The organism is Plantactinospora endophytica (assembly GCF_016862915.1).
Lineage (GTDB): Bacteria > Actinomycetota > Actinomycetes > Mycobacteriales > Micromonosporaceae > Plantactinospora > Plantactinospora endophytica.
Map to the genome: position 1 here is coordinate 57,672 of NZ_BONW01000003.1, position 57,015 is coordinate 114,686.

The 57,015-nt window shown below is 73.0% G+C and carries 52 protein-coding genes (2 of these 52 running past the window's edge); 23 read left to right on the forward strand and 29 right to left on the reverse strand.

Annotated elements, in window-relative coordinates; all coding sequences use genetic code 11:
* The 5 genes from Pen02_RS05420 to Pen02_RS05440 all read right to left on the reverse strand — a co-directional run.
* Positions 1-1,147, reverse strand: partial view of a (Fe-S)-binding protein gene (locus tag Pen02_RS05420; protein ID WP_203864812.1) — the 5' portion only. It extends 386 nt beyond the left edge of the window; 1,147 of the gene's 1,533 nt are visible here — the first part of the coding sequence; the start codon lies at positions 1,145-1,147; the stop codon falls past the left edge of the window.
* Positions 1,147-2,451, reverse strand: coding sequence for an FAD-binding oxidoreductase (locus Pen02_RS05425; protein ID WP_239140114.1), 1,305 nt, complete (start codon positions 2,449-2,451; stop codon positions 1,147-1,149). Before Pen02_RS05425 ends, Pen02_RS05420 begins: the two co-directional genes overlap by 1 nt.
* Before the next feature lie 3 nt (positions 2,452-2,454).
* Positions 2,455-3,921, reverse strand: a complete 1,467-nt coding sequence (locus Pen02_RS05430; RefSeq protein ID WP_203864813.1) for an FAD-linked oxidase C-terminal domain-containing protein — start codon at positions 3,919-3,921, stop codon at positions 2,455-2,457.
* Positions 3,922-4,008: 87 nt separating this feature from the next.
* Entirely contained in the window at positions 4,009-5,589 is a 1,581-nt protein-coding gene (aceB, locus tag Pen02_RS05435; RefSeq protein ID WP_203864814.1) for a malate synthase A, read from the reverse strand.
* A gap of 105 nt (positions 5,590-5,694) precedes the next feature.
* The gene (locus tag Pen02_RS05440; RefSeq protein WP_239140116.1) at positions 5,695-7,005 is read right to left on the reverse strand and encodes a phospholipase D-like domain-containing protein; all 1,311 of its coding nucleotides are present in this window, start codon (positions 7,003-7,005) and stop codon (positions 5,695-5,697) included.
* A gap of 22 nt (positions 7,006-7,027) precedes the next feature.
* On the opposite strand from Pen02_RS05440, the gene Pen02_RS05445 reads away from it, so the two are divergent.
* From Pen02_RS05445 to Pen02_RS05460, 4 genes are all read left to right on the forward strand, one after another.
* The gene (locus Pen02_RS05445) at positions 7,028-8,173 is read left to right on the forward strand and encodes an NAD(P)-binding domain-containing protein (protein ID WP_239140118.1); all 1,146 of its coding nucleotides are present in this window, start codon (positions 7,028-7,030) and stop codon (positions 8,171-8,173) included.
* A gap of 330 nt (positions 8,174-8,503) precedes the next feature.
* Complete coding sequence (locus tag Pen02_RS05450) at positions 8,504-8,794, forward strand: HesB/IscA family protein (protein ID WP_203864815.1); 291 nt, start codon at positions 8,504-8,506, stop codon at positions 8,792-8,794.
* Between the two features lie 334 nt (positions 8,795-9,128).
* Entirely contained in the window at positions 9,129-10,052 is a 924-nt protein-coding gene (locus Pen02_RS05455; protein WP_203864816.1) for a DMT family transporter, read from the forward strand.
* A gap of 77 nt (positions 10,053-10,129) precedes the next feature.
* Positions 10,130-10,738: a GNAT family N-acetyltransferase gene (locus tag Pen02_RS05460; protein WP_203864817.1), complete on the forward strand. Its 609-nt coding sequence runs from the start codon at positions 10,130-10,132 to the stop codon at positions 10,736-10,738.
* Positions 10,739-10,856: 118 nt separating this feature from the next.
* On the opposite strand, the gene Pen02_RS05465 is transcribed toward Pen02_RS05460, so the two are convergent.
* Positions 10,857-11,717, reverse strand: coding sequence for an NAD-dependent protein deacetylase (locus tag Pen02_RS05465; RefSeq protein ID WP_203864818.1), 861 nt, complete (start codon positions 11,715-11,717; stop codon positions 10,857-10,859).
* Between the two features lie 130 nt (positions 11,718-11,847).
* The gene (locus Pen02_RS05470) at positions 11,848-12,228 is read right to left on the reverse strand and encodes a fibronectin type III domain-containing protein (RefSeq protein WP_203864819.1); all 381 of its coding nucleotides are present in this window, start codon (positions 12,226-12,228) and stop codon (positions 11,848-11,850) included.
* A 259-nt stretch (positions 12,229-12,487) separates the two neighbouring features.
* Here Pen02_RS05470 and Pen02_RS05475 point away from each other — a divergent pair, with 259 nt between their 5' ends.
* Both Pen02_RS05475 and Pen02_RS05480 read left to right on the forward strand, forming a co-directional pair.
* Complete coding sequence (locus tag Pen02_RS05475) at positions 12,488-12,943, forward strand: hypothetical protein (RefSeq protein WP_203864820.1); 456 nt, start codon at positions 12,488-12,490, stop codon at positions 12,941-12,943.
* Between the two features lie 625 nt (positions 12,944-13,568).
* Complete coding sequence (locus Pen02_RS05480) at positions 13,569-13,961, forward strand: cupin domain-containing protein (protein ID WP_203864821.1); 393 nt, start codon at positions 13,569-13,571, stop codon at positions 13,959-13,961.
* Positions 13,962-14,042: 81 nt separating this feature from the next.
* Here the strand turns inward: Pen02_RS05480 and Pen02_RS41560 are convergent, their stop codons facing one another.
* The 3 genes from Pen02_RS41560 to Pen02_RS05495 form a co-directional block, all read right to left on the reverse strand.
* Complete coding sequence (locus Pen02_RS41560; RefSeq protein ID WP_239140123.1) at positions 14,043-15,479, reverse strand: MGH1-like glycoside hydrolase domain-containing protein; 1,437 nt, start codon at positions 15,477-15,479, stop codon at positions 14,043-14,045.
* 306 nt (positions 15,480-15,785) lie between these two features.
* On the reverse strand, positions 15,786-16,988 hold the full coding sequence (locus Pen02_RS05490) for a threonine synthase (RefSeq protein ID WP_203864822.1): 1,203 nt from the start codon (positions 16,986-16,988) through the stop codon (positions 15,786-15,788).
* Positions 16,989-17,150: 162 nt separating this feature from the next.
* Positions 17,151-18,296: a DNA polymerase ligase N-terminal domain-containing protein gene (locus Pen02_RS05495; RefSeq protein ID WP_203864823.1), complete on the reverse strand. Its 1,146-nt coding sequence runs from the start codon at positions 18,294-18,296 to the stop codon at positions 17,151-17,153.
* 75 nt (positions 18,297-18,371) lie between these two features.
* Between Pen02_RS05495 and Pen02_RS05500 the strand changes: the two genes are divergently transcribed.
* Entirely contained in the window at positions 18,372-19,160 is a 789-nt protein-coding gene (locus tag Pen02_RS05500; RefSeq protein WP_203864824.1) for an aldo/keto reductase, read from the forward strand.
* Between the two features lie 145 nt (positions 19,161-19,305).
* On the forward strand, positions 19,306-20,313 hold the full coding sequence (locus tag Pen02_RS05505; RefSeq protein ID WP_203864825.1) for a hypothetical protein: 1,008 nt from the start codon (positions 19,306-19,308) through the stop codon (positions 20,311-20,313).
* Between the two features lie 110 nt (positions 20,314-20,423).
* Here Pen02_RS05505 and Pen02_RS05510 read toward each other — a convergent pair whose 3' ends face one another.
* Together Pen02_RS05510 and Pen02_RS05515 are read right to left on the reverse strand one after the other, a co-directional pair.
* On the reverse strand, positions 20,424-21,569 hold the full coding sequence (locus Pen02_RS05510) for a GH12 family glycosyl hydrolase domain-containing protein (RefSeq protein ID WP_203864826.1): 1,146 nt from the start codon (positions 21,567-21,569) through the stop codon (positions 20,424-20,426).
* 372 nt (positions 21,570-21,941) lie between these two features.
* Positions 21,942-22,853, reverse strand: a complete 912-nt coding sequence (locus tag Pen02_RS05515; protein ID WP_203864827.1) for an IclR family transcriptional regulator — start codon at positions 22,851-22,853, stop codon at positions 21,942-21,944.
* Positions 22,854-22,907: 54 nt separating this feature from the next.
* Between Pen02_RS05515 and Pen02_RS05520 the strand changes: the two genes are divergently transcribed.
* From Pen02_RS05520 to ctaD, 4 genes are all read left to right on the forward strand, one after another.
* Positions 22,908-23,567: a bifunctional 4-hydroxy-2-oxoglutarate aldolase/2-dehydro-3-deoxy-phosphogluconate aldolase gene (locus tag Pen02_RS05520; protein ID WP_203864828.1), complete on the forward strand. Its 660-nt coding sequence runs from the start codon at positions 22,908-22,910 to the stop codon at positions 23,565-23,567.
* Between the two features lie 140 nt (positions 23,568-23,707).
* Entirely contained in the window at positions 23,708-24,805 is a 1,098-nt protein-coding gene (locus Pen02_RS05525; protein WP_203864829.1) for a sugar kinase, read from the forward strand.
* 255 nt (positions 24,806-25,060) lie between these two features.
* Positions 25,061-26,167: an FAD-dependent monooxygenase gene (locus Pen02_RS05530; RefSeq protein WP_203864830.1), complete on the forward strand. Its 1,107-nt coding sequence runs from the start codon at positions 25,061-25,063 to the stop codon at positions 26,165-26,167.
* Between the two features lie 142 nt (positions 26,168-26,309).
* Positions 26,310-28,070, forward strand: a complete 1,761-nt coding sequence (gene ctaD / locus Pen02_RS05535; protein ID WP_203864831.1) for an aa3-type cytochrome oxidase subunit I — start codon at positions 26,310-26,312, stop codon at positions 28,068-28,070.
* 237 nt (positions 28,071-28,307) lie between these two features.
* Here ctaD and Pen02_RS05540 read toward each other — a convergent pair whose 3' ends face one another.
* The 4 genes from Pen02_RS05540 to Pen02_RS05555 form a co-directional block, all read right to left on the reverse strand.
* A complete protein-coding gene (locus Pen02_RS05540; protein ID WP_203864832.1) occupies positions 28,308-29,537 on the reverse strand; it encodes an MFS transporter in 1,230 nt (409 codons plus the stop codon).
* A gap of 67 nt (positions 29,538-29,604) precedes the next feature.
* A complete protein-coding gene (locus Pen02_RS05545) occupies positions 29,605-30,183 on the reverse strand; it encodes an isochorismatase family protein (RefSeq protein ID WP_203864833.1) in 579 nt (192 codons plus the stop codon).
* A gap of 2 nt (positions 30,184-30,185) precedes the next feature.
* Entirely contained in the window at positions 30,186-31,484 is a 1,299-nt protein-coding gene (locus Pen02_RS05550) for a nicotinate phosphoribosyltransferase (protein WP_203864834.1), read from the reverse strand.
* A 216-nt stretch (positions 31,485-31,700) separates the two neighbouring features.
* Entirely contained in the window at positions 31,701-34,379 is a 2,679-nt protein-coding gene (locus Pen02_RS05555; RefSeq protein WP_203864835.1) for a LuxR C-terminal-related transcriptional regulator, read from the reverse strand.
* Between the two features lie 224 nt (positions 34,380-34,603).
* Here Pen02_RS05555 and Pen02_RS05560 point away from each other — a divergent pair, with 224 nt between their 5' ends.
* The 3 genes from Pen02_RS05560 (at position 34,604) to Pen02_RS05570 (ending at position 37,040) form a co-directional block, all read left to right on the forward strand.
* A complete protein-coding gene (locus Pen02_RS05560) occupies positions 34,604-36,166 on the forward strand; it encodes a P-loop NTPase family protein (RefSeq protein WP_203864836.1) in 1,563 nt (520 codons plus the stop codon).
* A 71-nt stretch (positions 36,167-36,237) separates the two neighbouring features.
* A complete protein-coding gene (gene clpS, locus Pen02_RS05565) occupies positions 36,238-36,528 on the forward strand; it encodes an ATP-dependent Clp protease adapter ClpS (protein ID WP_203864837.1) in 291 nt (96 codons plus the stop codon).
* A complete protein-coding gene (locus Pen02_RS05570) occupies positions 36,504-37,040 on the forward strand; it encodes a DUF2017 domain-containing protein (protein ID WP_203864838.1) in 537 nt (178 codons plus the stop codon). The genes clpS and Pen02_RS05570 overlap by 25 nt, the downstream gene beginning before the upstream one ends.
* Positions 37,041-37,288: 248 nt before the next feature.
* Here the strand turns inward: Pen02_RS05570 and Pen02_RS05575 are convergent, their stop codons facing one another.
* Positions 37,289-38,149 (reverse strand): aldo/keto reductase, encoded by an 861-nt coding sequence (locus tag Pen02_RS05575; protein ID WP_203864839.1) that lies wholly within the window; start codon positions 38,147-38,149, stop codon positions 37,289-37,291.
* 220 nt (positions 38,150-38,369) lie between these two features.
* Between Pen02_RS05575 and Pen02_RS05580 the strand changes: the two genes are divergently transcribed.
* From Pen02_RS05580 to rdgB, 7 genes are all read left to right on the forward strand, one after another.
* A complete protein-coding gene (locus Pen02_RS05580; RefSeq protein ID WP_203864840.1) occupies positions 38,370-38,858 on the forward strand; it encodes a M67 family metallopeptidase in 489 nt (162 codons plus the stop codon).
* A gap of 68 nt (positions 38,859-38,926) precedes the next feature.
* Entirely contained in the window at positions 38,927-39,304 is a 378-nt protein-coding gene (locus Pen02_RS05585; protein WP_203864841.1) for a MoaD/ThiS family protein, read from the forward strand.
* Positions 39,305-39,314: 10 nt separating this feature from the next.
* A complete protein-coding gene (locus Pen02_RS05590) occupies positions 39,315-40,280 on the forward strand; it encodes a PLP-dependent cysteine synthase family protein (RefSeq protein ID WP_203864842.1) in 966 nt (321 codons plus the stop codon).
* Between the two features lie 334 nt (positions 40,281-40,614).
* Positions 40,615-41,361 (forward strand): MBL fold metallo-hydrolase, encoded by a 747-nt coding sequence (locus tag Pen02_RS05595; protein ID WP_203864843.1) that lies wholly within the window; start codon positions 40,615-40,617, stop codon positions 41,359-41,361.
* 90 nt (positions 41,362-41,451) lie between these two features.
* Entirely contained in the window at positions 41,452-42,297 is an 846-nt protein-coding gene (locus Pen02_RS42455) for a hypothetical protein (protein ID WP_203864844.1), read from the forward strand.
* An 86-nt stretch (positions 42,298-42,383) separates the two neighbouring features.
* Entirely contained in the window at positions 42,384-43,112 is a 729-nt protein-coding gene (gene rph / locus Pen02_RS05605) for a ribonuclease PH (protein WP_203864845.1), read from the forward strand.
* On the forward strand, positions 43,109-43,732 hold the full coding sequence (gene rdgB, locus Pen02_RS05610) for an RdgB/HAM1 family non-canonical purine NTP pyrophosphatase (protein WP_203864846.1): 624 nt from the start codon (positions 43,109-43,111) through the stop codon (positions 43,730-43,732). Before rph ends, rdgB begins: the two co-directional genes overlap by 4 nt.
* A gap of 135 nt (positions 43,733-43,867) precedes the next feature.
* On the opposite strand, the gene Pen02_RS05615 is transcribed toward rdgB, so the two are convergent.
* The 3 genes from Pen02_RS05615 to Pen02_RS05625 all read right to left on the reverse strand — a co-directional run bounded on the left by Pen02_RS05615 (position 43,868) and on the right by Pen02_RS05625 (position 47,065).
* A complete protein-coding gene (locus Pen02_RS05615) occupies positions 43,868-45,475 on the reverse strand; it encodes an ABC-F family ATP-binding cassette domain-containing protein (protein WP_203864847.1) in 1,608 nt (535 codons plus the stop codon).
* Positions 45,476-45,806: 331 nt separating this feature from the next.
* Entirely contained in the window at positions 45,807-46,310 is a 504-nt protein-coding gene (locus Pen02_RS05620) for a peptidase inhibitor family I36 protein (RefSeq protein WP_203864848.1), read from the reverse strand.
* A gap of 173 nt (positions 46,311-46,483) precedes the next feature.
* Positions 46,484-47,065: a TIGR03086 family metal-binding protein gene (locus Pen02_RS05625; RefSeq protein ID WP_203864849.1), complete on the reverse strand. Its 582-nt coding sequence runs from the start codon at positions 47,063-47,065 to the stop codon at positions 46,484-46,486.
* A 64-nt stretch (positions 47,066-47,129) separates the two neighbouring features.
* Here Pen02_RS05625 and Pen02_RS05630 point away from each other — a divergent pair, with 64 nt between their 5' ends.
* Positions 47,130-47,873, forward strand: a complete 744-nt coding sequence (locus tag Pen02_RS05630; RefSeq protein ID WP_203864850.1) for a helix-turn-helix domain-containing protein — start codon at positions 47,130-47,132, stop codon at positions 47,871-47,873.
* 208 nt (positions 47,874-48,081) lie between these two features.
* On the opposite strand, the gene Pen02_RS05635 is transcribed toward Pen02_RS05630, so the two are convergent.
* From Pen02_RS05635 to Pen02_RS05675, 9 genes are all read right to left on the reverse strand, one after another.
* Positions 48,082-48,357, reverse strand: a complete 276-nt coding sequence (locus Pen02_RS05635) for a DUF4190 domain-containing protein (protein WP_239140119.1) — start codon at positions 48,355-48,357, stop codon at positions 48,082-48,084.
* 224 nt (positions 48,358-48,581) lie between these two features.
* Entirely contained in the window at positions 48,582-49,271 is a 690-nt protein-coding gene (locus tag Pen02_RS05640) for a hypothetical protein (protein ID WP_203864852.1), read from the reverse strand.
* Between the two features lie 10 nt (positions 49,272-49,281).
* The gene (gene hutH / locus Pen02_RS05645) at positions 49,282-50,835 is read right to left on the reverse strand and encodes a histidine ammonia-lyase (RefSeq protein WP_203864853.1); all 1,554 of its coding nucleotides are present in this window, start codon (positions 50,833-50,835) and stop codon (positions 49,282-49,284) included.
* The gene (gene hutI, locus Pen02_RS05650; protein ID WP_203864854.1) at positions 50,823-51,998 is read right to left on the reverse strand and encodes an imidazolonepropionase; all 1,176 of its coding nucleotides are present in this window, start codon (positions 51,996-51,998) and stop codon (positions 50,823-50,825) included. The genes hutH and hutI overlap by 13 nt, the downstream gene beginning before the upstream one ends.
* Positions 51,995-52,147 carry a hypothetical protein gene (locus Pen02_RS05655; protein WP_203864855.1) on the reverse strand — a complete coding sequence of 51 codons (153 nt, stop codon included), beginning with the start codon at positions 52,145-52,147 and terminating at the stop codon, positions 51,995-51,997. The genes hutI and Pen02_RS05655 overlap by 4 nt, the downstream gene beginning before the upstream one ends.
* Positions 52,144-53,547, reverse strand: coding sequence for a formimidoylglutamate deiminase (locus tag Pen02_RS05660; protein ID WP_203864856.1), 1,404 nt, complete (start codon positions 53,545-53,547; stop codon positions 52,144-52,146). The genes Pen02_RS05655 and Pen02_RS05660 overlap by 4 nt, the downstream gene beginning before the upstream one ends.
* Positions 53,544-54,761 (reverse strand): allantoate amidohydrolase, encoded by a 1,218-nt coding sequence (locus Pen02_RS05665; RefSeq protein WP_239140120.1) that lies wholly within the window; start codon positions 54,759-54,761, stop codon positions 53,544-53,546. Before Pen02_RS05665 ends, Pen02_RS05660 begins: the two co-directional genes overlap by 4 nt.
* A 9-nt stretch (positions 54,762-54,770) precedes the next feature.
* On the reverse strand, positions 54,771-56,450 hold the full coding sequence (gene hutU, locus Pen02_RS05670) for a urocanate hydratase (RefSeq protein ID WP_203864857.1): 1,680 nt from the start codon (positions 56,448-56,450) through the stop codon (positions 54,771-54,773).
* A 145-nt stretch (positions 56,451-56,595) separates the two neighbouring features.
* Positions 56,596-57,015: the final stretch of a MurR/RpiR family transcriptional regulator gene (locus tag Pen02_RS05675; RefSeq protein ID WP_203864858.1), read on the reverse strand. The gene runs 444 nt beyond the window's last position; the window shows 420 of its 864 coding nt (coding positions 445-864); its start codon lies beyond the right edge, outside the window — the gene reads right to left on this strand; the stop codon is at positions 56,596-56,598.

A 57,015-nucleotide genomic window follows, 5' to 3' on the forward strand; every position in this document is an offset into this window, starting at 1 on the left:
CGACGCTGACCGGCAGCGGGTGCCGGCGGGCCACCGGCCCCAACTCGACCAGGAGTTCGGAGAGGTCGCGTACCCGGGCGGCGAAGTCCGCGGCCCGCTGGGCGTACCCGGGGTCGTCGGCGAGCAGGTCGCCGTACTCCTTGAGTGACGAGCCGCAGCCGGCGGCGTTGACCACGAAGTAGTCGATCCCGGTGTCGGCGAAGGCGTCGATCAGGTCCCGGGCGAACCGGCGGGCCTCCGCCTCGCGTCCGTTGTGCAGGCTCAGCGCGCCGCAGCAGCCCTGCCGGGCGGGATTGAGCACCACCTCGCAGCCCTCGGCGGCGAGTACCCGGGCGGTCGCCGAGTTCACCCCCGGAAAGAACGTGCTCTGCACGCAACCGGTGAGCATCCCCACCACCGCCCGGCGCGGCCCGTACGCCGGTACCCGGTCGGGCGGCTTCGGTGCCCGGGTCAGCCGGGGTGCCAACGACTCCAGAGTGGACAGCGTCGGCGCGAGCCGGGGCAGCAGCCCGGTCCTGGACACCAGCCGCCGTAACCCGCTGGCCTGGTACGCCCGCAGCGGCCCGCGCAGCAGCCGGAGCCGCTTCGGGTACGGGAAGAGCGCGAAGATCGCCGCCCGCAGCGCCCGCTCCCGGGCGGGCCGGTGGTGTCGGCGTTCCACCTGCTGCCGGGTGCTCTCGATCAGCGTGTCGTAGCGCACCCCGGACGGGCAGGCGGTGACGCAGGCCATGCAACCGAGGCAGGCGTCGAAGTGCCCGACCATCGAATCGGTGAGCGGTTCGCCCTCCAGGCCCTGCCGCATCAGGTGGATCCGCCCCCGGGGCGAGTCCATCTCCTCGCCCCACAGCACGTACGTCGGGCAGGTCGGCAGGCAAAATCCACAGTGCACACAGTCGGCGACGACGTCGGCCGACGGCGGCCGGTGCCCGTCGAACGCCGGCCCGCCGGGCGCCGGCCCGAGCAGGCCGAGCACGTCCCGGGGCGCACTGGCCGGCCGGGTACCACCGGGCGACGCCGGCCCCGGAGCCTCCGGCGCCGCTGCTTCGGCCGGGAGCGGGCCGGGCCGGAGCCGTTCGTGCGGGGACGTTTCGTGCAGGAGCGGTTCGGGCGGGGACGGTTCGGGCGGGAGCGGTTCGGGTGACGGCATCAGATTCCTCCCACGAAGCGTCCGGGCGCCAGCCGTGCGTCGGGATCGAACCGGGCCTTGACCCGGCGCATCAGCTCCAGCCCCTCGACCGGCCCCCACAGGTCGACCCGGTCCCGGACCCGGTCCGGCGCGGTCAGCACCACGGCGTGCCCGCCGGCCTCGGTGGCCGCACCGCGCAACTCCTCGACGATCCGGGCCACCCGGTCCGGCGGGGCCGCCGCCGGCACCCCGGCGTAGAGCACGCCGGTGCCGGCCGAGCCGCGTACCCCGATCGGCACGTCGTGCCGGTCACCCGCCGCCCGGGCCGCAGCCAGCAGATCGGGTACCCCGGAGAGCATCGCGGTGAGTTTGAGCCCGGTGTCGCCGGGCTGCCACGGGTACCGCCCCCACCAGGGTGGCGCCTCCTCGGCGCGTACCGCGTCGGTGCCGAGCAGCGCGGCGGCGACCTCGGCCCGGCCGGCGACCCCGGCGGCGGTCCCCTCCAACAGCAGTACGGTCTCGTGACCGCCGTCGGGCGGCGCGTCGACCTCCAGCGCGGTGGGCACCAGTTGCGCCCCGAGCACGGTAGCGAGCAGCCGGCCGACCCGCTCGGCACCCTGCACCCCGGCACCGCCGGTGCGGCAGCGGACGTACGCCCGCGCGGCCGGCACCGGGTGCAGCCGGAACACGCACTCGGTGACCAGGCCCAGCGTGCCGTACGCCCCGGTGACCAGCTTGCCGAGGTCGTAGCCGGCGACGTTCTTCACCACCTTGCCCCCGGCGTGCGCCACCACCCCGTCGGCGCGGACCAGGGTGACCCCGATCAGCAGGTCCCGGACGGTGCCGTAGAGCATCCGGCGCGGCCCGCTGCCGTTCACCGCGACGGCGCCGCCGACGGTACCGCCGAGCGGGTCGTCCAGGCCGAGCTGCTGCCCGGCCGGGGCGAGCACGTCGCGCAGGTCGGCGAGCCGGGTACCGGCCCGGACCACCATGATCAGGTCACCGGCGGCGTGTTCGACGACTCCGGTGAGCCGCCGGGTTTGGACGAGCAGGTCGAGCCGGCGCGGCGGGTTGCCCCAGTCCGCTCTGCTGCCGGCGCCCTGGAAGACCACGCTGAGGCCGAGGTCGGCGGCGGCCCGCAGCAGCGCCGCCGCCTGTGCGGTCGATCCGGGCGCGGCGACGATCCGGGCCGGTACGCCGCCGACCGCGTCCGCCGGCCCGGCCGGCAGCACGGCGTTCGCGTCCGTGGCGTCGGCGTCGGCGCCGGCCATGGCTGCCCGCAGGATGTCGAGGTGTGCGGTGGTGGTGGTGTCGAGTGTGGACATGGGTCAGAACACCTCCGCGAGACCGGCCTCCTGGAGTGGATGGGCACCCTTGTGCCGGCCCGGCACCTCGCCGCAGAGCCGGGGAGTGGGGAAGATCTTGCCGGGGTTGGCCAGCGAGCGCGGGTCGAAGGCGCAGCGCAGCAGTTGCATGGTGTCCAGGTCGTCGTCGGTGTACATCCGGGGCAGGTACTTCGCCTTGTCCATCCCGACGCCGTGTTCCCCGGTGATCGACCCGCCGTACGCCACACAGAGGTCGAGGATGGCGCCGGAGAGTTCCTCGGCGCGTTCGGCCTGCCCGTCGATCGCGTCGTCGAAGAGCACCAGCGGATGCAGGTTGCCGTCACCGGCGTGGAAGACGTTCGCCACCCGGATGCCCCGTTCGGCGGCGAGTTCGCCGATCCGGCGCAGCACCTCCGGCAGCGCCGTACGCGGGATCACTCCGTCCTGCACGATGTAGTCCGGGCTGATCCGGCCGACGGCGGCGAACGCCGACTTGCGACCCTTCCAGAACAGCGCCCGCTCGGCGTCGTCGGCGGCGATCCGGATCTCGAACGCGGCGTTGGCCCGGCAGAGCCGCTCGACCTCGGTGAACTGCGCCTCGACCTCGGCGGTCGGGCCGTCCAGCTCGACGATCAGCACCGCGCCCGCGCCGGCCGGATAGCCGCAGTGCACCGCCGCCTCGGCCGCCTCGATGGCGAGCGCGTCCATCATCTCCACCGCCGCCGGCACCACCCCGGCGGCGATGATCGCCGAGGTCGCCGCCCCGGCCGCGTCCGTCGTGGCGAAGGCGGCGAGCAGGGTACGCACCGACTCCGGCAACCGGACGAGTCGTACGGTGACCTCGGTGGCGATCCCGAGGGTGCCCTCCGAGCCGACGAAGGCGCCGACCAGGTCGTAGCCGGGACTGTCCGGTGCCGCCCCGCCGAGCCGGACCAGGTCGCCGTCCGGGGTGACCACCTGCAAGCCGAGCACATGGTTGGTGGTGAAGCCGTATTTCAGGCAGTGCGCGCCGCCGGAGTTCTCCGCCACGTTGCCGCCGATCGAGCAGATCTGCTGGCTGGACGGGTCGGGGGCGTAGTAGTAGCCGTGCGGGGTGGCGGCCCGGGTGACCGCAAGGTTGATCACGCCCGGCTCGACGACGGCCCGCTCGTCGGCCGGCAGCACCTCCCGGATGGCGCGCAGCCGGGAGGTGACGATCAGCACCCCGTCGGCGTGCGGCAGGGCGCCGCCGGAGAGCCCGGTGCCGGAGCCCCGGGCCACGAACGGCACCCCGGCGGCGACGCAGGCCCGGACCACCTGGGCGCACTCCTGGGCGGTGTGCGGCAGCACCACCAGCGCCGGGACCACGCGGTACTGCGCCAGCCCGTCGCACTCGTAGGTCCGTAACCGGGCCCGGTCGTCGATCACCTGCTCGTCGCCGAGTACGCCGCGCAGTTCGCCGGCCAACCGCTCGATCTCCGCTCCGGCCATCGCCGACCTCCGGTTTCGCGCGGCGCGGTCGCTCGGCGCCTCGGGGTCGGCGCCTCGTTCCCAGCGCGTCGGTGCTCAGGACACTGCTCAGGGCATCCGCTCGTACGCGGGCAGGGTGAGGAAGTCGACGAAGTCGTCGGCCACGGCAACCTCCATGAACAGGGCACGGGCCTCGGCGTACCGGCCGGGGTCGGGGCCGAGTTTGTCGATCTCCTCGTCGGCGATCCGTTCGACCAGTTCCCGGGTGACCCGGGCGCCGGTGTCCAGCGTGATGTCGTTGTGCAGCCACTGCCAGACCTGGGAGCGGGAGATCTCGGCGGTCGCCGCGTCCTCCATCAGGTTGAAGATGGCGACCGCGCCCGAACCGGCGAGCCAGCTCGTCAGGTATTGAATGCCGACGCTGATGTCGTTGCGCAGCCCGGCCTCGGTCGGCGCTCCCGGGGTGGCGGCCACGTCGAGCAGTTCGGCGGCGCTGACCCGTACCTCCTCGCGGGTGCGGTCTAACTGGTGCGGCCGGTCGCCGAGTACGCCGTCGAAGACCTCGCGGCAGACCGGCACCAGGTCGGGGTGGGCGACCCAGGAGCCGTCGAAGCCGTCGTTCGCCTCCCGGGTCTTGTCGTCCCGGACCTTGGCCAGCGCGGTCTCGTTGACCTGCGGGTCGCGCCGGCTGGGGATGAAGGCCGCCATCCCGCCGATCGCGTGTGCGCCGCGCCGGTGGCAGGTCCGGACCAGCAGTTCGGTGTACGCCCGCATGAACGGCGCGGTCATCGTCACCGCGTTCCGGTCCGGCAGCAGGAAGTCGGCACCCCGGGTACGGAACTTCTTGATCACGCTGAACATGTAGTCCCAGCGGCCGGCGTTCAGCCCGGCGGAGTGTTCACGCAGCTCGTAGAGGATCTCGTCCATCTCGAACGCGGCCGGGAAGGTCTCGATCAGCACGGTGGCCCGGATGGTGCCGCGTGGGATGCCGAGCCACTCCTGGGCGGCGGAGAAGACGTCGTTCCAGAGCCGCGCCTCCAGGTGGCTCTCCAGCTTCGGCAGGTAGAAGTAGGGGCCGCTGCCGGCGTCGAGTTGCGGTCGGGCGCAGTGGAAGAAGTAGAGGCCGAAGTCGACCAGGCTGCCGGAGGTGCGTTCGCCGTCGACCAGGATGTGCTTCTCCGGCAGGTGCCAGCCGCGCGGCCGGACCACGATGGTGGCCAGCTCGCCGTCCCGCAGCCGGTAGTGCTTCCCCTCCGGGGTGTCCAGCTCCAGCTTGCGGGCGATGGCGTCGCGGAGGTTGAGCTGTCCCTCGACCACGTTCTGCCAGAGCGGGGTGTTCGCGTCCTCGTGGTCGGCGAGCCAGACCTTCGCACCGGAGTTGAGGGCGTTGATGGTCATCTTGGCGTCCGTCGGCCCGGTGATCTCGACCCGCCGGTCGACCAGCCCGGGTGCCGGCTCGGCGACCCGCCAGTCGCCGGCCCGGATCTCCGCCGTCTCGGGCAGGAAGTCCAGGGTGCCGCCGGCCGCCAGCGCCGCCGACCGGTCGTCGCGCAACGCCAGCAGCTCGCGGCGGCGGCCGTCGAACGACCGGTGCAGCCGGGCCACGAAGTCGAGCGCCTCCCCGGTGAGTATCTCCTGGTAGCGGTCGTTCATCGGTCCGGTGACCTGGACGCCCTGCGGCAGATTCATCGCCGACCTCCTGCTAGGTGATCCCCGTGATCAGGGTACGGCGCTCCGGGCGTTCCGGCGCGGCGTGCTCGACCCGGATCACGGGGGTCGCGGCGGTGCACGGGGTCAGCGGATCGCGCCGCCGTTGGCCCGGCAGGTGTCCCGGACGTGCCAGAAGTCGGCGAGGTAGTCGTCGTGGAGGCCCCGGCCCATGATCCGCAGCATCGCCTCGTCGGCCTGGCGCAGCGCCGAGACGTTGTAGTTGTGGCTGCCGGTGAACACCCGGGGCACGATGTCGTCGTCGTACGCACCGTCGATGATCATGTATTTGTTGTGCGTCCGGATGTCCCGGCCCGGCCCGACGTTGTAGTTGCACTGGGTGAGCTGGACGTTGCTGCCCAGCGCGTTCAGTACCCCGGCGTTCGCCTCGCTGTAGACGACGTCGACCCAGCAGCCGGCGTTTCGCAGCGCGGTGAGCTTCTTGGCCACCTCAGGGCGGTTGAACGAGAACATGTTGACCCGTACGTCGGTCTGCCGGCGGGTGCCGTTGTCGTCGTACGAGCAGGAGGCGACCGAGTCGAGCACGCTGACGATGGTGTCGGTGGCCGGGTCGGCGACCGGCTGCCCGGAGCGCTCCCGCCGGGGGAAGAAGTACGCCCGGTAGGTCGTCCCGGTCGGGGTGCCCCAGTAGTAGTTGTTGTTCCCGGCCGAGTTGTAGCGGTACGACCGCAGGTCCGCGAAGTACTGCCGGTACGCCTGGTAGGTGGTGGCGTCGCTGAACGTCAGCCCGTTGTTGTACGCCTCGTTCGCGTCCCACCAGCCGAGGTTCGCCGAGCCCTGGAAGACCACGTTGGACACCGTCGTCCCGCTGTTCAGCACGATGCTCGACGCGGTCAGGAACTTGTTGTGGTTGTACGCCGTCACCGACGAGTCGGTGTAGTCGATCCGCCGGGTGCCGATGCAGCCCCGGTCGGCGCTCGGGAACTTGTCGGCGCAGTGCACGACGTACGACCCGGCGGTGTCGTTGCTGCCGAGCACCGGAAGCAGCCGCTGGTAGGGCCGCTGGGTGACCTGCTCGTGATCCAGGATGATCTTGACGCGTACCCCCCGCTGGTGCGCGTTCAGCAGTCGGCCGGGCAGGTCGGGGGTGGTCGCCGAGTCGGTGACGTCGGTGACGCCGAACCCGAACCAGGACATCTGGATCTCGCCGCCGGCCGGTACCCGGTCGATGATCCGGGCGAGCTGGATGAAGATCGCGTTCTGCTGGGCGGCCGTGCCGGTCGGCCGGTTGAAGACCGCGTCGTTCATCGTCGGATCCGGCTCGGCGGCGCTGGCCGGCCCCGCTCCCACGGCCGGCATGCCGAGCGTGCCGACGGCGAGCATGAAGACTAGCGCCGAGCGCGTGGCCAGGCGTGGCGAAAATCTACGCATCCGCATGTCTAGATGATCGCACCGATGTGTGACCGACGGAACCTCCCGGCCCGGTACCGATCGGCCGCCCGGCACGGTTGCCCCGGAGGTGAGCGGTGGCGACGTCGACGTACTGGTAATCGGTGCCGGTCAGGCCGGACTCTCCGCCGGCTACTTCCTCGGCCGGAACGGGTTCGCGCCGGAGAGCGGGTACGTGCTGCTCGACGGCGGCACCGGGCCGGGCGGCGCCTGGCGGGACCGCTGGCCGACGCTGCGGATGTCCGCCGTACACGGCGTGCACGACCTGCCCGGCCGGCCACTCGGCCCGGTCGGCCCGGACCGGCCGGCCGCCGAGGTGGTCGCCGACTACTTCGCCGCGTACGAGCGGGAGTTCGCGCTCCCGGTGCACCGCCCGGTACGGGTGACCGGGGTACACGACCGCCCCGACGGCCGGCTCGCCGTGCGGACCGACGTCGGCGAGTGGCGTACCCGGGCCCTGGTCAACGCGACCGGCACCTGGCGGCATCCGTTCTGGCCGCACTACCCGGGGCAGGAGACGTTCGCCGGCCGGCAGTTGCACACCGCCGACTACCGGGGGCCGGCCGAGTTCGCCGGTCGCCGGGTGGTGGTGGTCGGCGGCGGCACCTCCGCCCTGCAACTGCTGGACGAGGTCGCCACGGTCGCCGCCGAGACCCGCTGGGTCACCCGTCGGCCACCGGTGATCCTGGACGGCGAGTACACCCCCGAGTGGGGGCGGGCGGCGGTGGCCCGGGTCGACGCCCGGGTCCGGGCCGGACTGCCGCCGGACAGCGTCGTCGCCGCGACCGGTCTGGTGTGGACGGAGCAACTGCGCCGGATGCGTGCCGACGGGCTGCTGCACCGACTGCCGATGTTCGCCCGGATCACCCCGGAAGGCGTCGTCTGGCCCGACGGCAGCGGTTTCGCCGCCGACGTCATCCTCTGGTGCACCGGATTCCGTGCCGTACTCGACCATCTCGCCCCGCTCAAGTTGCGGGGACCCGGGGGAGGGATTGTGATGGACGGGACGCGGGTCGTCGCCGACGAGCGGGTGCACCTGATCGGGTACGGGCCGTCCGCCAGCACCATCGGCGCGAACCGGGCCGGCCGGACCGCCATACGGGAGATCCGGCAGTTGCTCGACAGAACGCCGGCTTCCGCCGGAACGCGGCTCTGACCTGCGGAAACGTTGTCCGGGGCGGGTGCTGGACGCCCCTTAACACGCACCGCCGGGCGGCTCACCGCATTTGACGAATCGGGTTGGAAGCGGCAACGTAGGGCAAGTACGGCCAGTCGCCACGAGTGGGGGACTTGGCGCGACGGAGTGCGGCCGTACCCAGGCGTCAGCCCGGTCCGCCGAGGGCGTGGACCGCACGAACGGGCTGGCTACATGACCGATGGCCGCCGCGATGTCCAAGGGCCCAGTTGCCCTGACGCGGGTGCCCGGGGCACGCCCGCCGGATGGGCGCACGGGCCGAGTACACGAGAAAATCCACGAGGAGTCTGCATGCTCACCATGACCGAGAACGCCGTACTCGTGATCCGGGATCTGACCGCGCAGCAGGAGATCCCGGACGGCGCCGGGCTGCGCATCGCCAGCGACCTCACCGCCGGGTCGCTCAACCTGACCCTGGCCGAGAGCCCGGCCCAGGGCGACCAGGTGGTGGACAGCGACGGCGCCCGGGTCTTCCTCGACCCGCAGGCCGCGCAGATCCTCGACGACAAGGCCCTGGACGCCGCCGTCGACGCCCAGGGTGCGGTGCAGTTCGGCTTCGCGGAGCAGGGTCCGCAGGGCTGACCGCGTCCACCACACCGCCCGACCGGGATCGGGCCGCTGTAACGCCGGCCGGGATCGGGCCGCTGTAACGCCGACCGGGATCGGGCTGCGGTAACTCGCGACCAGGACCGGGCCTCCCGCCGGATGGGATCACCGGCGGACGGCCCGGTCCCGGTCCGGTACAGTCCAGCCGTGCACCGCCGCTTCCCGATCTCCCCGCCGCCGCGCTCCTAGCGGGGCGACAACCCCAGCGCGTCGCGCCGATCCGGCCGATGCGCTGTTTCCCGTCGGGTGATTCCGGGCTCGCCCCGCTTCCGCGACCACCTTCCTTCTCGTCGCAGGAGCGCGAACCCTCATGTACACCTCTTCCGCACCGCTGCTCGCCGTGCGTCGCCGGTCCAGCACCGGCCTGTGGTTTCTCGTCATCTCCGGCACGCTGTGGGGCACCGGCGGGCTGACCGGCAGCCTGCTCGGCCAGCACACCGGGCTCTCCCCGGTCGCGGTCGCCGGCTACCGGCTGGCCGTCGGCGGGACCCTGATCGTGGCCTTCCTCGCCGTCACCGGACGCCGCCCACCACGCGGCCGGGCGGCGTGGACCCGGGTCGCCGTCCTCGGCACCCTGGCCGCGCTCTACCAGGTCTGCTACTTCGGCGCGGTGTCGCTGACCTCGGTCAGCCTCGCCACGCTGGTCACCATCGGCGCCGCGCCCCTGCTGGTGCTCGGCGTGGAGGCGGTCACCGGCCGCCGTCGGCTGGACCGCCACACCGCCGTGACCTGCGGGTTGGCGGTGGCCGGGCTGGTTCTGCTGGTCGGGCTGCCGGCCGGCGGGTTCGGGGCGCTCGCGGTGCTGTCCAGCGCACTGCTCGCGCTGGTCTCGGCCGCCGGCTTCGCCGCGATCACCCTGGTCGGCGCCCGGCCGGTACCGGAACTCGACGAACTCGCCGGCACCGGGTACGGCTTCACCCTCGGCGGGCTGCTGCTGGCACCGCTGGCCGCCGGCACGGTGGGACTCGGCTTCGAACCCGGGCTGCCCGCCCTCGGGCTGCTGCTCGCGCTGGGGGTCGGGCCGACCGCGGTGGCGTACCTGCTCTACTTCCGAGGGCTGCGTACCGTCCGGCCCGGTACCGCGGCACTGTTGGCGCTGCTGGAGCCGCTGGTCGGTGCGGTACTCGCCGCGCTGCTGCTCGGTGACCGGCTCGGCCCGGTCGGCCTGGTCGGCGCGGCACTGCTCGGTACGGCAGTGGTGCTGGCCGCCCGGTCATCGGCCACCCCGGCGTAGAGTCGCGGCCTGACCTCTGCCACTCCCCGTCTCCTGTCCGGGACCGGCCGGGCGGGGGACGGGGAGGGAGGGCAGGGATGACCGAACCGCCGATCGTGCTGCGTCCGGCCACCCCGGCCGACACCGACGAGGTGCTGGAGTTGCACGTACGCAGCCGGGCGGCGTACCAGCGGGCGGTCCGGCCGGAGTCGGAGGTGGACGCGACCAGCGCGGTGTTGCGGGGCCGCCGGGACAGCTACTACGCCGCCATGCTCGGCTCGCCGGAGGTGGACGGCTGCTGTGCGGTACGCGGCGACCGGCTGGTCGGCTTCACCCTGGCCGGCCCGGTCTCCTTTCCGGACCCGGTGCCCGGGACGACCGTCGAGCTCTACAAGATCCACGTTGACCCGGCGGAGTGGGGCCGGGGCGTCGCCGGTCGGCTGCTCGCCCGCTGTGTCGACCGGTGGCGGGCGGCCGGCGTCGGCTCGGCGCGGCTGTTCGTCTGGGACTTCAACGAGCGCGCCCGCCGGTTCTACGCCCGCAACGGCTGGGTGGACGACGGCTGCCGTCGGCCGGACGATCCGCGGATCGGGGCGTACCGGATGCGGGGTTACCGGCTCACCCTGCCGGCGCCCAACGGGGCCGGCCCGGTGCCACCCGGCGGCCCGGTCGGGCCCGACGATGCCGGACGGGCCGGGCGCGACTGACCTGCGCGGCGGTCGGCCCGCGCGGCTCGGCTGGGCTTGATCGGAGCGGTGGCCGCGCTGTGCCGTTCCGGTGGGCTGACCGGTGCGGTGGCCGGGCTACGCCGGTGCCGTGGCCGGGCTATGCCGCTGCGGTGGACCGGGCCGGGCCGGTGAGCCGGACGAGTTCCGGGAGTACCTGGCCGAGCGGCGCGTCGACGGTCAACTCGGCGTAGTCGTCGCCCCGGGTCGGGCCCTGGTTGACGATCACCACCGGGATGTCGAGCTTCGCCGCCCGGATCACGAACCGGCGGCCGGACATCACGGTCAGGGACGAGCCGAGCACCAGCAGCAGTCGGGCCCGCTCGACCAGCTCGAAGCAGGCCCGGACCCGGTCCGGCGGTACGGACTCGCCGAAGAAGACCACGTCCGGCTTGAGCATCCCGCCCGGGCAGGCCAGGCAGTCCACCGTCCGGAAGCCCTCGACCAACTCGTCCGGCAACTCGACGTCGCCGTCCGGGTTGACCGTGCCGGCGCGGGCGGCGAACCGGGGATTGGCCTCCCGCAGCCGGCGGTCCAGCGTCTCGCGGTCGGTGATCTCGGCACAGCCCAGGCAGGTCACCCGGGCCAGGCTGCCGTGCAGCTCGACCACGGAACGGGCGCCGCCCGCCCGGTGCAGGCCGTCCACGTTCTGGGTGAGGATGCCGGCCAACAGCCCGCGCCGGTCGAGTTCGGCGACCGCCCGGTGCCCGTCGTTCGGAGTGGCCCGGGTGATGGTCCGCCAGCCGAGGTGGCTACGGGCCCAGTACCGGCGCCGGGCCAGCGGGTCGCCGACGAACGTCTGGTACGTCATCGGGGTGTGCCGGCGCAGCGCCCCGCTCGGCCCCCGGTAGTCGGGGATCCCGGACTCGGTCGACAGGCCGGCACCGCTGAGCACCACGACGTCGCCGCCGGTCAGGAGTTGCGCCAGCGGGGCGTACGGCTCGGTGTCGCGGTTGTCCACCCGTCCATGCTGCCTCGCCGTCCCGCACTGCGGCGACCGGGTACGCCGGCGGGTACGGCGGGCTGGTGCAGCGGGCGCGCCGCCGAGCGGATCTCCGCCCGCCCGGCGGCGCGACCAGGGGTAACGCGGATCACTGCGTGGTGGTGAAGGTGAGCGGCTGCGACAGCGGACTCAGGGTGTAGCCGGAGCCGACCAGCGCGGCGGCGCGTACCGCCACGGTGTATTCGGTGCCCGGGGTCAGCGCGACGAAGGTGACCGTGGTGAACGGCATCGAGGAGAAGCCCTGCCACTCGCCGTCCACCAGCCGCTGCATGGAGTACCGGAAGACGGGTCCGGCGGACGGTGCCCAGCTGAGCGTGGCGCCGGTCGAGGTGATGTTGGTGGCCACCGGTTGGCCGGGCGGTGGCAGCGGGACGAGTGGGTCGGCCTGCGCGGGCGCTGCCGGCAGGACCAGCAGGGCCAGGGCCAGGGCGGCGGTGTGCAGGAGGGCGGGCAGCTTGCGTCCGAGCATGACGAGAGCCTTTCTGGGGGTACGACTGTCCAGCGCCCGGCTCCGATTGATAGTCATCAAACTATGCCGGCTCCGTGCTGTCCAGGGCTGTTGTCCTCGATCGGACAGGCGTACTAAGTGTGGTCATATGTTGACGGAGAGTAATGTCGAGTTCGGGCAGGTACCGCCCGTCGTGGCTCGCGCCACCGCTCACCGTGGCCGCGCCCGCACTCCCTCGTTTCGGGGCCGGAGGCCGGCCCGACCAGCAAGGAGCACCGCCATGTCCGAAACCAGCGAGGCCAGGCACGCCGCCGAACAGTCCGTCGCCGCCGAACAACCCGCCGCCGCCGTCGCCGTGGGCGAGCAGCCACCCGCCGTCACCACCGAGGCCGAAGGGGTCGGCGTCGCTGCCGTACCCGCCACCGCCGGTGGACTGCCGGCGACCGCCCAGGGCCACTTCGCCGTGGTGAACGCGAACGGAACCCTCGCCCGGGGGTTCGGCGCGGTCTCGTCGGCCCGGCTGGCCACCGGACAGTACGAGGTGGTCTTCATCCAGAACGTGGCCCGCTCGGCCTTCATCGCCACGATCGGCCTGACCGGCAGCCTCGGCACCTCCCCACCCGGTGAGATCGCCGTGGTCGGCCGGGCCGGCATCCCCGCCGGGGTCTTCGTGCAGACCTGGAACAGCTCCGGGGTTCCCGCCGACCGCGCGTTCCATCTGCACGTCTCGTCCTGAACGACCACACACCGACGCCCGGGCGGCGCGCCACCGTCCGGGCGTCTCCGGCCAGGCGGTACCGCCTGGCCCCGGTCCCCGCGGTGCGGCCCGGCGCCGCGGGGACCGGCCTTCCGACGGATCGGTGCGACCTCCTCCAGCCGGGCGATCGCCCTGCGCGGCCGCTCGGGCCGCAGGGACCGGCTTCGGACGGATCGGTGCGACGGCGCGTTCATCCGGGTCTTTGACCATGGGGCGGCGACGTCGCCCCACGGGGTTTCGGGGTCGACGTGCCGAGAGGTGCCGGACCGGCGCCGACCATGAGCGCGCGGCGCCGCCGGTGGGACGTGGCGTCGCCGCGCTCTGGCCGTCTCCCGTCCGCGCAGCCCATCGGCGGTACGCCAGCGGGGACCTGGCTCGGCCGGTCCGCCCGTCCGGGTCGTTCCGGCTAGATGTGGGGTTTCCCACCGTGCCCGGAAGCAAACCCGACAGCCGGCCGTTCCTGGTAGGAGTGCCCAGCCGGCACGCCGGCCCCGGCGGTCACGGCGACCCTCGGATTTCCCGGCCGTCCCGGCCGTCCCGGCAGCACCTTCCCGCTGCCAGGGTCCCGGCATCAACTCCCCACATCCTGGGTAAGAGAGCCGGCATGGAGCACTTCACGATCGCCACCGTCGCGGAGGAGAGCCCGGACTTCCGCCGCGTGTTGTGGACCGGCAAGCACACCCAGTTGGTCATCATGACGATCCCGCCGGGCGGCGAGATCGGTGAGGAGGTGCACGAGGAGATCGACCAGATCCTCACCTTCGTCAGCGGCACCGGCGAGGCCCGGATCAGCGGGCAGACCCGGAAGGTGACCCAGGGCGACCTGGTGGTCGTACCGGCCGGACGGAAGCACAACTTCGTCAACACCGGGCCCAACCCGCTGGTGCTCTACACCATCTACGGCCCTCCGGAGCACTCCGACCAGGCGGTGCACCACACGAAGGAGGAGGCGGACGCGATGGAGGAGGCCGGCAAGGACGAACCGCCGACGAACTGACCGGGTACGGCCGCTCGTCAACCCGTCAGCCCGGCAGCCGTCAGCTCGGCGGATCGGCGGGTCGTCAACCCCCGGGGATCGTCAGTCCGGCGGATCGGCGAGGAGGTCGAGGGTGAGGGCGGCCGTCCAACTGAACGCCGGAGAGCCGATGCCAGCGCCGCTGCCGGGGTGGAAGTACTCGTAGAACCCGGAGTCCCGGACCAGGTCGAGCAGGGCCGAGCGGAGCCGGTCGGCCAGCTCGTCCCGACCGTGCGTCCGCAGCCCGGCCCGGAGCAGCCAGTTGATGTTGAACCAGACCGGACCGCGCCAGTACCGGTACGGGTCGAAGTCGGCGGCGCAGCGGTCGTAGCTGGGTACCGGCATCCGGGCGGTCACCCCGAACCGGGCCGAGTCGAGCACGTCCACCAGGCTGTCGACCTGCCCGGCCGGCAGCTCCGGCAGGACCAGCGGCAGCAGCCCGTTGACGCAGCGTGCCTGATTGCGCCGGCCGGTCCGGACGTCCAGCGCGTGGAACATCCCGGTCGTCGGGTCGAAGAGCCGCTCCGCCAGGCACCGGGTGATCGCACCGGCCCGTTCCCGATGCGGTGCCGGGTCGGCGCCGACCACCTCGGCGATCCGGGCCAGTGCCAACTCGGCCGCGCCACGCAGCGCGTTGAACCCGGGGCACTCGACCAGGAACGGATGCCGGTCGGCGAGGTCCGCGTCCCGGTAACCGGCGTCCCGGTACGACAGCGCGATGCTCAGGTAGCGGGCGTAGTCGTCGTCGGTCGGGCGGTGGTTCGACGAGACCACCTGGTTGTCCCGCCGGGCGTACCGACGCAGTACCTCCACCGCCGCCGGTACGGCCGCCAGCGCCTCGTCCCAGGCCGGACTGTTGTCGAGGCCGGACTCCCACGGGTGCACGATGGCGGCGAGACCGGCACCGCCGACGTCCCGGGCGGTCGCCAGGTACTCCTGTTGCGCGACGAGTCGCGGATAGAGCCAGCGCAACTCCTCGGTGGCCGCCTCGTCCGGCCGGCGCCGGTATACCTCCCAGGCGCCGACGGCGTGCACCGGCGGCTGCACGATCCCACTGCTCAGCCTGACCGGCCCGGCGCCGTTGCCGCTCGCCGCACCGCCGCCGTTGCCGCTCGCCGTGCCGGCGCCGTTGCCGTTGCCGTTCGCCGTGGCGCCGCCGGGGCCAGTCGCAGCGCCGCCGTTGCCGCTCGCCGTGTCGGCGCCGTTCGGGCTCGGCGGGCCGCCGTTCGGGGCGTTGCCGGTCCAGAAGGACGGGCCCGGGAAGTAGTCGCGTTCGGTGACCCCGGGGTCGAAGACGATGTGCGGCACCCGGCCGTCCGGCCACTGCGCCTCGAAGAGGCTGCGCAGGTCGCGCCAGGCCCGCTCGGGTGCCACGTGGGCCAGCCCGACGCTGATGAAACCGGCGTCCCAGCTCCACTGGTGCGGATACAGCGTGCGGGACGGCACCGTGTGGCTGCCGGTCCAGTTGGCGGCGAGGATCGCGGCAGCGCCGCGCCACATCTCCGCATCGGACTCGCCGAGCCGGTCCGGTACGTCAACTGATTCGGTCGATCCGGTGGCCCGGACGCGCTTCGCGGCGAAAGACATAACCAGTCAACGCTTAGTGCCGGTGGGCCGTCGTTGTCAAATTTCGGCCCGGCGCCATGCCCGCCCGGCGAGCGGACGCGACGCCTCGGGCGCCGGCCGCACGCAGTCCCGACGACCGGCGAGGACGGGCCGGACAGCCGCATGCGGTCCAGCGCGTCCAGGCTCGGACAGATCCCGGCTGACGCCGCCGGCCGCCCGCAGTTCCGACGACCGGCGGCGTCAGCCGGCCACCGGCAGGCTGTCCACGTCGACGGTCTCCGGATACTTCAGCCCGGCACCGGTGTTCAGCACCACCACCCGCTCGTCGGCGCGGATCCAGCCGCCAGCCCGCAGTTGGCGTACGGCGGTGAGGCAGGCGGCGCCCTCGGGACAGAGCAGCAGACCCTCCCGGGCACCGAAGTCGTGCAGGTCGGCGAGGATCGCCTCGTCGTCGACGGCGACCGCCGTGCCGGCGGTGTCCCGCAGCGCGTCGAGGATGAGTTCGTCGCCGAGCGGTGCGGGTACGTTGATGCCGTAGGCGACCGTCCAGGCGTCGGCCCACGGCTCGGCCCGGGTCGCCCCGGCACCGAAGGCGCGCACGATCGGGGCGCAGCCGGTGGACTGTACGGCGACCAGCCTCGGCAGCGTGTCGCCGATCCAGCCGAGTTCCCGCATCTCGTGCAGCGCCTTGTGGATGCCGATCAGCCCGACCCCGCCACCGGTCGGGTAGACGATCACGTCGGGCACCTGCCAGCCGAGCTGCTCGACGATCTCGTACCCCATGGTCTTCTTGCCCTCCAGCCGGTACGGCTCCTTGAGGGTGCTGACGTCGAAGATCTCCCCGTCCGGCGAGCCGGCCGAGGCGGCGATGAGCTTTCCGACGTGTCGGCCGGCGTCGCTGATCAGGCCGTCGATCAGGTGCAGTTCGGCACCGGCCGCCACGCACTCCCGACGGGTGATGGTGGGCGCGCCCAGCGGCATGGCGATGGTGGCCCGCAGTCCCGCCCGGGCGGCGTAGGTGGCCCAGGCCGCGCCCGCGTTGCCGTTCGTCGGCATCGCCACGTGCCGGATGCCCAGCTCGCGGGCCCGGGACACCCCGACGGCCGCGCCACGCGCCTTGAACGAGCCGGTCGGCACCAGCCCCTCGTCCTTGACCAGCAGCCCCGGTACGCCGATCGACCCGCCGTACCGGGCTGCCGGCAGCATCGGGGTCCAGCCCTCGCCGAACGTGGTGACGTGCCGGTCCTCCGCGACCGGCAGCAGTTCGCGGTACCGCCACAGGTCGGCGGCTCGCCCGCCCAGCGCGGTCGGGTCCACCGCCTTGCGTACCTCGGCCAGGTCGTAGCGGGCCAGCAGGGGTGAGCCGCACGAGCAGAGGTTCTGCGGCCGGTCCGCGTCGTACGTGGTGTCGCAGCGGGGGCAGTGCAGGTGCGTCAGGTACACCGGGCGACCTCCAGTACGTCCGTTTCCCCCATGATCCCTGTCGGGGCGGTGGGTTGCGCGGTAACGGCCGCGCGCGTTCGATCACTCTTTCGGGCACCGCCTCGGGCACCGCTCCGGGCGCTGCTGATCTCGGGCAGGCCAGGGCCGGTCGAGGTCGGTCGGTCAGGGACGGTTGTCGACGGCGAGCCAGCGGCGGCTGCGGCGGCCGGGCAGGTAACCGGCGTCCAGCCGCTTGGCCACCACCCCGGCCAGCCCCTGTTCGCGGCTCGCCTCGCGGGCGTACCGGCCGCCGCCGGAGAAGTACGGCGGTGTCTGCCAGTGCGGCCCGGACAGGGCCAGGCCGTCGAGCAGCTCGCGGCGCTGCGCGTACGGCAGGTGCAGGCTGCTCGTACCCTCCAGCCAGAGCAGGTCGAAGATCAGGTACTGGCTGCCGTCCCGGGTCGGGCTCCGCTGGCCGGCGAGGCGGGGCTCCGCCGGCCGAACCCGGCCGGCGCGGTCGAAGGCGACCAGTTCGCCGTCCAGCACGACCTCGGTGGGGGCCAGCGCCTCGGCCAGCTCACGCAGTTCCGGGTACGCCGCCGTGAGGTCCTCGTCGGTGCCGGAGCGCAGCCGCAGCCGGCCGCCGGAGACGTACCCGATCGCCCGCAGCCCGTCCCAGCGCATCTCGTAGCCCCAGGCCGGATCGTCGGCCGGCAACGTCGCCGCCGTGCCGGCGAGCATCGGGCGGACCCGGTCGGGCATCGGCTGCCAGCCCGGCGGCGCCGGGTCCAGCCGGCGGACCATCCAGTCCCGGCCGCCGCCCCCGGGACCGCGCCGGTCGTCGGTCCGGTCCGGGGCGCCGCTCCGGGCCGTCCGGAACAGCACGTACCGCCCGGAGACCCGCCCGCCGCGCAGCTCGACGAGTACCTCGTCGTCGCGCCACTTCTCGCAGGTGTAGTCGCCACGGTCGAAGACGGTCATCCGGCCGCCGCCGTACTCGCCGGCCGGGATCTCGCCGGAGAACTCGAGGTACTCCAGCGGATGATCTTCCGTGTGCACCGCCAGGTGGCTGCGGCCCGGTTCACGCGGCAACCCGCGCGGCACCGCCCACGAGGCGAGTACGCCGTCGCGCTCCAGCCGCAGGTCCCAGTGCAGCGCACGGGCGTGGTGCTGCTGGATCACGAACCGGCCGCCGGGCTGCCCGGCGACCCGCTCCGGACGACCGCCCACCGGCGACTCCGACTCCGGCGGTCGCTCAACGGCCGGCACCGGTTCGGGAGTGCGCGCCGCATCGCGTCTGCGCCGGTACTCGTCCAGCCGGTCACCCATGTCGGCCATTCTCCGCCGACCGGGCGGCCGATCGCCGGAATGCATGGTGAGGGGGTACCTGGGTAGAAACGCACCATGACCTCTGCGATCGACCAGCCCACCGTCCTGTTGCCGAGCGAGGTCCGGATGCCGCTGCTCGGCTTCGGCACCTGGCAGCTCACCGGCCGCCGCGCCTACGACGCCGTCCGGGAGGCGCTCGACGTCGGCTACCGGCACCTCGACACCGCCACCATGTACGGCAACGAGGACGAGGTGGGCCGGGCGATCCGGGACAGCGGGGTGGCCCGGGAGGACATCTTCCTCACCACCAAACTTCCGCCCGAGCAGGCCGGCCGGGAACGGGAGACGATCGCCGCCAGCCTGGCCGCGCTCGACACCGGGTACGTCGACCTGTGGCTGATCCACTGGCCGCCGTCGCAGGACCGGGCCAGCATCGCGACCTGGCGGGAACTGCTCGCCGTCCGGGACGAGGGGCTGACCCGGACGGTCGGGGTGAGCAACTACGACACCGACCAGCTCGACATGCTGATCGAGGCGACCGAGGAGGCTCCGGCGGTGAACCAGGTCCGCTGGGGTCCGGCGCTGCACGACCCGCGCCGGTTGGCGGAGCACCGGGAGCGGGGTGTGGCACTGGAGGGGTACAGCCCGCTGAAGACCACCGACCTGCGCGATCCGGTACTCGGCGAGATCGCCCGGGCGCACGGGGTCAGCCCGAGCCAGGTGGTGCTCCGCTGGCACATCGACCACGGCATCGTGGTCATCCCGAAGTCGGGTACGTCGTCCCGGATTCGCGAGAACTTCGATGTCTTCGGCTTCTCGCTGAGCGAGGCCGAGCTGCGCCAGCTCGACGCGATGGGTCGCTGAGCCCTCGCTCGGGTTCCGGCACGGCGGTTCCGGCCCGCCGGCCGCCGCCGACTACCCTGGCCGCAACCGCCGTCCAGGTCGCGCGCCGCCGCGCCGCCCGGAGCGCGAGGCCGTCGACCCGGCCGTGGCGGTGCGAGGTGGAGGTGTGCGGGTGTACGACCAACTGCTCGGCGGGAGCTTCGGCCAGCCCGGACCGGAGGAGAACGGGCCGGAGCCGGACTTCGTCACCTGGCTGCTCTATCTCGACCGGGCCGAGGACCCGGGCTGGCTCGGTTCGCTGGCCCGCTGGTGGCACGACGAGGTGTGCCGGATGCTGCTGCCGTTCGTCCAGCCGGCCGGTAGCGCCGCACCGGCGACCTCGCTGACCGCGTTCGAGCAGGACCCCGGCGGGCGGGGTCGGCGGCGTCGGCCCGCCCGGTGGGCGGACGGGATCAGCGACGACTGTGCCCAGCTCTCGGCCCGGTGGTTCGATGTCGCGCCGGCCGCGACCGCCTCGGAGCTGGACGTCTTCCTGGCCCGGTTCGCCGGGCGGCGGCACGTCCGGCTACAGATCTCGGTCGGCTTCGAGGGCCGGTCCGGAAGGCTGCCGCTGGTGCTGCCGGCCCTGGTCGAGCTGGCCCGGCTGGTCGGCGACGCGACGGACCCGGCGTACGGCGAGATCGTGGTCAACGCCGGCCTGCTCTCCCCGGCGACGATGCTGGACGCGGCGCTCGGCCGCTCCGCCGAGTCCTCGGCCGAGCAGAGCCGTACCCACCTGCGCGGCTACGAGTGGGTGACGATCTGCCCCCGGGAGCTGGTCGGCGCGCTGGGCGGGCCGGAACGGATCTGGGCCTCCGGCGCCTTCGCGGAGGTGCGACCGCTGACGCACGGCGGCGTACTGCTGCGGGCCACCGACGATCCGAGCGACTACCGGGCGGACCGGGTACGCGCGGCGTTCCGCGCCCTGGCGCCGGTGCTGCCACCGGGGCGGCCGGGTGCGCTGCCCACGGTGCCGCCGGCCGGGTCGGCGATGCTGTCGGCGGTACCCGGCGTGCTGGCCGGCGACCCCGGCGGCCACGACCTGAGCCGGGTGGTCTTCGCCGACCCGCGCGCCGTCGACCCCCGGATTCCCGGCCAACGTCTGGAACTGGGCCCCGGCCTGACCACCCGCTGACCCGCTGAGTCGGTGACCTGCTGGAACGGGGTCCGGCCCCGACCAGGATGCTGGCCGGGGCCGGACGGGACGTGCCTGCCGAGGGAGTGCCGTGACCGGTACGGATCAGGTCAGACCCGGGTGCAGTTGGCGCCGTTCAGGGTGAACGACGACGGCGACGAGTACGTGCCGCTGAATGTGCCCTGGTAGCCGAACGAGGCGGTACCGCCCGGCGGGATGCTGCCGTTCCAACTGATGTTCCGGGCGGTCACCGCTGATCCGCTCTGGGTGACTGTGGCGTTCCAGGTGTTGGTGACCTGCTGGCCGGAGGGCAGGTTGTAGTTCAGCGTCCAACCGTTGATCGGGCTGGAACCGCTGTTGGTGATGGTCACCGACGCGGTGAAGCCGTTGTTCCAGGAGTTCGCCGAGTACGCGACCCGGCACGGGCCGCCCGGCGGGTTGGTGGGCTGGCCGGTCGGCGGGTTCGTCGGCTGGCTGGTCGGCTGCGGGTTGCCGCCGCCGTTCACCGACGCGGAGAACGAGTTCACGGCGAGGCCGGTGCCGCCGATCCACGGCTCGAAGCCGGCCTGGATGCTGGTCAGGTACCACGAGTTGGTGATCGCACCCCGGTTGCGGGTGTCGTTGATGAAGTCCAGCACGCTGAAGTTCCAGCTCGTGATCGGGGACGACGCCAGGTACGAGATCACGTTGTTGGAGCCGTTGCTGCCGCGCCAGACGTCCCAGCTACGCCCGCCGACGGTGGCGGTGCCGACCGAGGAGCCGATCGGCTGGATCGAGCCCTGCCGGTTGAACCAGATCATGATCTCCATCTGGTTGACGCCGTCCCGCTTCGGTGTCGGGTCCAACCAGATGTCGTACGAGGCGTTGTAGGTGGCGCCGCCGACGAAGCTGTAGTTGATGCTGCTGCTCGCACTGCTGATCTGGCTCACTTGCATGGGCAGGTTGGTGCCGGGCGAGCAGTTGGTGTAGTGGCAGCCGAGGAAGACCGACGGGTAAGAGACCGGGGCGCCGCTGGTGCTGCCCTGGCCGTCCTGCCGGGTGATGGAGAACCCGGTGTCGGTGACGTTGATGCACTGCTGCGCGGTGGTGCCCCAGCGGTTGTTCTGGACCACGTACCGGCCCTGGATGGTGGTCGAGCCGTACTGCTCGCAGATCTGCACGTCGGCCTGGGCCGGGCCGGCGGCGGTGAGCACGGCGATCGCGGCGCTGGCGAGCAGGCCGGCGACCGCCGCGAAGACGGGGACGGAACGTCTCATGATGCTCCTTGGCATGGTGGGTGTCCGTGGAGTGGCGCGGTGCGGGTGCCGCGAGGAACCGGGCGTGCGGCGGGTGATGCCGGGGGAGCGCTCCCATGGCAGCTAGGGACACATTTACACGCTTGAATTCGGAACGCAACCGGGTGACCGCCGACCGGGGTCGTTCGTGCCGATGAGCCGGTTATGGCGGTTGCTCCGTCCGGCTGAACGGCGTACCGGCGGAGGCGGGCCGGCCGGTGGGGTGGCACCGCCGCGTGGCGCTATCGGTGAGTGGCAAGTGGCGCCGCCGGCAAGTGGCGGTGTCGGCGAACAGCGGTACCGGCGGCGACCGATGATGGCGGGTGGTGGTGGGTGGTGGCGGCCGGCCGGGGGTCAGGCGCCGGCGAGCAGGGTGCGGGCGGCCCGGACCTGCCGGACCGCGCCGTGCAGCGCCGCGACGATCCGCTGCTCGCTGTCCCCGTCGAGCCGGGTGGCCGGTACGGAGAGGCTGATCGCGTCCACCGCCGGGGTGTGCAGCGGTACCGCCATCGCGAAGCAGACGATCCCCTCGGTGTTCTCCTCGCGGTCCACCGCATAGCCCCGGTCCCGCACCGTGGCCAGCTCGGCGTGCAGCAGCTCCGGATCGGTCACCGTGTGCCGGGTGAGCGCCGGCAGCGGCCAGCTCAGCAGCCGGTCGACCGCCTCGTCGGTGCGCTGGGCGAGCAGCGCCTTGCCGAGCGCGGTCGCGTGCGCGGGCAGGTGCCGGCCGATCGCGCTGTACAGCCGCAGCGGGTGCACCGACTCGCGTTTGGCCAGGTAGACGACGTGTGGGCCGTCCAGCCGACCCAGGTGCACGGTCTCGCCGAACTGGCCGGCGAGGTCGTCGAGTACTCCGGCCAGCAGGCCGGTGGCGTCGTCCGCCTCCAGGTAGGCGGCACCGACCTGGAGGGCGCGTACGCCCAGCCCGAACCGGGTACCGGTGGCGTCCGCCTCCACCCAGCCGCGTTGGATCATCGTGCGCAGCAGCCCGTGCAGGCTGCTCTTCGGGATTCCCAGCGCCCGGGCCAACTCGACCAGGGAGCGGCGCTGCGGCGAGTCGGCCAGCGCCTCCAGTACGTCCAGGGTCCGGCCGGCCGACTTCACCGGCTGGAACGCCTCGACCGGCCCGAGCGGGGCGCTGCCGCCGGACGGCGTCGTGGCCGGGGTCGCGCCCGGGGTCGCGCCGTCGACCGGCTCCGACCGGCTCGGCGGCTGCCCGGCCGGGCCGGGCCGGATCTCCGCGCCGCTGGTCGTGCCCGTCGTCATGGCGGTCACTCTAGCCGGCTTGACAGCGTCGGCGAGCGCAGTAGGGTCGCATATGTGACCAGCGTTCAAGATGATGAACAGATTGCCGGCGTAACGGAGACGATCGCGGCAACCCGGATCCTGCCGGTCGTGGTCCTCGAAGACGCGGCCTCGGCACCGGCGTTGGCCGCCGCGCTAGCCGAGGGCGGCCTGCGGGCCATCGAGGTGACCTTCCGGACGGCCGCCGCCGCCGACGCCATCCGGGCGATGGCGGACCGGCCGGACCTGCTGGTCGGTGCCGGCACCGTGCTGACACCCGCCCAGGTCGACCAGGCCGCCGACGCGGGCGCCCGGTTCGTGGTCAGCCCCGGCTTCTCGCCGGCCGTGGTACGGCACTGCCAGCAGCGCGGGCTGCCGGTCTTCCCGGGCGCCGCCACCGCCACCGAGATCCAGATGGCCCTGGACGCCGGGCTCGACACGGTCAAGTTCTTCCCGGCCGAGCAACTCGGCGGGGTGGGCATGGTCAAGGCGCTGGCCGCGCCGTTCCGGTCGGTCCGGTTCATCCCGACCGGCGGCGTCAACACCGGCAACCTCGCCGACTACCTGGCGCTGCCCGCCGTGCTCGCGGTCGGCGGCACCTGGATGGTCGCCCCCGCCCTGCTCGCCGAGGGCCGCTGGGACGAGGTCACCCGGCTCACCGCCGCCGCCGTAGCCGCCAGCCGACCCGCCAACTGACCGACCGGCCAGCGCTCTGCCCGGCTCACCGACCCGCCACCAGCACTCCGTCCGCCTGACCCGCCGCCGGTCGACCCGTCGGCTGACCCGTTCGGCCCCCGCCACCCTCCGCCGCCGTCCGGCCTCCGAAAGGTCCGCCCATGCTGACGATCCGTTCCGCCGACGACTGCCGCTTCGACCTCGTCTCGCTCGGCGAGGTGATGCTCCGGCTCGACCCGGGTGAGGGCCGGGTACGCACGGCACGGACGTTCCGGGCCTGGGAGGGCGGTGGCGAGTACAACGTCGCGCGTGGGCTGCGCCGCTGCTTCGGGCTGCGTACGGCACTGGTCAGCGCGTTCGCCGACAACGAGGTGGGACGGCTGCTGGAGGACCTGATCCTCACCGGGGGCGTGGACACCTCGTTCGTGAAGTGGCTGCCGTACGACGGGATCGGGCGGAGCGTCCGCAACGGGCTCAACTTCACCGAGCGCGGCTTCGGGGTGCGCGGCGCGGTCGGCACCTCGGACCGGGGGCACACCGCCGCCAGCCAGCTCGGGCCGGACGACGTCGACTGGGACCACCTGTTCGGCACGCTGGGCGTGCGCTGGCTGCACACCGGGGGCATCTACGCCGCCCTCTCCGAGACCACCCCGGAGACCATCGAGGCGGCGATGGCCGCCGCGCGCCGGCACGGCACCCTGATCTCGTACGACCTGAACTACCGGCCCAGCCTCTGGAAGGCGGTCGGCGGCCAGGCCCGGGCGCAGGAGGTGAACCGCCGACTGGCCCGGTACGTCGACGTGATGATCGGCAACGAGGAGGACTTCACCGCCTCGCTCGGCTTCGAGGTGCCGGACACCGACGAGTCCCTCGCCGAGCTGGAGGTGGCGAACTTCCAGCGGATGATCGAGGCGGTCAGCAAGGAGTACGACAACTTCCAGGTGGTGGCGACGACGTTGCGTACCGTGCGCAGCGCCACCGTCAACGACTGGGGTGCGATCGCCTGGTCCGCCGGCAGCGGCTTCGTGCAGGCGACCCACCGGCCCGACCTGGAGATCCTGGACCGGGTCGGCGGCGGCGACAGCTTCGCCTCCGGGCTGATCTACCGACTCCTCACCGGCGGCGACCTGGCCAGCGCGGTGGAGTACGGCGCGGCGCACGGCGCGCTGGCCATGACCACCCCCGGGGACACCTCGATGGCCAGCCTGAAGGAGGTCGAGGCGCTCGTCCGTGGGGCGGGTGCCCGCGTCCAGCGGTGAGCCGTCGACGCCGGGCGCCGTCGACAACGCACCGCCCGGTGGCGTCCCCGGGTCGGGTCGGATCCGTCGGGTGGCGACCCGGCGTCGCCCAACGACGGGGTTACCCGGTCCTTACGTCGGCCCGGCTGATCTTGTGGCCGAGGCCGGCGACCCGGCCGTGAACTGGGCGCATCCGATCGGATCTTCCGTTGAGGTGATTGCGCGGAGTAGTCTCTTGCCTTCAACGCGTGTCGATCCCTCCGGAGGCGTCACCAGATGGCCGGATCCAACCTGCGCGTGCTCGTCGTCGGCGCGGGGATCGCCGGCCTGGCGGTCGCGCGTACCCTCCGGCTCGCGGGGTTCCGGCCGGAGGTCACCGAGCGGTCGTCCGGGACCGGTGCCCCCGAGATCGGCCTCTACCTGCCCGGCAACGCCGAACGGGCACTGCGGGAGATCGGGCTGGACGGCCCGGTACGACCACTCGGCCAGGTCATCCGGACGCAACGCTTCCTGGACCTGCGGGGCCGGGAACTGTGTGAGGTCGATCTCGACAAACTCTGGTCGGGTGTCGGCGAGTGCCGGGCGCTGCCCCGCTCCGACCTGCACCGGGTGCTGCTCAGTGGTGCCGGTGGCGAGGTGCGGTACGACACCGAGGTGCGTGCCCTGGATCTGCACCGGGACGCCGTCACGGTCACCTTCGGCGACGGCCGCCAGGCCGAGTACGACCTGGTGGTCGGCGCCGACGGCGGGCGCTCGGCGGTCCGCGCGCTGGCCGCGCTCGGCGGTCTGGCCAGGCCGGCCGGGCAGGTCGTCTACCGCAGTGTCGTCACCGGCGGCCCACCGCTCACGGACTGGACCGGGCTGCTCGGCGAGCGGGCCGCGTTCGTCGCCGTGCCGATGGGCGCCGGCCGGCTGCACTGCTACGCCGACGAGGTCGCCAGCGCGCCGCCGGCCGACCCGCTGGCCCGGGTACGCGAACTCTTCGGCGGGTACGGCGGCCCGGTGCCGGCCATCCTCGACGCGATGGAGCAGGTGCAGGTGACCCGCACCGACGAGGTGGAGTTGGGCCAGTGGTCCCGGGGCCGGGTGGTGCTGGTCGGTGATGCCGCGCACGCCACCGCCCCGACGCTGGCCGAGGGCGCCGCGATGGCCCTGGAGGACGCGCTGGTGCTGGCCCGGTCGCTGTGCCGGTCGATGACCGTGCCCGAGGCGCTGGACAGCTACGAGAGCCGACGGCGCCCCCGGATCAAGTGGGTGCTGGACCGGACCCGCGACCGGGACCGCACCCGGGACGTACCGCCACCGTTGCGTGACCCGCTGTTGCGCAACCGGGGCAACCGAATCTTCCAGGAGCACTACCGGCTCCTCGTCGACCCCGCCTGAGAGCGGCGACGGAACGACGCGGGCGGCTCGGGGCGTACCCGACGCGGAAGCCGCCGCTGGCGGGGACTATTCTGCCTGCGAGGTACGGCTCGCAGATCAACAGCGCGTGCCGAGTGGGACTAACGAGAACCGGAGGCCACTCGTGACCACCGTCGCACCCAAGCCGATCGTGACCCGGCCCTGGCCGGTCCGCCAGCCGGTCAAGGGCTCGGCACTCGCGCGGCTGCTGCGTACGACGGACGCGAAGCAGATCGGGATCATGTATATGGTCACGGCGTTCGCGTTCTTCATGATCGGTGGCCTGATGGCGCTGCTGATGCGCGCCGAGCTGGCCCGGCCGGGACTCCAGTTCCTGTCGCCGGAGCAGTACAACCAGCTCTTCACCATGCACGGCACGATCATGCTGCTGTTCTTCGCGACGCCGATCGTCTTCGCGTTCGCGAACTTCGTGGTGCCGATCCAGATCGGCGCCCCGGACGTGTCGTTCCCCCGGCTGAACAGCTTCGCCTACTGGCTCTACCTGTTCGGCGGGACGCTGGCGCTGGGCGGCTTCGTCACCCCCGGCGGCGCGGCCGACTTCGGCTGGTTCGCGTACACCCCGCTGAGTAACGTCGAGCACTCGCCCGGGGTCGGCGCGAACATGTGGATCGTCGGCCTGGCCATCTCCGGTCTGGGTACGATCCTCGGTGGCGTCAACATGATCACCACGATCCTGACGCTGCGGGCGCCCGGCATGACGATGTTCCGGATGCCCATCTTCACCTGGAACATCCTGGTCACCAGCCTCCTGGTGATCATGGTCTTCCCGCTGCTCGCGGCGGCCCTCTTCGCGCTCGCCGCGGACCGGATCCTCGGCGCGCACGTCTTCGACGCCGAGACCGGCGGCCCGATGCTCTGGCAGCACCTCTTCTGGTTCTTCGGGCACCCCGAGGTCTACATCGTCGCGCTGCCGTTCTTCGGCATCATCAGCGAGGTCATCCCGGTCTTCTCCCGCAAGCCGATCTTCGGCTACAAGGGTCTGGTCGGCGCCACCATCGCGATCGCGGCGCTGTCGATGAGCGTGTGGGCGCACCACATGTTCGCCACCGGCCAGGTGCTGCTGCCGTTCTTCTCGTTCCTGAGCTTCCTCATCGCCGTGCCGACCGGCATGAAGTTCTTCAACTGGATCGGCACCATGTGGCGGGGGCAGCTCAGCTTCGAGACCCCGATGCTCTGGTCGGTCGGCTTCCTGGTCACCTTCCTCTTCGGCGGCCTCACCGGCGTACTGCTGGCCAGCCCGCCGGTCGACTTCCACGTCTCCGACTCGTACTTCGTCGTCGCGCACTTCCACTACGTGCTCTTCGGCACCATCGTGTTCGCCGTGTACGCCGGCATCTACTTCTGGTTCCCGAAGATGTTCGGCCGGATGCTCGACGAGCGCCTCGGCAAGGTGCACTTCTGGCTCACCTTCGTCGGCTTCCACACCACCTTCCTGGTGCAGCACTGGCTCGGCAACGAGGGCATGCCCCGGCGGTACGCCGACTACCTGCCGACGGACGGCTTCACCACGCTGAACATGATCTCCACGATCGGTTCGTTCATCACCGGCATCTCGACCCTGCCGTTCCTCTACAACGTCTGGAAGTCGTACAAGGCCGGTCCGGTGGTGGAGGTCGACGACCCGTGGGGTCACGGCAACTCGCTGGAGTGGGCGACCAGCTCGCCGCCGCCGCTGCGTAACTTCGACCGGATGCCCCGGATCCGCTCCGAGCGGCCGGCGTTCGACGCGAAGTTCCCGGAGCTGGCCGCTGGCGGGCAGTCGTTGGCCGGCCCGCCCGAGGGCGGCGCCAAGCCGCTGACCAGCGAGTCCGACCACGGCGCCAGCTACACCGAGGACACCGCCAGCAACATCGACCAGCGGTAGGAAACACCCGGCGCTGTCTCGCGGCCGGTACCGGAGATCGTCTCTCCGGTACCGGCCGCGAATCGTTGTAGCCCCTCCTGCTTCGCGGGCCGTGGTGGTCCCTCCGGCTTCGTGAACCGTGGTGGCCCCGCCGCTTCGCGGGCCGGCCGGGTCCGCCGCTCGTCGGGCCGGCCCCGGTCCGCTGGCGTCCGGCACCGACGAAAATCATCCCGCCCGCCGGCCGCCCTGGTCGGTCGACTAGGGAGACACCATCGGCCCTGGTGCGTGGCGCGGGTCGGGCGACGGCGCGTCCGGGGCGGTACGCCGCCGACGCGACTCGACGAGCAGGAAGGCCAGCCCGAGCAACGTGCCGACCAGGCCGATCGCCGCGAACCCCCAGACCGGCGCGGAGGCGTCGATCACCGCACCGGTCAGCGGCGCACCGAGAGCCAGCCCGAACGTGATGGCAGAGTTCTGCAACCCCATCGCCTCGCCTCGGACCCCGGACGGGACGAGCTGGCTCACCGCGTTGGAGGTGGCCGCCAGGGCCGGCGCGCAGAGCAGCCCGGCCGGCAGCAGGGCGAGCCCGAGGGACCACCACTGCGCACCGCCCAGCCCGACCGGGATCGTGCAGATCCCCAGCAGCATGACGATCGCCAGCGGCGAGACCGGCCGGGTCACCAGGCCGTACGCGAAGCCGCCGACCAGCGAACAGACGGCCCAGAGGCCGAGTACGACGCCGGTCCAGTGCACCTGGTCGGCGGCCCGGAGCACCGCCACCACCGCCACGTCGGTGCCGGCGAGCACCAGGGTGGCGGCCGAGGTGACGGCGAGCAGCCCGACCAGCCGGGACGTCAGCCAATCCCGGCGGGACGGCGGCGGCCCGACCGCCCCGGCCGGCTCACCGGCGCCCCGGGTCGGCGGGTCGAGCCAGAGCAGCGCGAGCCCGGACAGCACGATGCCGCCGCCGACGACCAGCAGGGTGGCCCGGGGCGACACCCCGGTCGCCAGCAGCACCGCCACCGCCGGCCCGACCATGAAGGACAGTTCCACCGCCATCGAGTCCAGCGCGTACGCCGGGCGGCGCCGGTCCTCCGGCACCAGCGCGGCGATCGACTGCCGGACCACCGAGAAGACCGGCAGCGTCAACAGCCCGCCCAGCAGTGCCCCGACCAGCAGCACCGGGTACGGCATCAGCGGCGCGGCGAACCAGAACGCCGCCTCGGCGACCGTGGTCAGTGCGAGTACCGGCCGAAGTCCCCGGCGGTCGACCAGCCGGCCCAGCACCGGTGCGCCGAGCGCGGCGCCGATCGTCATCGCCGCACCGGCCAGCCCGGCGGCGGCGTACCCGTGCCCGAGGTGTTCCACGACGTAGAGGGTGAGCGCCAGCAGCGTCATGGTCTTCGGTATCCGGACCAGCAGGGCGAGCAGCATCAGGGACCGGACCCCGGGCAGTGCCAGGGCGTCCCGGTACGGCGTGAGCATCATCTCCGGTGGGTCACCTCCCCGGCCATCCTGCCCGGCCGGTGTGACGTACCCGTCGGGGTGTCCGGCGTCAGCCGCCGAGCCGGGGCGTTCCGCGCAGGGTCACGCCGGCCTCGCGGAGCATGGTCAGCGCCGCGTCGGTCGAGCCCGGGTGGACCCCGGCGGTCAGGTCGAGCAGCACGCGGGTGTCGAAACCCTCCCGGGCCGCGTCCAGCGCGGTGGCCCGTACGCAGTGGTCGGTCGCGATCCCGACCACCTCGACGGTTTCCACCGAACGCTTGCGGAGCCAGTCGGCCAGGCCCTCGTCGCGCACGGTGCTGCCCTCGAAGCCGGAGTACGCCGCCGCCCACGCGCCCTTGTGGAAGACCGCCTCGACCCGGTCCGTGACCAGGTCCGGATGGAACTCGGCGCCCTCGGTGCCGACCACACAGTGCCGGGGCCAGGAGTCGACGTAGTCGGGCGGATCGCCGAAGTGCGCGCCGGGGTCCACGTGGTGGTCCTTGGTCGCCACCACGTGCGCCCAGCGGTCCGGCTCGTCCGCGAGCAGCCGGGAGATCCCGGCGGCCACCGCGCCGCCGCCGGCCACGGCGAGGGAGCCGCCCTCGCAGAAGTCGTTCTGCACGTCGACGATGATCAGTGCTCGGCCCATCGCTACCCTTCCGGCTGGTCGGCGGCGACGACGGTGACCGGGATGGTCGGGTCGCCCGCCGAGAGCTTGAGTCCCTCCCACGGGATGGAGATCAGGCACTGTCGCAGGTGCTCCCGCGACTCGGTCAGGGTGGGCAGCGGTGCCGGCTCACCGGCGGTGACGTACCGCCGCTGGAGCGTCCGGTCGCCCGGCAGCGGCTCCGGTGCGCCCTGCGACACCACCACCTCCTCGGTCGCCGTACCGCTGGGCTTGTGCCGCCGGACGGCCGTCTTGCGCCCGCCGACGGTCGCCTTGTGCTCGGAGCGCTTGACCACCGAGCGGCCGTCCACCTCGACCAGCTTGTAGACCAGTCCGGCGGTCGGGGCGCCGGAGCCGGTCACCACGGCGGTGCCGGCGCCGTACATGTCGACCGTTTCGGCGGCGAGCGCCGCGATGGCGTACTCGTCCAGGTCACCGGAGACGATGATTTTCGTGTCGAGGGCACCGAGCGAGTCGAGGAGTTCCCGCGAGTGCTGGGCCAGCACCGCGAGGTCCCCGGAGTCGATGCGTACCGCCCGCAGGTCGGGACCGGCGACCGCGATCGCGTTCCGGATGCCCTGGGCGATGTCGTACGTGTCGACCAGCAGCGTGGTGCTCTTGCCCTGCGCCGCCACCTGCGAGGCGAACGCGGTCGGCTCGTCGTCGTGCAGCAGCGTGAACGCGTGCGCGGCGGTGCCGGCGGTGGGTATCCCGTAGCGCTGCCCGGCCGCCAGGTTGGAGGTGTAGCCGAACCCGGCCAGGTAACTCGCCCGGGCGGCGGCGACCGCCGCCTCCTCGTTGGCCCGCCGGGAGCCCATCTCGATCAGGGTACGGCCCCGGGCCGCGGTCACCATCCGGGCCGCCGCCGCCGCGATCGCCGAGTCGTGGTTGAGCACGGACAGGGTCAACGTCTCCAGGAGTACGCACTCGGCGAACGTGCCCGAGACGGTCAGGATCGGCGAACCGGGGAAGTAGAGTTCGCCCTCGGCGTACCCGTCGACGTCCCCCCGGAAGCGGTAGTCCGCCAGCCACTGCGCGGTCCGCGCGTCGACCACGCCGGTGTCCCGGAGGAAGTCCACGTCCGCCGCGTCGAACCGGAAGTCCGCCAGCAGTTCGACCAGCCGGGTGGTGCCGGCGACCACACCGTAGCGCCGGCCGGTCGGCAGCCGGCGGGTGAACACCTCGAAGACGCAGTGCCGGTCGGCGGTGCCGTCCCGGAGGGCGGCGCTGACCATGGTCAGCTCGTAGTGGTCGGTGAGCAGCGCGGGGCGGGAACTGTGCACCACGCCAGCCTAAGCGTGCCGCGCAGCCGACCGCCGCCGGTCGGGGGCTCGCCCGCCCGCCCACCGGTCCGACTCGACCGGCATGTCCCGGACTCGCCCCACGCCACGCACGGCCGCCCACTGGTTATCGGGTCCGCCCGCCCCGGCAGCATCGTCACCCGGTTCCGCCCGCCCGGCAGCATCGTCACCCGGTTTCGCCTGCCCCGGTAGCGCCGGTCAGCGGTCGGGCTCGCCCTCCTGCTCGGGGATCGCCTTGAGCGCGGGCCACAGCTCGCCACGACCGGCCACGCCGAGTTTGTTGTAGACCCGCTGGAGGTGGTTCTCCACGGTGCGGGTGGAGATGTAGAGCTGCTCCGCGATGTTCCGGCTGGCCAGGCCCCGGGCGGCCAGCCTGGCGATCTGCCGTTCCCGTTCGGTCAGCGCCGGCTGGCGTACCGACAGCGCGGGCGTACGCAGCACGTCGCAGCGCCGGAGCAGCCCGGCGAGCCGCAGGTTCGCCTCGTGCGACCGGGTCGACCGGGCCGCCCGCAGCCGGGTCACCGCCCGGCTGGTCGCCTCGGCCGCGTAGACGTTGAGGTCGAGGTCGGCGAAGTCCTCGGCGACGGCCAGCAGTTGGTCGCCGGAGTGGCCGTACTCGGCCCGGGCGTGCCGGGCCATCAGTGCCGGTAGTGGGCCGTCGACGGTCTCGCCCAACTCGGTCAGCCGCTGGGCCACCGTCCGGCGTCGGCCGGTGACGGTCGGCTCGCCGACCTCGATGTCGGCCCGGCCGAGCCGTACCAGGTCGTGCAGGGCCAGCACCTCGTGACCGGCGAAGCCGTCCGCCTGGAGCCGGTCGACCAGTTCGCGGAGCGTGCCGACGGCCGTGGCGAGGTCACCGGTGGCGGCCTGCACGACGGCCCGGGCCTGCTCGCGCCACGGGTACAGCACCGCCATCACCGAGGTGTGCGCGCGGTCCGACTCGGCCATCGCCTCGACGGCGGAGTCGACGTCGCCGCGCATCGCCGCCGCCTGGGCCCGCTCGGCGTGCGCCAGCCCGGCGAAGACCTGACTGGTGGCGAGCACGGCGCAGGCACCGAGGCTGGTTCGCAGCGCCTCGCCGGTCTGGCCGCGCAGCCGGGCCGCCTGGGCGCGCAGGATGGAGAGGTAGCCGGAGCCGAGCCGGAAGTCGCCCGCGTCGGCCAGGTCGGCGAACTCGGCGGCGACGATGGCGTCGATCCCGGCCAGGTCGCCGGCGAGCGCCAACCGGGTGCCCCGGGCCAGTTCCAGCGCGAGTTGCAGGTAGGGCATCTCGGCCCGCCACTGTGCGGCCTCGGCCGCCACCCCGTCGACGGCCCGACCGCTGAGCGTCAGCTCGCCCCGGGCGGCCTGGAGGTGGGCGATGGTGCACCGGGCCAGGCCCCGCGCGGCCACGGTGGCGGCCGGTCGATCCAGTACGGAGCGGCTCAGTCGCAGCGCCTCGGCGCACTCCAGCCGGTGCAGTCGCATGATCGCCTCGAAGGCGACCACCCGGGCCCGGTCGGCCGGGTCGGTCAGCCGTTCCGAGTCCGCCGCGATCTCGGCCACCGTGGACTCCCGGTTGAGCCCCCAGTACGAGACCATGCCGCGCACGGTCAGCCACCGGCTGCGCCGCTCGTCCGAGGAGATCTGGTCGGCGACCGAGTCGAGCACCCGGATCGCCTCGTCGGCCTGGTCGCCGAACATCAGGATGGTGGCCAGCAACTCGGCGGCCTGGTATCCGCCGCCGGCCTCCAGCGCCGCCCGCGCCAGCCTGGCGGCGAGCGGTACGTCGAACTGGCTGAACGCCTGCGCTCCGGCGCGCAGCAGCAGGGCCGGATCCTGTGCGGTACCCGAGTCGAGCCGCCACACCGCGACCCGGAGCAGGTCGTCGCGGCGCCGGGTGCCGGCCCGCTCGACCAGGTCGGCGAGGTGGGCGTTGAGCCGGCGGGCCCGGGTGACCGGGCAGCGCCGCCGGACCACCTCGCCGTAGAGCGGGTGGGCGAGCCGGACGTCCGAGCGGCGGTCGTGGGTGACCACCCGGATCAGGCCGCGCTCCTCGGCGGTCTCCACGCTTCCGCTGTCGGTCGCCCGGTGCAGCAGCGCCAGCCCGATCGGCTCGCCCATCGCCACCAGCTCGACCACCGCGCGCACGCCCGGATCGAGTTGGCCGATCCGGGCGTCGATCAGATCGTCCAGGCTGGCCGGAAGCTGGCTGCGGCCGGTCCACCGCCAGACGCCGTACGCCCGGGTCAGCTCGTCGCTGGCGCCGGCCGCGATGACCAGCTCGCGGAGCATCAGCGCGTTGCCGGCGGAGAGCCGGTAGAGCCGGTCCGCCGACGGCCCGTCCATCGGGTCGCCCAGCATGGCGGTGAGCAGGTCGTTGCTGTCGGACGCCGGAAGCGGGGCCAGTTCGGCGTGGTCGACCAGGTCGTCCGTCCACAGCGCGCGGATCGGCAGCGGCACCTGCTCGCCGCTGCGCAACGTGCCGAGCACGGTGGCGTTGTCGGAGCGGGCGATCAGGTAGACCAGGGCGGCCGAGGAGGGGTCGAGCAGGTGTGCGTCGTCGATGCCGATCACGATCCGCCGGCCGGCGGCCTGTTGGTGCAGGGCGTCGACCGCCCAGCGCATGATCCCGGCGGGGGAGAGGCCGGCGGGCTGGTCGGCCGGCAGCACCTGGGCGAGCCCGCCGAACGGGATGCCCGCGGTGGCGATGTTGGCGGAGGCGGACCAGACGGCGCAACCCCGCTCGGGCAGCTCCGCCAGCGCCTCGCAGAGCAGCCGACTCTTGCCGACCCCGGCCGTACCGCTGAAGAAGATGCCACGGCTGCCCGGGCTGGTGGCGGCGCTCACCAACCGGCTGAGTTCATCCGTCCGGCCAACGAACCTCCACCGCCCCATCGGGGCAGCATATAGACCGGATGCCATCCGCGCGCGCCTCGTGACTGAATGAATTTGAGTACTCATCCGAGCATCCATGAGTATCGTTGATGCTCGTAGCGTACGGGCATCGACACGTAGCGTTCCGATATTCGGCGGGACCTCGGCTGGCCCGGTCGGTCGCGCCACTCCGGCAGCAGCGGTACCGGCCGAAGCGTCCCGGTCGACGGGAAGGTGGAGACGCGATGGACTTCCGGACGTTCCCCGCCGCCGGCCGGTCGGGGACGCCCGGCACCGGACCGTCCCGCCGGTCGGCCCCCGACGAACCGGCACTGGTCGAGTGCGTACCCGACGAGCCGCTCGCGGTGATCACGGTCGGACCGTCCGCCGAGGACCGACGGGCCGTCCTCGCCGGACTGCTCAACGCCGCGGCGCCGCCGCTGCGGGTGCCGGCCGGCAGCTTCCTGGTGGTCGACTACGCGCCGTCGGTCGGCGGTGCCGCCTACGTGCCCGGTCTGCGCTCCTCCCGGGAGTACCGGCCGGAGCCGGTCGGTGCCGGCCCGGCGCTGGCCCGTCCGCCACGCCGGGTCGAGCTGACCGTGCCCGACCCGCTGCTCCGGCACTTCACCCTGGTCGACGCGCCGGACACCGGCACCCTCGGTGTGGCCGGCGCCCGGGTGGTCCGGGACGCGGTACGCCGGGGCGGCGCACTGCTCTACGTACTCCCCGACGACCAGCCGGTCACCGCGACCGAGCTGGAACTCCTCGCCGAGGTGGCGGACGAGGCGGCCGTCTTCCTGGTCGGTACCCCCGGTGCCGGCGCCCCCGGCGTCGTCGTCACCGTCGACACCTCGGGCACCGACGGCGGCTGGCCCGCCCGGCACGGCCCGGTCACCTCGCCCGGTTCGGCATCCGAGCCCGTCGGCCCGCCGACCGGCTGGGTCGAGACGCAGCGCGCCGCCCTGGCCACGGCGGTGCCCGCGCTCGCCGGGGTGGACTGGATCGACCTCGACCCGGCCGCCGCCGACACCGCCTACCTGCGCCGGGCCCTGATCGACTGGGCCAGCACCGAAGGGCTGCGCCGGGCCAGCCTGACCCCGCCGGTCGCCCCCGGCGCCACCCGGACCGTTCCGGTCGTACCGACCGCCGCCGACTCCGACTGGGCGGACCGGTTGGACCGGCGCTCCCGGAGCCTGGTCGGTCAACTCCGTCGGGACATCTCGCTGGCGGTCGCCGCCATCCACCTGCGGTGCGTGCAGGAGGTGGTCGGCGGAACCGGCGTACCCGGACTGCCCGGCCTGCTCGACCGGGAGGTCGAGGCGCTGTCGCTGGACGTGGTGGCCGCCTGCGACACCGGCGTCGACCGGATGCTCGCCGAGTCGCTGGCGCTGGTCTTCGGCGAAACCCCCGACGAGGGCGTACGACTGCGTGCCGCCGCCGCGGTCGGCTGGGGTCTCGCCGCCGACCGGGCCGACCGGGACTTCGACCGGGTACTGCTGATCCGGGAGACCGGTGAGGTCGAGACGGTGTACGGGCTCGGCGCCGTCGGCGTGCTCGCGGCCTATCCCGCCGGCACCGGCGGTGCGATCCTGCCGCCGCTCGGGGTCGGCCTCTCCGGCGGCTGCTACCAGTACTGGCGGAATCCGGCCCGGGCGGATCCGGACCGGGCCCGGTCCTGGCTGCGTCAGGTGCTGCGGGAGACCGAGGTGGAGCTGTGCCGCGAGGTGTCCCGGCGGTTCGAGGCGATCGCCGGCTCGCTGGCGAACGTGCTGGCCGAGGCGGTCCGGCACGGTCGTCTGCTGGCCTGATCGGCGCCGGTTCGCGGCTGGGCGGCGTTCCGGTTCCTCGGATCGCCGCCGACGGTGGCACGATGGGGGGCATGGCCGCTCCACAGGTTGCACCGGTCGACGCGCCGGACACCGAAGAGGTGCCGGTCGCCGACCGGGCATGGGTGACGATCGTCTGGGACGACCCGGTCAACCTGATGTCGTACGTGACGTGGGTGTTCCAGAAGCTCTTCGGCTACAGCCACGAGAAGGCCGAGAAACTGATGCTCGACGTGCACAACAAGGGCAAGGCGGTGGTGTCGAGCGGCGCCCGCGAGCGGATGGAGCACGACGCGTCCCAGCTGCACGCGTACGGGCTGTGGGCGACGGTGGACAAGGCGTGAGTACGTTCCGCCGCCAGGGCGACCACTGCGTCGCCGTGTTCGCCGCCGACGAGGTGCGGGTGCTCCGCAAGGTCGCCTCCGAGGTGGTCGGCCTGCTCACCGACGGCTTCGACCACTCCGACCCGGTCGTCGGACGGCTCTTTCCGGACATCTACCCCGAGCGTCCGGACGACTCGGCCGAGTTCCGGCAGTACACCGAGGGCGACCTGAAGACCGGCAAGATCGACCAGGCGGGTGCGGTACTCGCCGCGCTGCCCCCGGTGACCGGTGGCGAGGTACGCCTCGACGGGGAGGCGGCCGAGGCGTGGCTGCGGGCCCTCAACGACGCCCGCCTCGCCATGGGCGTACGCCTGGACATCTCCGCCGACACCGACCTCGGCGACGAGCTGGACGACGCGGTGCTGCACGACCCGACCTCGACCCGGGTCTTCCAGCTCTCCATCTACGCCTACCTGGGCTACCTCCAGGAGTCGCTGCTCACCGCGCTGATCGACGGCAAACTCGCCGACTGACCGACACCGCCCCGGGAATCGGCACTGCCGGCCGGAAACGTCGGCGCCCCCGAAGGCTGCGGTGACCGGGACAAGGGCGACGCGTCCGAAGCCTGCGGTGAGCCGGAAACGTCGGCGGTCGGCCACTCCGGTGCCCCGGTCGCCCCGAAGGCTGCGGTGACCCGGAAAACGGCGGCGTGTCCGAAGACGAAAGGGTCCCGCCCGGCGGCGGGACCCTCCGAGCCGGCACGCGGGCCGGGCGTCTCCGATCAGGCCCGGTCGAGGGCGGCCAGCTCGTCCGCGTCGAGCTGGAGGTCGGCGGCGGCCACCGAGTCGCGGACGGTCTCCGGCCGGCTCGACCCGGGGATCGGGACCACCCGTGGCGACCGGGCCAGCAGCCAGGCCAGGCAGACCTGCTGCGGGCTGACGCCCCGGGCGGCGGCGACCTCGGCGAACGGCGCGAACCGGCTGCCCAGCTCGCCGGCCCGGGAGATCCCGCCGAGCGGGGACCAGGGCAGGAAGGCCAACCCCAGTTCGTCGCAGAGCGCCAGCTCGGGCTCGGAACTGCGGAACGCCGGGGAGTACTGGTTCTGCACCGACACCAGCCGGTCGCCGAGGATCTCCCGGGCCTGCCGGATCTGCTCCGGGTTGGCGTTGGAGATGCCGGCCATCCGGACCTTGCCGGCGTCGACCAGGTCCCGGATCGCGCCGATGGCGTCGGCGTACGGGACCTTGGGGTCGGGGCGGTGGTGCTGGTAGAGCCCGATCGCCTCCACCCCGAGCCGCTTCAGCGACGCCTCGCAGGCGGTCCGCAGGTATTCCGCCGAGCTGTTCACCGTCCAGCTTCCGTCGCCGGGTCGCAGGTGCCCGCCCTTGGTGGCGACCAGTACCCCGGAGGTGTCCCCGCCGTAGCTGGCCAGCGCCCGGGCGATCAGCGACTCGTTGTGCCCCACCTCGTCGGCGTGCAGGTGGTACGCGTCGGCGGTGTCGATCAGGGTGACGCCCGCGTCCAGCGCGGCGTGCACGGTACGGACCGAACGCTCCTCGTCCGGGCGTCCCTCGATCGACATCGGCATCCCGCCGAGACCGATCGCGCTCACCTCGGTGTTCCCGATGCGGCGTGTGTTCATCGCACTGCCTCCTCCACTCCGGCACCCGGTCGGCGGCGGTCCGGCCCGAGCTGTTCCATGCCGTCCCGCTGCGTCCTGTGCCGCCCGGTGCCCGGATATCGATCCACCCTTTCTGTCACAGGCTGGCACCCTCCGCCCGGCGGGGTCACGTGAGGTCGGCCACTCCGGTCGGCCGAGGTCGACCGCAGCCGGGTGGCCCGGCAGGCGGTAGGCTGGGCCTGTGCTGAGCATCGACCGGTCGATCGTCGAGGCGATCGTCGCGCACGCCCGTCGGGACCATCCCGACGAGGCGTGCGGCGTGGTCGCCGGCCCGGCCGGCGCCGACACCCCGACCCGGCACATCCCGATGGTGAACTCGGCGCGGTCCATGACCTTCTACGAGTTCGACTCGATGGAGCAGTTGCGGGTGTGGCGGGAGATGGACGACCGCGACGAGGAGCCGGTGGTGATCTACCACTCGCACACCGCGACCGAGGCCTATCCGTCCCGCACCGACATCTCCTTCGCGGGCGAGCCGGGCGCGCACTACCTGCTGGTCTCGACCCGCGACCCGGAGACCGAGGAGATCCGCTCGTTCCGGATCGTGGACGGGGTGGTGACCGAGGAGCCGGTCCGGGTCGTCGACGCCACGGTGGACCCGAACGCCGTCCAGTCGTACATGTTCGGGCAGAGCCCGGCGACGGTCGACTACGAGTGTTCCGGCCGCTGACTTCCGCAGCTCAGCAGCCGTTTCGTAGTCCGCCCCGTTACTCCGTCGTCGCAAGGAGCAGAACAGTCATGGCCATCGAGGTTCGCATTCCCACCATCCTGCGCAGCTACACCGGCGGCGCGAAGGTCGTCGAGGGGTCCGGCGACTCCATCAACGACCTCCTGTCCGACCTGGACGGGAAATACTCCGGCCTGCGTGGCCGGCTGGTCACCGACCAGGGCGCGCTGCACCGGTTCGTCAACGTCTACGTCAACGACGAGGACGTCCGGTTCCTCGGCGCGCTGGACGCCAAGCTGAACGACGGTGACACCGTCACCATCCTGCCGGCCGTGGCCGGTGGCGCGTTCGGCTTCGCGGCTGCCGCCGCGATCTTCGGGCACAGTGCCTCGGCAGCGGTGGTCTCCGGGCCTGGCACGTCGGTGCCGGCTGCGTCCGCCGCCCGCTGAGCAGGCCGCCATGACGCGGTACGAGAGCCTGCTCGACGCGTGCGGCGGTACTCCGCTGGTGGGTCTGCCCCGCCTGTCGCCGACGGTGCCCGACGGGGCACCGCCGGTGCGGCTCTGGGCCAAGCTGGAGGATCGGAACCCGACCGGCAGCATCAAGGACCGGCCGGCGGTGTTCATGATCCGGGAGGCCGAGCGGGCCGGCCGGCTCCGGCCGGGTGACACCATCCTCGAACCGACCAGCGGCAACACCGGGATCTCGCTGGCCATGGTGGCGAAGCTGCGGGGCTACCGGCTGGTCTGCGTGATGCCGGAGAACGTCTCCACCGAGCGGGTGCAACTGCTCCGGATGTACGGTGCGGAGATCATCTTCTCGCCTGCCGCCGGTGGCTCCAACCAGGCGGTGGCGACCGCCAAGCAGATCGCCGCCGAGCACCCGGACTGGGTGATGCTCTACCAGTACGGCAACCCGGGCAACGCGCAGGCGCACTACGAGACCACCGGGCCTGAGCTGCTGCACGACCTGCCCACGATCACGCACTTCGTGGCGGGGCTGGGCACCACCGGCACCCTGATGGGGACCGGGCGCTACCTGCGGGAGAAGGTCGACGAGATCGAGATCGTCGCCGCCGAGCCCCGGTACGGCGAACTGGTCTACGGGCTGCGCAACATCGACGAGGGCTACGTCCCGGAGCTGTACGACGCCAGCGTGCTGACCCGGCGCTTCTCGGTCGGTACCCGGGACGCGGTGCTCCGCACCCGGCAGCTCGTCGAGGTGGAGGGGATCTTCGCCGGGTTCTCCACGGGCGCGATCCTGCACGCCGCGCTCGCGGTGGCGCACGAGGCGGTGAAGGCCGGCCGTCGGGCCGACGTCGCGTTCGTGGTCGCCGACGGTGGCTGGAAATACCTCTCGACCGGCGCCTACGGCGGCACCCTCGCCGACGCCGAGGACGCCCTGGAGGGGCAACTCTGGGCCTGACCGGTCATCCCGTCCGGCCGGGCGCGGTCCTCGGACCCGCTCGGCCGGGCGGCTTCCGGAGGTGACCAGGGGTGCTGTCGGCCCTTCGACAACGGGATACCGACATGCCCGCCGAAGGTGACGGAATGTAATGGTCGGGCCGATTGTGGCGTCTGGCCCAGACCGGGCCGGGTCGCCCGAACCGGTTGTCACGTTGACGACAAGTGTTCCCAGATCTTTCTTGTGCCCAGGTGTCGCGGCGTAGGCTGCGCACCGTGACAGACCTTCCGGCATTGATCGTTCACGCGTTGGCCGGCGGGCTGTACGTGACCATCTGTAATTGCGGGGCCACCTGATGCGACTGACCATTCTCGGCTGCGCCGGTAGTTTTCCCGGCCCCGAGTCGGCCTGCTCGGCCTATCTCGTCGAGGCCGACGGTTTCCGGCTGCTGCTCGACTTCGGCTCGGGCTCGCTCTCCGCGCTGCAACGGTACGTCGGGCTGAAGGCGGTCGACGCGATCCTGCTGACCCACCTGCACGGCGACCACATTCTCGACGCCGTCCCCTACGTCGTGGTCCGCCGGTACGCCCCGGACGGCCCGTACCCGCCGCTGCCGGTGTACGCCCCGTCCGGCGCACCGGACCGGCTCGCCAACGCGTACAGCCTGGAGGACGGCCAGATCGACGACGTGTACACGTTCTACGGCCTGCAGCCCGGGACGTTTCCGATCGGACCGTTCTCGGTGACCGTGGACCGGGTCAACCATCCGGTGGAGACCTACGGCGTACGACTGGAGCACGGTGAACGGTCGCTCTGCTATTCGTCGGACACCGCACCCTGTGAGTCGCTGCTCCGGCTGGCCCACCGCGCCGACCTGTTCCTCTGCGAGGCCAGCTATCTGGACGGGGTGGACAATCCACCCGACCTGCACCTGACCGGGCGCGAGGCGGGCGAGATCGCCACCAAGGCGGAGGTCGGCCGGCTGCTGCTCACCCATCTCGTCGCGGCCTGGGGCAGCGAGGCGGTGACCCACGAGGCGGCGTTGTCCACCTTCGCCGGCCCGGTCGAGATCGTCCGCCCGGGTGCCCGGTACGAGGTCTAGGAGCCCGGAGATCCGCGGGACGGCCGCCGAACCCGCCCGGTAGACGATCATGCCCCCCGCCCGGTTCGCCGGGCGCCTAGCATCGTGCGAATGGCACACCCTCCCCCCGGGCCGCCAACCTCCGGTCCGCCAGGCCAGCCCTTCCCACCCGGCGGCCAACCGTCCCCACCCGGTGGTCCGTTCCCGCCGTCGGGCGGCCAACCGCCGATCCCGCCCGGTGGTTATCCGCCGCCGCCCGGCAGCCCGCCCCCGGGCGGCTACCCGCCGCCGGGCCAGTACCCGCCCGGCTATCCCGCCCCGGGCCAGTACCCGCCGCCCGGCGGCGCCTACCCGGCCGGACCGCCCGGCTATCCCGGTACGCCGCAGCCCGGCCACCCCGGCGCAATTCCGCCCGGCTATCCCGGTGCGCCCGGCTACCCGACCCCGCCCGGTTATCCCGGCCTGCCGGCGCCGAAGAAGAGGCGCGCGTTCCCGATCGTCCTGACGGTCGTCCTGGTGCTGGTACTCCTGGTCTGCGGTGGTCTGTTCTACGCGAGCTGGTGGCACCCCCGCCAACAGGCGGCGGAGAACATGCAGGCCCTTGAGGACTTCGGGGTCCCGAAGGGCTTCTCCAGCACCGAGGTCGAGCAGCCGTACGAGAACTCCAACGAGGTCAGGACGTTCTACCGGCTGCGCTGCGACAAGGCGGTCTGCCCGGTGGACCCGGTCGGGTCGATGCACGACTGGCTGACCGAGAACCGTATGACGGAGACCAGCCTGCAGGACGTCGGGAAGTGCCTCGCCGAGGCGCGGGCGGAGACGAAGAGTTGCTCCTTCGAATGGGTCGCCGACGGCAAGCTGATCCGGGTGATGGCCTTCTGGACCCTGATTCCGGACGGCGACCCGCAGGACCGGGAGTGGGAGGTCGATGTCCGGCTCTACACGGACGCCTCCTGACCGCCGCCACGGCCCGCCGGGCGGCCGGCGCGGACATCCGGGACACCCTCGGTCGGGGCGATCCGGCGAGCACATAGGCTGCGGGGATGGCGCGACCTGACGGGCGGCGGCCCGACCAACTCCGACCGGTGACCCTGACCCGACGCTGGAGCATCCACCCGGAGGGATCCGTCCTCGTCGAGTTCGGCGACACCCGGGTGCTCTGCACGGCGAGTGTCACCGAGGGGGTGCCGCGCTGGCGTAAGGGATCCGGCCTGGGCTGGGTCACCGCCGAATACTCGATGCTGCCCCGGTCCACCACCACCCGCTCCGACCGGGAGAGCGTCCGGGGCAAGATCGGCGGCCGTACCCACGAGATCTCCCGGCTGGTCGGCCGGAGCCTGCGGGCCTGCATCGACCTGAAGGCGCTGGGCGAGAACTCGATCGTGCTGGACTGCGACGTGTTGCAGGCCGACGGCGGCACCCGGACCGCCGCGATCACCGGGGCGTACGTCGCACTGCACGACGCGGTGAACTGGCTGGCCGAGCGGAAGGCGTTGGCCGGAAAGCCGGCGACGGTGATGCACCGGTCGGTGGCGGCGGTCAGCGTCGGCGTCGTCGAGGGCGAACCCCGACTCGACCTCAACTATCTGGAGGACGTGTCGGCCGAGGTGGACATGAACGTGGTGTGTACCGGCACCGGGGACTTCGTCGAGGTGCAGGGGACCGGCGAGGCCGGCGTCTTCGCCCGCGACCAGCTCGACGCGCTGCTCGACCTCGGGGTGCTCGGGTGTGCCGAGTTGACCGACGCCCAGCGGAAGGCGCTGGCCGAATGACCCGGGTGCTGTTGGCGACCAGGAACGCCAAGAAGCTGACCGAACTCCAGCGGATCCTCGACCACGCCCTCGGCCCGCAGCGGATCCAACTGGTCGGGCTGGCCGACGTCGAGCAGTACCAGGAGGTCCCGGAGACCGGACTGACCTTTGGGGAGAACGCGCTACTCAAGGCGCGCGAGGGCGTCAGGTGGACCAACCTGCCGACGATCGCCGACGACTCCGGACTGGCCGTGGACGCCCTGAACGGCATGCCCGGGGTGTTCAGCGCCCGCTGGTCGGGCCGGCACGGCGACGACCGGGCCAACCTCGAACTGGTGCTGGCCCAGATCGGGGACGTACCGGACGAGCACCGGGGCGCCGCCTTCGTCTGCGCGGTGGCCCTGGTGCTGCCCGGTGGCAAGGAGCACCTGGTCGACGGCAGGCAGCCCGGACGGCTGCTGCGTGCGCCGCGCGGCGAGGGCGGCTTCGGCTACGACCCGATCTTCCTCGGTGATCGGCAGGACCGGACGAACGCCGAACTCTCCCCGGCGGAGAAGGACGCGATCAGCCATCGGGGCAAGGCGTTGCGCGCCATGGCGAAGGTGATCGCCAAGGCACTGCCGGAACCGGGCCGCCCGTAGCGGCAGGCCCGGCCGACCGGTCGCGAATGGGTCGGGTCTTCCCTGGGCGGAGCGGCGCGGCGTGGCGCCGGGGCGGCCTGGCCGGCGGCGAGCCCGGCCCGCGCCTCGGCGACCGTGCTGGTCCCGGCCGTCGCGTCACAGCCGGAGTTCGCGGCCCGGCCAGCGGGACCGGAGCCACCGGTCGTGGCTGGCGACCACGATGGCGCCCAGTCCGGTACCCATGGCCTCCTCCAGTTCGTCGGAGAGCCGGGGCGAGAGGTGGTTGGTCGGCTCGTCGAGCAGCAGCAGCTCGGGCGGGTCGGCCACCAGCAGCGCCAGCGCGAGCCGGCGGCGCTGGCCGACCGAGAGTTCCCCGACCGGCCGGGCCAGGTCGCGTGGGGCGAGCAGGCCGAGCGAGCGCAGCGGTACGGCCTCGGCCCGCCGTTCGCCTAGCATCTGCTGGTAGGTGTCCCGCACCGTACGGTCCGGCCGGTCGAAGACGGTGTCCTGGGTCAGCAGTCCCACCGTCAGCCCGCCGCGCCGGTGCACCTCGCCGGTGGCCGCCAGCCGACCGGCCAGCACCGCCAGCAGGGTCGACTTTCCGGCGCCGTTCGGCCCGGTGACCAGCAGCCGGTCGGTGGCCTGCACGTCGAGCCGGTCGAGGGTGAGCCGGCCGGGCACCTCGACGTCGCGCAGCGACAGCAGGATCCCGTCCGGCGACCTGCTGGCCAGCCCGGTGGCCCGGAACCGCAGCGGCTCCGGCGGCTTGCGCACCTGGTCGCGTTCCAACTCGTCGAGGCGGCGGGTGGCGTTGCGTACCCGTCGGGAGATCTGCTGCTGCACCCGCCCGGTGGTGTGGCCGTAGCCCATCTTCTCGCTGTCCCGCTTCGCCCGGCCCGGCGCCACCTGGTGCGCGGTGACCGAGACCGAGTGCCGCAGCTCGGCGAGTTCCTCCTGTTCCTCGTCGAACCGCCGCTGCCAGCGGTCCCGCTCGGCGCGCTTCTCCGCCTGGTAGGCGGTGTAGTTGCCGCCGTACCGGGTCGGCCCGTCGACGGCCGGGTCGAGGTCGACCAGGTCGGTGCAGACCGCGTCCAGGAACGCCCGGTCGTGGCTCGCCACCACCACGACCCCGGGCAGTTCGCGAAGCTGCTCCTCCAGGAAGGTGGCGGCGGCGTCGTCGAGATGGTTGGTGGGCTCGTCGAGCAGCAGCGCGGCGGGGCGCCGGACCAGCAGCGCCGCCAGCGCGAGCCGGCCGCGCTGTCCACCGGAGAGCGACGCGAGGGTACGGTCGTGCGGCAGTTCGCCGAGGCCGAGCCCGACGAGGACGATCTCCGCCCGCCGGTCGGCGTCCCACGCCGCGTGCCGCTCCGCGCGGTCGAGCCGCTCGCCGTACTCGGTGAGCAGGTCGGGATAGCCGGCGGCGTCCTCCGGGGTGTCCGCGAGCGCCCGGCTGAGCCGGTCGAGTTCGGCAAGGTCCTCGCGGGCCTCGCGGAGGGCGTCGTCGAGTACGTCGGTGATGGTCGACGCGGGCTCGAACGGCATCTCCTGGTGCAGGAAGCCGAGCTCCGGTGGCCGGACGACGCTGCCGCCGTCCGGTTCGTCGGCCCCGGCCAGCAGCCGGAGCAGGGTGGACTTGCCGGCGCCGTTCTCGCCGATCAGCCCGATTCGGTGGCCGGGCGCGGCGGTGAGGGAGACACCGTCGAGCACCCGTCGGCTGCCGAGGGTACGGACGAGGTCGTGGGCGAGCAGAGCTGACTGGGACATGGCGACACCACCGGAAAGGATCGAGCCTTTCGCCCGCCGGGCAGTGCCTCGGGCGCGGGCGCGGAAAGGTGTCAGCGGCTCACATCACCGCCAACATATCCGGCCGCCGGCCGAGCCCGCAACGGATCTCCCGGATCCGCTGCTGCCGCCCGTGCTCCAACCTACCGGCCGAACGGGACGACCCGACCGAGATCGATCGTCAGCGCCGTGACCGCCGTGACCTGCCCGAACCGGACGGAACCGGTCGACCAGGCAGGTCGGGGACTGCCGGGCAGCCGGTGCCGGAGAACGGTCAACCCGTCGGCCGCCGCAGGCCGCCGTGCCGGCCCGGTCAGCTGATGTACCAGGAGGAGGCGACGTCGTTCCAGCCGAAGCCGCCGAGGTTCGGCGTGTAGTGGTTGATCGTGAACGAGGCGCCGGTGAACCGACCGTGCCGGTAGATCCGTACCGAGCATCTCGTGCCAGGAATGCTGAGGTCGGTCCGTACCGAGCTGAGGCGGTCGTTCCAGCCCTTCGGTACGACCGGGACCGGGATCTCCCGGTCGGTCAGGCTGGCGGTGCAGGCGCGGGACCGGTAGTAGCGGAGCGTCGCGCCCCGGTAGTCGGCGTCCTTCCACAGTTGTGCGACCAGGTAACCGGACCGGCTTCCGACGTCCTCCCGGGCCTGTTCCGGGGTACCGGCACAGGCCAGTTCGGCACTGTCCGCGTTGTACGCGCAGTGCGGCCCGGCGGCGCCGTCCGGTGGTCCGGCGTACGCGGTGGAGGTGGCGAGGGCGGTCGAGGTGACGGCGGCGACGAGCATCGCGCCGAGTGTCGTCGCGGTACGTACGCGCATGTGCTGCTCGCTTTCCCCTGGCGCGGCCGGTGTCCCCGGCGGGCGGACCGGTCTCCGGCGCCGGGGATGCCGTGCCCCGGCGCGTTTCCGGTCGGGGCACCCTGTCCAACGAGCCGGTGGGTGCTCCCGTTCCGGTGACCGGATCGGCGGCCGGGGACACCTCCAAGGGCTCGTCAGCGGCTCCAGCCGGGGTCACGCCCGACGATCCCGAGGATCCGGTCCAGCGTCGGCGCGGTGGCCGGTACGGCGACCTCGGGTCCGTAGACCCCCATCTGCCGGCCCTGGTCCGCGGTCTTCACGACCTCGCCGTGTACGTAGTCGAGCAGCTCGTCGTCCCAGCTCGGAGCCGCGCCGATGGCCCGGGCCAGGTCCCAGGTGTGCACCACCAGCTCGCCCACGATCATCCCGCCGACCAGGGCGGCCGGCAGCTCGGTCGGGCCACCCATGTGGGTGCTGCCGGCCCAGGCGTCCGGCCCGGCCCAGGCGGCGCTGACGCGTTCCACCTGCGCGGTCAGCGCGGTCGCCCAGTCGCCCCCGGTCAGGTCCAGCTCCGCCTCGCTCGCGGCCGGCGGCGGTACGGTCTCCTTCCGTCCGGCGCCCTCCAGCGACGGCCCCCAGAAGAGCAGGTGGTTGACCAGCCGGCGGACGTCGTACTCGGCGCACGGGGTGGGCGCGTCGAGCTGGTGGGGCGCGACGTCGTTGATGATCTTGAGTAGCGGAGTGGCCGCCCGGGCCACGAACTGTCCGTCAGGCATGCCGGCAAGCAGACCACGGCGGCTGGCCCGTCGTCTTGAACGAACGCGACATAACCTTGCCGACATGGCCAGGGACGTGCGGGAACTCGGCGGGGCGTGGGCCACGTTCCAGCGGCACGCCTTCCCCACCCCGTCACCCGACCTCGCCCGGTACGTCGAGCGCTACTGGATCGTCTCCTGGCGGTACGCCGAGCCGTACCGGCAGTTGATCGTGCCGTACCCGAACGTGCACCTGACGTTCCACGGCGGCGGGGGGACCGTGACCGGGGTCAGCAGCCGGCACCAGGTCAGGGTGCTGGCCGGCACCGACGGGGTCTTCGGGGTGGCGTTCCGGCCGGGCTGCTTCCGGCCGTTCCTGCGCAGGTCGGTCTCGACCGTCACGGACCGGTCGATCGACGCGGCCGAGGTCTTTCCCGGCGGGCTGCCCGATCCGCTCGACGTGCCGACGGTGGAGGACTACCTGCGGCGCCGGCTGCCCGAGCCGGATCCCCGGGCGGCGGAGGTGGCGCAGATCGTCGCGAGGATCGCGGCCAGTCCGGAGATCAACCGGGTGGACGCGCTCGCCGACGATCTCGGCATCGGCGTACGGGCGTTGCAGCGGCTCTTCGCGGAGTACGTCGGCATCGGGCCGAAGTGGGTGATCCGGCGCTACCGGCTGCACGAGGTGACCGAGCGGCTCGGCCGGGGCGAGCAAGTCGACTGGGCGGCGCTCGCGGCCGAACTCGGCTACGCCGACCAGGCGCACTTCACCCGCGACTTCCGGAAGATGTTCGGCGAGTCCCCGACCCGGTACGCCGAGCGCTACTAGCCACCCGACCCTGCCGCTGCCCGCCGAGTCGGGACATGCCCCGCCCGGCGAGGTGAGGGCCGCGCCAACCAGTTCGAGCCGAGCCTCAGGAAGGCGTAGCGGAGAGCTTGCGGCTGGATCCGGGCGTACCGGAGAAGGAGCTTGCGGGGCGGCTTTGCTGGCCTGCGACCGGGCCAGGCGAACCGCCCCGCGATGCCCACCCCCGCACTCAGCTTCCGTTCGAGGCCACCGCGACGACGGCGATGAGCACGAACCAGAGCACGGTGATGACGGTGAAGACGATGCCCAGCCAGAAGCCCGCCTTGGCCAGGCCGCTGCCCTGCTCGCCGGTCTGTTGGATCTGCCGCTTGGCGACGACCCCGAACACGATTCCCAGTGGTGCGAAGATGAAGGCGAAGATCAGGGAGAGGATCGCCATCACGTTGGTGCCGCGAACCGCCCCGCCTGCCTGCCCAACCGCCCCGTCGCTGGCCTGCGCTGCCATCTCTCCTCCTTCGAGTGGGGAAGCGTCCACACCAGACCTACCCAGACGGGGCAAACCCGTAACACTCCGAGATGGGCGGAATACGGTCAACTTTCTTGCCGATCCAGGCCGTACGGCGAACCGGAAGCTCATCATGATTCTCGGCGACCTGTGGTTCGCCGCATGCCGGCAGTTGCCAAGAATCCTGCGCCGGCCGAGCGGTTCTCGGGGTGGCTCGCTGCCGGTCAGCCTCCGTCCGGCCCGTCGACCGGGGCGAAGCTGAGGCCGTCCGCCGGGTCGACCTCGACCAGTTCGCCGCCCCGCACGACGTACGCGACGTTGTGCCGGGTCCTGGCACGGAACTCGGACCACTGGGCGTCGCCCCAGTCACCGAGGTCCGCCGGGTCGATCTCGTCGTACTCCGGCGGCACCGCGTGCCGGACCACGTAGACGACGTTGTCCCGTACCGCCAGCCGCCACCGGTCGTCCGGCTCCTCGCCCTCGGCCTCGATGACGCCGTCGACCACGTGGTCGAAGCTGAACCCGGCGAACTCCTCGGCGTAGACCCGGCCGGCGACCGGCGCGGCGAGTTCCCCGGCCAGCGTGGCGCCGGGCCTGAGGAAGGTGTCGATCAGGTACGCCATCCACCGCTCGGCTTCGTAGAACTTCTCCTCCTCGTCCCAGCCGAGGGTGGCGCCGTCCTCGGACGGTATCCACTGGCACCAGAGGCCGGGCTGTCCCGGCGGCGGCTTGCCGACGTCGCGCACGTCGGGCTCGACGTCCTGGCCGGCATAGCCGCCGCCGTCGACGAAGTACGGTCCCTTGGTCCGGTCCATGTGCCGCACGTCGGCGAACCGGGTCAGGTATCGGATCTCGGCCGGGTTGAGCGGCGGCGAGATGCCGACCCGACCCGTGAATCTCGTCTCGTAACCCATGTCGGGTGTTCTACCCCAGGGGTCCGACTTCCGCCTCGATCGCCGCGCGCAGTTCCGGGCCGGCGACCACCGTACGGGCCGCCTCCATCGCGGGGGCGAGGAAGATGTCCGGGCCGGGCTCGCCGACGACGTCCCGCAGCGCCGCCAGTGCCGCCCGGCCGGCCGGGGACGGGGTGAGCGGCGCCCGCAACTGCAATCCGCGTACCCCGGCGATCAGTTCCACCGCGAGCAGGCTCGTCAGGTTGTCCAGCACCGTACGCAGCTTCTTGGCCGCCGCCCAGCCCATCGAGACGTGGTCCTCCTGCATCCCGCTGGTCGGCAGCGAGTCGACCGAGGCGGGTGCGGCCAGTCGCCGGTTCTCCGCGACGATGCCGGCGGCGGTGTACTGGGCGATCATCAGCCCGGAGTTGACCCCGGCGTCGGGGGAGAGGAACGCCGGCAGTTCCCGGGAGCGGGTGACGTCGAGCAGCCGGTCGACCCGGCGTTCGGCGATCGCCCCGACCTCGGCGGCGGCGATGGCCAGGAAGTCGGCGGCGAAGCCGAGCGGGGCGCCGTGGAAGTTGCCGGTCGACTCGACCCGACCGTCCGGCAACACCACCGGGTTGTCCACCACCGACAGCAGTTCCCGGGCGGCGACCTGGTCGACGAAGGCGAGGGTGTCCCGGGCCGCCCCGGCGACCTGCGGGGCGCAGCGCATCGAGTACGCGTCCTGCACGGCGTGCGACAGGTCGTCCCGGTGTGAGTCCATGATGGACGATTGTTGGAGCAGCCGGTGGATGTTGGCCGCCGACAGCGCCTGCCCCGGGTGCGGGCGGATCGCGTGCAGTTCCGGCAGGAACGGCCGCTCCGAGCCGAGCATCGCCTCGATGGCCAGTGCCGCCGTCACGTCCGCCATCGTGAACAGGTGCCCGGCGTCGGCGATCGCCAGCAGCAGCATCCCGAGCATTCCGTCGGTGCCGTTGACCAGCGCCAGTCCCTCCTTGGCGGCGAGCGTCACCGGCCGCAGCCCGGCAGCGCGCAGCGCCACCGCCGCGTCCTGCCGGCCGCCGTCCGGGCCGACCACCCAGCCCTCGCCGAGCAGCACCAGCGCGCAGTGCGCCAGCGGGGCCAGGTCGCCGGAGGCGCCGAGCGAGCCGTGTTCCGGTACCCACGGGGTGATGTCGGCGTTGAGCAGGTCGGCGAGTGCCTGGGCCAGCTCGGGGCGTACCCCGGAGTGGCCGAGGGCGAGGGAGCGGATCCGGAGCAGCATCATCGCCCGGACCACCTCGCGGGGCATCGGGGCGCCCACCCCGGCGGCGTGCGAGCGGATCAGTGCGTGCTGCAACTCGGCCCGCCGCTCGGGCGTGACGAAGGTGTTGGCGAGCGCGCCGAACCCGGTCGAGACGCCGTACACCGGGCGGCCGGTCTGCTCGATCCGGTCCACGATCGCCCGGCTGGCCGCCATGGCATCCAGTGTGGACGGATCGAGGGCGACGGTGGCGGTACCCCGGGCCACCGCCAGCACGTCGGCCGGGGCGATCCCGGTGGGCTGGACGGTGACGACGGGTCGGGTCACGGTTGACATTGCGGTACTCCGTTGTGCAGGACCTGGCTGATCAGTGGAACACCGGGCCGGTAGGCCAGGTGCAGGTAGGAGGGCGCGTCGAGGATGCTCAGGTCGGCCGGTACCCCCGGCCGGAGCACCCCGGCGTCCGCGCGGCGCAGCGCCCGCGCGCCACCGGCGGTGGCCGCCCAGACCGCCTCCGCCGGGGTCATGCCCATCTCGCGGACCGCGAGCGCGACGCAGAACGGCATCGACGAGGTGTACGACGACCCGGGGTTGCAGTCCGTCGCCAGCGCCACCGTCACCCCGGCGTCGAGCAGCCGCCGCGCGTCCGGGTACGGCGACCGGGTGGAGAACTCGGCGCCGGGCAGCAGTGTCGCCACCGTGTCCGACATCGCCAGCACGTCCACGTCCACATCGGACAGGTGGGTACAGTGGTCGACGCTGGCCGCGCCCAGCTCCACCCCGAGCTGCACCCCCGGCCCGGGACCGAGCTGGTTGGCGTGCACCCGTACGCCGAGCCCGGCGGCCTGCCCGACGGTGAGGATCGCCCGCGCGTGGTCGGCGTCGAAGGCACCCCGCTCGCAGAACACGTCGATCCACTTCGCGTACGGCAGCGCGGCCCGGAGCATCGGCCCGCATACCAGTCCGACGTAGTCGTCGGGGCGGTCGGCGTACTCCGCCGGCACGACGTGGGCGCCGAGGAACGTCGTCTCGGCGGTGAACTCGGCGGCGATCCGCAGCGAGCGGGCCTCGTCGGCGACGTTGAGGCCGTACCCACTCTTGATTTCGATCGTGGTGGTGCCCTGCCGGACCGCCTCGGCGTGCAGCCGCCCGACGGTGTCCCGGAGCCGGTCGTCGTCGGCGGCCCGGGTGGCGGCGACGGTGGTCCGGATCCCGCCTCCGGTGTACGGCTCGCCGGCCATCCGGGCGGCGAACTCGGCGGCCCGGTCCCCGGCGAAGACGAGGTGGGAGTGACTGTCCACGAACCCGGGCAGCACCGCCCGGCCGTCGGCGTCGATCCGGTGGTCGGTGGCCGGGGCGTAGCGGGCCGGACCGATCCAGGCGACCTCGCCCTCCTCGACCAGCAGCGCGGCCTTGCGACGGATGCCGAGCGGCCCGCCCTCGCCGATCCCGGCGACATTGGTGACCAACTCGCCGATGTTGTCGATCAGCAGGCTCACGGCGCCACCGCCCCGGCTCGCAGGTGCACGCCGTCCGCGCTCCGATCGGCGGCGTTCATGCCGTCACCGCCCCGGTTGCGCAGGTCCACGCCGTCACTGCCCCGATCGCGCAGGTTCACGCCGTCACCGCTCCGATTCAGCAGGTTCACGGCGCCACCGCCGCGATCGCCGAGACCAGTTCGGCCGGGACGTCGAGCCGCAGGTGCCGGCCGTCCCGGACCACCGGCCGACCGTCGACCAGTACGTCGGTCACGTCGGTCGCGCCGGCCGCGAAGAAGGCCCCGACCGGCGGCACCCCGGCGGTCCGGACACTGTCCAGCCGCACGGTGACCAGGTCGGCCCGGCCGCCCGGGGCGAGCCGTCCGGCGTCCGGCCAGCCCAACGCGGCGTGCCCGGCGGCGGTGCCGGCCCGGACCAGTTCGGCCGCGCTGAAGTGGCCCCGGGCCAGCGTGTGCAGCCGCTCGTCCAGCTCCATCGCGCGGGCCTCCTCGAAGATGTCGATCACCGCGTGGCTGTCGCTGCCGAGGCTGATCGGGCTGCCCGCGTCGGCCAGCGCCCGGGCCGGGCCGATCCCGTCGGCCAGGTCCCGTTCGGTGGTCGGGCAGAGGCACACTCCGGTACCGCCGCCGAGCAGCAGCCGGTCCGCGTCGGTCAGGTGGGTGGCGTGCACCGCCGTCGTGGCCGGGCCGAGCGCGCCCGCCTCGGCCAGCAGCCCGGTCGGGGTCCTTCCGTGGTACGCCAGACACGCCTCGTTCTCCGCCGGCTGCTCGGAGAGGTGTACGTGCAGCGGGGCGGCCCGGTCGGCGGCCCAGCCGGCCACCTCGGCGAGCTGCTCGGCGGGTACCGCCCGGACGGAGTGGATCGCCGCGCCGACCCGGGCGTGCCCGCCGGACGGACGCAACGCTGCGGCCCGTTCGGCCCAGCGTGCCGCGTCGCCGTCGCCGAACCGCACCTGCGGCCCGGTCAGCGGCTTACCGTCCACAGTGGCAGTCAGGTAGCAGGTGTCCAGCAGGGTGAGCCGGATACCGGCCTGGGCGGCGGCCTCGACCAGCGCCGCACCCATCACGTTCGGGTCGGCGTACGGGCTGCCGTCCGGGGCGTGGTGCAGATAGTGGAACTCGCCGACGCAGGTGATCCCGGCCAGCGCCATCTCGGCGTACGTGGCCCGGGCCAGCGCGAGGTAGCGCTCCGGGTCGAGCCGGGCGGCAACCGCGTACATCTGCTGCCGCCAGTCCCAGAAGTCGCCCCGGTGGCCGTGACTGCGCCCGCGCAGTGCCCGGTGGAAGGCGTGCGAGTGCGCGTTGGCCAACCCCGGCAGGGTCAGCCCGGACAGCCGTCGGGCGTCCGGCGGCGGCACCGGCACGCCCGGCGTGACGGCGGTGAACCGGCCGTCGACGATCTCGACCAGTACGTCGGCGTCCGGCTCGGGGCGGTCCGGCAGCCAGGCGTACTCGGCGTGGTAGCGCTGGTGGTGGCGCGGGACCGGCCTGCCGGCGCCGGTCGGCGCGGTGGCATCGGTCGCGGCGGTAGCCGGGTCGGGGGCGGTCATCCGGCGGCCAGGTGGGCGAGCAGGTCGGCCAGCCGGCGTACGCCCTCGACACAGTCGTCGTCCTCGGCGTACTCGGCAGGGGAGTGCGACACCCCGGTCGGGTTGCGGACGAAGAGCATCGCGGTCGGCACGTGCTCGGCGAGAATCCCGGCGTCGTGCCCGGCGGCGGTCGGCAGTACCGGCACCCCATCCGACAGCACCCGGCGGAACGCCTCGACCAGTCCGCCGTCGAACTCGACCAGCGGGCTGAGCGACTCGCGGGTCACGGTCAGCGTCGTACCGTCCCGGGTGGCCCGGTCGGCGGCCTTCGCACGTACCCCTTCGACCAGTGCCGCCAGGGTGTCGGGGTCGGCGGCCCGGGCGTCCAGCCAGCCGCGTACCCGGGCCGGGATCGCGTTCGTGGCGTTCGGTTCCACCTCGACCCGGCCGACGGTGGCGTGCGCGCCGCGCAGCCGGGCCTCCTTGTTGGCGGCCAGCACCGTGAAGGCGTAGGTCAGCATCGGGTCGCGCCGGTCGGCCATCCTCGTCGTACCGGCATGGTTGGCCTCGCCGCCGAAGTCCAGCCGCCAGCGGCCGTGCGGCCAGATCCCGCTGGCCACCCCGACCGGCGCGCCGACGTCGACCAGCGCCCGGCCCTGCTCGACGTGCAGCTCGACGAAGGCGCCGATCCGGGCCAGCAGGTCCGGTCGGGCACCGGCCGGCCGGCCGCCCAGCGCCTCGGCCAGGCTCACCCCGTCCCGGTCGGTCAGCGCCGCCGCCCGCTCCGGGTCGAGCGCGCCGCTGAGCAGCCGGGAGCCGAGACAGGGTACGCCGAACCGCGAGCCCTCCTCCTCGGCGAACGCCACCACTCCGACCGGCCGACGGAACTCCCGCCCCTCCGCGCGCAGTGCCCGCACCGCCAGCAGGGCGCTGACGATGCCGAGTGGACCGTCGTAGCCGCCGCCGTGCGGTACGGAGTCGAAGTGGCTGCCGAGCAGCACGGCGTCGCCCCGCTCGGGCGGTGGGCCGTACCAGGCGATCAGGTTGCCGTTGCCGTCCGCCTCGACGGTGTGCGCCCCGTCGGCCGTGGCGGTGCTCCGGAACCACCGCTCCAGCTCCCGTACCGGCTCGGAGAAGCCGTACCGGAGGTAGCCGCCGGTGCCCGGGTCGCGGCCGACCGGGGCGATCTCCGCCCAGAGCCGGGGGAACCAGGTAGCTATCGGGTTCGTGGTCAACGCGCCCGCCTACCCTTCGGCCATCGGGATGCGCAGGCCGCCCCGGGCAGCCGCCTCGGCGGCCTCCGGATAGCCGGCGTCGACGTGCCGGAGTACGCCCATCGCCGGGTCGTTGCTCAGCACCCTTTCGATCTTCTGCCCGGCCAGCGGGCTGCCGTCGGCCACGCAGACCTGGCCGGCGTGGATGGAGCGGCCGATGCCGACCCCGCCGCCGTGGTGGATGCTCACCCAGGAGGCGCCGCTGGCGGTGTTGACCAGTGCGTTCAGCAGCGGCCAGTCGGCGATCGCGTCGGAGCCGTCGGCCATCGCCTCGGTCTCCCGGTACGGCGAGGCGACCGAGCCGGCGTCCAGGTGGTCCCGGCCGATCACCACCGGGGCGGTCAGCTCGCCGCTGGCCACCATCTCGTTGAACCGCACCCCCGCCTTGTCCCGCTCGCCGTGCCCGAGCCAGCAGATCCGGGCCGGCAGGCCCTGGAAGGCGACCCGCTCGCCGGCCAGCCGGATCCACCGGGCCAGCGACTCGTTCTCCGGGAACAGGTCCAGCACGGCCCGGTCGGTGGTGGCGATGTCGGCCGGGTCGCCGCTGAGCGCCGCCCAGCGGAACGGCCCCTTGCCCTCGCTGAACAGCGGCCGGATGTACGCCGGCACGAAGCCGGGAAACGCGAACGCCCGGTCGTACCCGCCGAGCTGTGCCTCGCCCCGGATCGAGTTGCCGTAGTCGAAGACCTCGGCACCGCCGTCCAGGAAGCCGACCATCGCCGCGACGTGCTTGACCATCGCGGCCCGGGCCCGCTCGGTGTACTCGGCCGGCTTCGTCCGGGCCAGCTCGGCGGCGTCGGCCAGCTCGACCCCGTCCGGCACGTACGACAGCGGGTCGTGCGCGCTGGTCTGGTCGGTGACGATGTCGATCTCGACGCCCCGGCGGAGCAGTTCGGGGAAGACGGTGGCGGCGTTGCCGACCACTCCGACCGAGAGCGCCCGGCGTTCCCGCTTGGCGGCCAGCACCTGGTCCAGCGCCTCGTCCAGCGAGCCGGCCACGGTGTCGAGGTATCGGGTGGCGACCCGGCGGGCCAGCCGCTCCGGGTCGACGTCGACGATCAGGCAGGCGCCGCCGTTCATGGTCACCGCGAGCGGCTGCGCCCCGCCCATCCCGCCGCAGCCGGCGGTCAGCGTCAGGGTGCCGGCCAGCGAGCCGCTGCTCGGCTGCTGCCCGTCAGCGCGGCTGGCGGCGAGCTTCGTCGCCACGGCGGCGAAGGTCTCGTAGGTGCCCTGGAGGATGCCCTGGGTGCCGATGTAGATCCACGAGCCGGCGGTCATCTGGCCGTACATGGTCAGGCCGAGCTGTTCGAGGCGGCGGAACTCCGGCCAGGTGGCCCAGTCGCCGACCAGGTTCGAGTTGGCGATCAGCACCCGGGGCGCCCACTCGTGGGTCCGCAGTACCCCGACCGGCCGGCCCGACTGCACCAGCATGGTCTCGTCGTCGGCGAGCGTGCCGAGCGTCCGCACCAGTGCGTGGTACGACGGCCAGTCCCGGGCCGCCCGGCCGGTCCCGCCGTACACGACCAGGTCGTCGGGGCGTTCGGCCACCTCCGGGTCGAGGTTGTTCATCAGCATCCGCAGCGCCGCCTCCTGCGGCCACCCGGCGGCGGTCCGGGTGGTGCCGCGGGCGGCGCGGATCGGCTCGGGCATGTCGACTCCTTCTGCGGTTCCTGCTGCTTCGGTTCCTGCTGCTTCGGTTCCTGCTGCGGTGGGACGGTTCGGTGTTCCTGATCGACCTTGGTGCGGGCTTGTTGGTCTGTGCTGCGGTACGGGAGGGTCGGTGAACCGCCGGTGGCTATCCGACGAACAACTGGCGGCGAGCGGCGGACTGCTCGAACTCCTCCAGCCGGCGCTGGGCGTCGGCCGGTGCGGCGTCGCAGATCGCCTGGAGCAGCACCATGGACAGGGTCATCGGTGCGGTGTGCAGGTCGAAGACGAGTTGGGCGCCGACGGCGGCCGGCAGCACGATGTCGGCGTACTCGGCGGCCGGGCTGACTGCCGAATCGGTGATCACCACCACCGACATCCCGGCCGCCCGGGCGGCGGCGAGCGCGTCCAGCGACTCCCGGGGATAGCGCGGCAGCACGATCGCCAGCAGGGCGCTCGCGCCGGCCGCCCGGGCCTGCTCCAGCCGGTCGGTGAGCAGGGTTCCGCCGGAGTCCAGTACCCGGACGTCCGGCAGCACCTTCGCCGCGAAGTACGCGAAGTACCCGGC

Coding starts and splice junctions, on each gene's coding strand:
- Pen02_RS05575 (WP_203864839.1), bottom strand. CDS start 38,149: ATGAACACACGCCGCATCGGGAACACCGAGGTGAGCGCGATCGGTCTC.
- Pen02_RS05530 (WP_203864830.1), top strand. CDS start 25,061: ATGGCCGGATCCAACCTGCGCGTGCTCGTCGTCGGCGCGGGGATCGCC.
- Pen02_RS05455 (WP_203864816.1), top strand. CDS start 9,129: ATGTACACCTCTTCCGCACCGCTGCTCGCCGTGCGTCGCCGGTCCAGC.
- Pen02_RS05450 (WP_203864815.1), top strand. CDS start 8,504: ATGCTCACCATGACCGAGAACGCCGTACTCGTGATCCGGGATCTGACC.
- Pen02_RS05440 (WP_239140116.1), bottom strand. CDS start 7,005: ATGCGGATGCGTAGATTTTCGCCACGCCTGGCCACGCGCTCGGCGCTA.
- Pen02_RS05525 (WP_203864829.1), top strand. CDS start 23,708: ATGCTGACGATCCGTTCCGCCGACGACTGCCGCTTCGACCTCGTCTCG.
- Pen02_RS05625 (WP_203864849.1), bottom strand. CDS start 47,065: ATGCCTGACGGACAGTTCGTGGCCCGGGCGGCCACTCCGCTACTCAAG.
- Pen02_RS42455 (WP_203864844.1), top strand. CDS start 41,452: ATGGCACACCCTCCCCCCGGGCCGCCAACCTCCGGTCCGCCAGGCCAG.
- hutU (WP_203864857.1), bottom strand. CDS start 56,450: ATGCCCGAGCCGATCCGCGCCGCCCGCGGCACCACCCGGACCGCCGCC.
- aceB (WP_203864814.1), bottom strand. CDS start 5,589: ATGAATCTGCCGCAGGGCGTCCAGGTCACCGGACCGATGAACGACCGC.
- Pen02_RS05595 (WP_203864843.1), top strand. CDS start 40,615: ATGCGACTGACCATTCTCGGCTGCGCCGGTAGTTTTCCCGGCCCCGAG.
- Pen02_RS05495 (WP_203864823.1), bottom strand. CDS start 18,296: ATGGGTGACCGGCTGGACGAGTACCGGCGCAGACGCGATGCGGCGCGC.
- Pen02_RS05560 (WP_203864836.1), top strand. CDS start 34,604: ATGGACTTCCGGACGTTCCCCGCCGCCGGCCGGTCGGGGACGCCCGGC.
- Pen02_RS05630 (WP_203864850.1), top strand. CDS start 47,130: ATGGCCAGGGACGTGCGGGAACTCGGCGGGGCGTGGGCCACGTTCCAG.
- Pen02_RS05620 (WP_203864848.1), bottom strand. CDS start 46,310: ATGCGCGTACGTACCGCGACGACACTCGGCGCGATGCTCGTCGCCGCC.
- Pen02_RS05425 (WP_239140114.1), bottom strand. CDS start 2,451: ATGTCCACACTCGACACCACCACCACCGCACACCTCGACATCCTGCGG.
- Pen02_RS05590 (WP_203864842.1), top strand. CDS start 39,315: ATGACGCGGTACGAGAGCCTGCTCGACGCGTGCGGCGGTACTCCGCTG.
- clpS (WP_203864837.1), top strand. CDS start 36,238: ATGGCCGCTCCACAGGTTGCACCGGTCGACGCGCCGGACACCGAAGAG.
- Pen02_RS41560 (WP_239140123.1), bottom strand. CDS start 15,479: ATGTGGCGCGGCGCTGCCGCGATCCTCGCCGCCAACTGGACCGGCAGC.
- Pen02_RS05585 (WP_203864841.1), top strand. CDS start 38,927: ATGGCCATCGAGGTTCGCATTCCCACCATCCTGCGCAGCTACACCGGC.
- Pen02_RS05470 (WP_203864819.1), bottom strand. CDS start 12,228: ATGCTCGGACGCAAGCTGCCCGCCCTCCTGCACACCGCCGCCCTGGCC.
- Pen02_RS05660 (WP_203864856.1), bottom strand. CDS start 53,547: ATGACCGCCCCCGACCCGGCTACCGCCGCGACCGATGCCACCGCGCCG.
- Pen02_RS05635 (WP_239140119.1), bottom strand. CDS start 48,357: ATGGCAGCGCAGGCCAGCGACGGGGCGGTTGGGCAGGCAGGCGGGGCG.
- Pen02_RS05430 (WP_203864813.1), bottom strand. CDS start 3,921: ATGGCCGGAGCGGAGATCGAGCGGTTGGCCGGCGAACTGCGCGGCGTA.
- rph (WP_203864845.1), top strand. CDS start 42,384: ATGGCGCGACCTGACGGGCGGCGGCCCGACCAACTCCGACCGGTGACC.
- Pen02_RS05510 (WP_203864826.1), bottom strand. CDS start 21,569: ATGAGACGTTCCGTCCCCGTCTTCGCGGCGGTCGCCGGCCTGCTCGCC.
- Pen02_RS05460 (WP_203864817.1), top strand. CDS start 10,130: ATGACCGAACCGCCGATCGTGCTGCGTCCGGCCACCCCGGCCGACACC.
- Pen02_RS05500 (WP_203864824.1), top strand. CDS start 18,372: ATGACCTCTGCGATCGACCAGCCCACCGTCCTGTTGCCGAGCGAGGTC.
- Pen02_RS05515 (WP_203864827.1), bottom strand. CDS start 22,853: ATGACGACGGGCACGACCAGCGGCGCGGAGATCCGGCCCGGCCCGGCC.
- Pen02_RS05555 (WP_203864835.1), bottom strand. CDS start 34,379: ATGGGGCGGTGGAGGTTCGTTGGCCGGACGGATGAACTCAGCCGGTTG.
- Pen02_RS05475 (WP_203864820.1), top strand. CDS start 12,488: ATGTCCGAAACCAGCGAGGCCAGGCACGCCGCCGAACAGTCCGTCGCC.
- Pen02_RS05640 (WP_203864852.1), bottom strand. CDS start 49,271: ATGGGTTACGAGACGAGATTCACGGGTCGGGTCGGCATCTCGCCGCCG.
- rdgB (WP_203864846.1), top strand. CDS start 43,109: ATGACCCGGGTGCTGTTGGCGACCAGGAACGCCAAGAAGCTGACCGAA.
- Pen02_RS05540 (WP_203864832.1), bottom strand. CDS start 29,537: ATGATGCTCACGCCGTACCGGGACGCCCTGGCACTGCCCGGGGTCCGG.
- Pen02_RS05480 (WP_203864821.1), top strand. CDS start 13,569: ATGGAGCACTTCACGATCGCCACCGTCGCGGAGGAGAGCCCGGACTTC.
- Pen02_RS05545 (WP_203864833.1), bottom strand. CDS start 30,183: ATGGGCCGAGCACTGATCATCGTCGACGTGCAGAACGACTTCTGCGAG.
- Pen02_RS05615 (WP_203864847.1), bottom strand. CDS start 45,475: ATGTCCCAGTCAGCTCTGCTCGCCCACGACCTCGTCCGTACCCTCGGC.
- hutH (WP_203864853.1), bottom strand. CDS start 50,835: ATGTCAACCGTGACCCGACCCGTCGTCACCGTCCAGCCCACCGGGATC.